The sequence below is a fragment of the Citrobacter sp. T1.2D-1 genome, from assembly GCF_950098555.1.
Taxonomy (GTDB): Bacteria; Pseudomonadota; Gammaproteobacteria; order Enterobacterales; family Enterobacteriaceae; genus Citrobacter_A; species Citrobacter_A telavivensis.
This window is the reverse complement of the sequence record NZ_CATNHH010000006.1, coordinates 115,344-163,354: the sequence shown is the minus strand read 5'-3', so window position 1 is coordinate 163,354 and position 48,011 is coordinate 115,344. Positions and strand designations below refer to the sequence as shown.

Here is a 48,011-nt window from a genome sequence, read left to right as displayed (position 1 = left end):
TTTGCCTGGCGGCTGTAGCGCGGTGGTCCCACCTGACCCCATGCCGAACTCAGAAGTGAAACGCCGTAGCGCCGATGGTAGTGTGGGGTCTCCCCATGTGAGAGTAGGGAACTGCCAGGCATCAAATAAACAGGAAAACCTCATGCGAAAGCATGGGGTTTTTTTGTTTTATCTGCTGTTCAGTGAAGAGGCCATCCTGCGGATGGCCTTTTTGCGTTTATCGGGATGATTACTTGAGCGGAGAAAGAGACGCTTTATTGGGTTTACTGCGCCTTTAGCCAGCGTAAAATGAATGCTGAAATCTGCTGTATATCATTGATATTTAATTGCGGAATATCCACGTCAAGTTGAACGTCACTGGCAATCGCAATAACGTGTTCATCAATGGTCAGTTCTTCCACACTGCGTCCACATCCCTGTCGAAACAATAAGATCTTCGCGACGGCTTCGTGCTTAAATCCCTCAACCAGCACCATATCCAGCGTGGTAGTCTCCATCCTGCTGACCAGGTACGCTAAATCCAGCTCGGATGCTTCTGGCGTCTCGGTCATCAATGCCCAACGTTGCTGACTGGCGACCAGGGTTTGCGCTGCCCCCGCTTTGCGTAGCTCGTAGCTGTCTTTGCCGGGCTTATCCACGTCCATATCGTGATGCGTATGCTTGATAAGTCCAGGACGGATCCCTGCGGCGCACAGAGCCGGGATGAGCTTCCTGAGCAGTGTCGTTTTTCCCGTTCCGCTCCACGCGGCGATAGCCAGGAGAGGGATCATTGTTTTTCCTGCCATTTATCGAGCTCCTCAAGGGTATTCACATTCACAAACGCGTCCTTATAGTCGCTAAAATCAACGGCATGTCCACCGGCCTGACGCATAAAAACCATTACCCGTCGCTCGCCAGACTGTAGATAAGTCTGCAAAAACGGCTGAACCGAGCGGTGAACCAGCGCAATGGTGGGGTGATCCCGTTCGCCATCGTGCACCCATACCACCGGTGCCTGATTGCGTCGGGCACTTAATCGGGCAACCAGCGTCTGCGGGATAAAAGGGGTGTCACAGGGACAAAACAGAAACCAGTCGCCATTCTCCTGTTGGAAAACAGAAAGCATACCCGCCAGCGGACCGGGAAAATCCGCGATCACATCCGAAATGACTTTCAGGCCGCCAGAGCGATAAATATCCTGATGGCGATTGGCATTCACAACTACCGTTTCCAGTTGCGATAACAGCGTATCGGCGACATGTTTCCACAGCGGTTTCCCTTTAAGCTCAAGCAGGCCTTTATCAATGCCGCCCATCCGCCTGGCCTTTCCGCCAGCAAGTACAACCCCTGTTATTGCACTAACCTGATTCACTGATATCGCCTCTTTTATTGTGGGATTGACCCTGCTAACGTGTCTGTATCAAGAGTAAGGAGCACGACCATGAAATGTAAACGCCTGAATGAAGTTATTGAACTCCTCCAGCCAGCCTGGCAAAAAGAGCCCGACCTTAACCTGATGCAATTTTTGCAGAAACTGGCGAAAGAGTCAGGTTTTGACGGTGAACTGGCGGATTTAACCGACGACATTCTGATCTATCACCTGAAAATGCGCGACTCTGCAAAAGACGCTGTTATTCCCGGTATCCAAAAAGACTACGAGGAAGATTTCAAAACGGCGCTGCTGCGTGCCCGTGGCGTAATTAAAGAGTAAAAGCTTGTAAGTGGGGCCACCGAAGTTGTTATGAAATGATATCCTGAATCATTCGACGTATTTTCCGGATGATGGGATGAACAACAACGCTTTCAATTTCCAGACATTACACCCGGATACCATCATGGATGCGCTGTTTGAGCAGGGGATCCGGGTGGATTCTGGTCTTACTCCGCTTAACAGCTACGAAAACCGTGTCTACCAGTTTCAGGATGAAGACCGTCAGCGTTTTGTCGTTAAATTTTATCGCCCTGAGCGCTGGTCGGTTGATCAGATCCTGGAAGAGCATCAGTTTGCGATTGAACTGCTCGAAGATGACGTCCCGGTTGCCGCGCCGCTGGCTTTTAAGGGGCAGACGCTGTTGTCGCATCAGGGGTTCCACTACGCGATTTTTCCAAGCGTAGGTGGTCGGCAGTTCGAAGCGGACAATATCGATCAAATGGAAGCGGTGGGCCGTTATCTGGGGCGTCTGCATCAGATCGGTCGTAAGCGACCATTTACCTGGCGACCGACCATTGGGCTGGACGAATACCTCGTCGAGCCGCGTAAACTCTTCGAGTATGCTCGCCTCATCCCGTCAGGACAAAAGGCCGCCTTCCTGAAGGCGACGGATGCGCTGATTGTGGCCGTCACTGACCGGTGGCATACGAATTTTGACATGTTACGTCTACACGGCGACTGTCACGCCGGAAATATCCTCTGGCGCGAGGGGCCGCTGTTTGTCGATTTAGATGATTCCCGCAATGGTCCTGCCATTCAGGATCTGTGGATGCTTCTTAATGGTGATAAAGCTGAGCAACGTATGCAGCTTGAGACGATTATTGAAGCTTATGAAGACGTTAATGAGTTCGAAACGTCTGAAATTGAACTGATTGAACCTTTACGTGCCATGCGTTTGGTTTATTATCTTGCCTGGCTGATGCGTCGTTGGGACGATCCTGCGTTTCCTAAAAACTTCCCGTGGTTGACCGGGGAAGATTACTGGCAACGACAGACCGCGACATTTATCGAGCAGGCAAAAGTTCTGCAAGAACCCCCATTACAATTAACACCTATGTATTAATCGGAGACGTAATCATGAAAAAGATTTGGCTGGCGCTGGCTGGTATGGTTTTAGCTTTCAGCGCATCGGCAGCGCAATTCGAGGATGGTAAGCAGTATACCACCCTGGAAAAGCCCGTTGCCGGTGAACCGCAGGTGCTGGAGTTTTTCTCTTTCTATTGCCCACACTGCTACCAGTTTGAAGAAGTCCTTCATGTTTCTGATAACGTGAAGAAAAAACTTCCGGAAGGCGTCAAAATGACTAAGTACCACGTCGAGTTCCTGGGCCCGCTGGGCAAGGATCTGACGCAAGCGTGGGCTGTGGCGATCGCGCTGGGTGTTGAAGATAAAGTGACTGTGCCGATGTTTGAAGGTGTACAGAAAACCCAGACCGTACAAAGCGTTGCGGATATCCGTAAAGTATTCGTGGATGCCGGCGTTAAAGGCGAAGATTACGATGCGGCATGGAACAGCTTTGTCGTGAAATCACTGGTTGCGCAGCAGGAAAAAGCCGCTGCCGATCTGCAACTGCAGGGCGTACCGGCGATGTTTGTTAACGGCAAATATCAGGTGAATCCGCAGGGTATGGATACCAGCAGCATGGATATCTTTGTTCAGCAATATGCGGACACGGTGAAATACCTGGTCGGTAAGAAATAAAAGCAACGCCGGTCAGTGACCGGCGTTTTTACTTGTCGCTTTAATCTCTTCTATTAGCAAGTCTTTTTCTCCCCACAGCGTATTTAGCCATAGCTGGAAACGGCGCTTAAAACCTTTATCGTTCACGTAGTCACCGTGCAGATCTTCCTTAATGGGTTGCATATCCACGCGAACCACAATGCGCGTCAGTTTCCCGCTTAGCATATCGAAGAACGGCGTACGGTCGTTTTCTGGATAGCACAGCGTAACGTTAAGTAATTTATCGAATTGCGAACCTAACACGTTCAGCGCCATTGCGATGCCTGCTGCTTTTGGCGGTAACAGGTGTTTATACGGCGAGCGAGTCTGCTGACGTTTTTCTTCGGTAAAGCGAGAGCCTTCGACGAAATTGACGATCGTGGTGGGATGCGCCCGAAATTTTTCGCAGGACCGGCGGGTGGTCTCAACATCCTTACCCCGACGTTCTGGATGCCGCAAGAGGTACGCGCGTGAGTAACGTTTCATAAACGGCATATCCAGCGCCCAGCAGGCGAGACCGATAAAGGGCACCCAGGCCAGTTGCTGTTTGAGGAAATACTTATTCATGGGAATGTGTTTACGGAAGAGCACACACAGCACCACGATGTCAGCCCAACTGTGGTGATTACACACCAGCAGATACCAGTTTTTCTTGCTGAGACCTTCCAGACCTTGCACATCCCATTTCAACCACGGGTTGAGATGCAGCAGCAGGGCGAGCCCTTCACACCAGCAGTACATCATGAAATTACAAAACAAAGACACCTTGCGCCAGACGAAAGGAACGGGTAGCAGGAGCTTTACCAGTCCAGCAAGAATGATCGGTACAGAGCATAAAATCGTGACCACAATGGTCAATGCGATGCTCAGCAACAGGGTGACTGTAGCGAGCAATCTCGCCATGATTAAATTATTCAAAGGATTAGCCATAAACAGTACGCTAAAGTCGCGCAAGGGGGCTGATTTTATCAGAAAATAACTCAAATGACGGTTCTTCACGACAGAGAAAAATACGCCATATCTATCCACATTCCGTAATTCAATGAAAACATAAAGGGTTTATTTTGTTGTTTTTATAACTTATTGAAAATAATCAATAAAATAAATGATGATAAAATCATTGATTTGATATTAATGTGATGAAAATTAATTATGCACAAAGTTATCCACAGGCGGCTTTGCGAGCGATCCAGAAGATCTACAAAAGATTTACGACAAATGTGGTGAAAAACTCATGTTTTCATCCCGTCTGTGGCATCCTTTATCCATAATCTGATAAACAGGCACGGACATTATGGTTCAGATCCCAGAAAACCCACTTATCCTTGTAGATGGCTCCTCTTATCTCTATCGCGCATACCATGCGTTTCCACCGCTAACCAATAGCGCGGGTGAACCGACGGGCGCGATGTACGGTGTCCTCAATATGCTGCGCAGCCTGATCCTGCAGTATCAGCCAACACATGCCGCAGTGGTATTTGATGCCAAGGGTAAAACCTTCCGTGACGAATTATTTGAGCATTACAAATCGCATCGCCCGCCAATGCCGGACGATCTGCGGGCGCAGATCGAACCGTTACATGCGATGGTGAAAGCGATGGGGTTGCCGCTGCTGGCCGTATCCGGCGTGGAAGCGGACGATGTTATTGGCACCCTGGCACGTGAAGCGGAAAAAGTGGGGCGTCCGGTGCTGATCAGTACCGGTGATAAAGATATGGCCCAACTGGTTACGCCAAACATCACACTCATCAATACCATGACTAACACTATTCTTGGTCCGGATGAAGTTGTGACGAAATACGGCGTGCCGCCCGAACTGATCATCGACTTTCTGGCGCTGATGGGGGATTCCTCCGATAACATTCCGGGCGTACCGGGCGTTGGGGAAAAGACCGCTCAGGCGCTGTTACAGGGACTGGGCGGGCTGGATACGCTTTACGCTGAGTCAGATAAAATTGCCGGGTTGACGTTCCGTGGTGCGAAAACCATGGCGGGTAAACTTGAGCAAAATAAAGAGGTTGCCTATCTCTCCTATAAACTGGCGACGATCAAAACAGACGTTGAGCTGGAACTAACCTGCGAACAGTTGGAAGTACAACAGCCACAGGCTGACGAACTGGTCGGGCTGTTTAAAAAGTATGAGTTCAAACGCTGGACCGCTGATGTTGAAGCGGGCAAGTGGCTACAGGCGAAAGGGGCAAAACCGGCGGCAAAACCGCAGGAGACGATCGTTGTCGATGACGCACAGGAAGAAACCGCTGCTGTGCTTTCCTACGATAACTACGTGACGATTCTCGATGAACCGACGCTGGAAACGTGGATTGCGAAGCTGAAAAAAGCGCCCGTGTTTGCCTTCGATACCGAAACCGACAGTCTGGATAACATCTCTGCCAATCTGGTGGGGCTCTCATTCGCTATTGAACCAGGCGTGGCGGCTTATGTGCCTGTGGCGCATGACTATCTGGATGCGCCGGATCAAATTTCCCGCGATCGTGCGCTGGCGATGCTCAAGCCGCTGCTTGAAGATGAAAACGCGCGTAAGGTTGGACAAAATCTGAAGTACGATCGCGGTATTCTGGCGAATTATGGCATCGAACTGCGTGGCATCGCTTTTGATACCATGCTCGAATCGTACATTCTGAACAGCGTTGCCGGACGTCACGATATGGACAGCTTGTCCGATCGCTGGCTGAAGCACAAAACCATCACCTTCGAAGAGATTGCGGGTAAAGGGAAGAACCAACTGACCTTTAATCAGATCGCGCTGGAAGAGGCCGGGCGTTATGCGGCAGAAGATGCTGACGTCACCTTACAACTGCATTTGAAAATGTGGCCAGAACTGCAGCAGCATAAAGGGCCGTTGAATGTCTTTGAAAACATCGAAATGCCGCTGGTACCGGTGTTATCTCGCGTAGAGCGTAACGGTGTGAAGATAGACCCAGCGGTACTGCATAAGCACTCCGAGGAGATCACCCTGCGTCTGGCGGAGCTGGAACAGAAAGCGCATGACATCGCAGGAGAAGTGTTTAACCTCTCTTCAACTAAGCAGTTGCAGACGATCCTGTTCGAAAAACAGGGCATTAAGCCACTGAAGAAAACCCCAGGCGGCGCGCCATCGACGTCTGAAGAGGTGCTGGAAGAGCTGGCACTGGATTACCCGCTACCTAAAGTGATTCTTGAGTATCGTGGCCTGGCGAAGCTGAAATCGACCTACACCGACAAACTGCCGCTGATGATTAACCCGAAAACCGGGCGTGTGCACACGTCGTATCATCAGGCCGTGACCGCGACGGGCCGCTTGTCATCGACCGATCCAAACCTGCAAAACATTCCGGTCCGTAACGAGGAAGGTCGTCGTATCCGTCAGGCATTTATCCCGCCGAAGGATTACCTGATTGTTTCTGCGGACTATTCACAGATTGAGCTGCGTATTATGGCGCACCTGTCACGCGACAAAGGTTTGCTGACAGCGTTTGCTGAAGGGAAAGATATTCACCGCGCCACCGCTGCAGAAGTATTTGGTCTGCCGCTGGAGACGGTAACAAGTGAGCAGCGTCGCAGCGCGAAGGCGATCAACTTTGGCCTGATCTACGGCATGAGCGCGTTCGGTCTGGCGCGTCAGTTGAATATTCCGCGTAAAGAAGCGCAGAAGTATATGGACCTCTATTTCGAACGTTATCCTGGCGTACTGGAGTACATGGAACGCACTCGCGCTCAGGCGAAAGAGCAGGGCTATGTTGAAACGCTGGAAGGCCGTCGTCTCTATCTGCCGGATATCAAATCCAGCAACGGCGCGCGTCGTGCTGGTGCTGAGCGTGCGGCGATTAACGCCCCAATGCAGGGAACCGCAGCCGATATCATCAAACGAGCGATGATTGCGGTCGATGGCTGGCTGGAAACAGAGAAACCGCGCGTGCGTATGATCATGCAGGTGCACGATGAACTGGTGTTTGAAGTACATAAAGACGACCTGGATGCGGCAGCGAAAAGGATCCATCAGTTGATGGAAAACTGCACGCGCATTGATGTGCCACTGCTGGTGGAAGTCGGGAGTGGTGAAAACTGGGATCAGGCGCACTAAGTGGCCGCTGGATAACGCGCTTTTTTCGTAATTAAGCAACATAAGTGCACGCATTTTGTGATGGGTATTGGAATTACCTATGTAAAGAATGAAAAAAAATTACAAAAAGTGCTTTCTGCGCTGCTCAAAAAAGAGTAAAGTTATTCGCGTAGGGTACAGAGGTAAGATGTTCTATCTTTCAGACCTTTTACTTCACGTAATCGGATTTGGCTGAATATTTTAGCCGCCCCAGTCAGTTTCTGACTGGGGCGTTTTTTATTTTACTCTTCATACTTCACGCTGCAGGTGCATTGGTTTCCTCTCTCACCTCAGCCACTTACTGATGTAAGCCCCTGAGCATTCACTGCGTCGCTGCCTTCCTGCAACATGAATTATTTTGAGTAAAAGCGAAACACGATCTGTGGGCTGGATAAGACGCGCTGCGTCGTTATCCGCCCTCGCGATGAATTACTCTCCGTCCTGATCCTCTTCAACCGGTGCCAGTTCGCTAAACCAGCTGTCCAGCTTCTGCCGTAATTTGTCCACGCCCTGCTTTTTCAGCGATGAAAAGGTCTCAACCTGCACATCGCCGTTAAAGGCTAACACCGCTTCACGGACCATATTCAACTGGGCCTTACGCGCCCCACTTGCCAGTTTGTCCGCTTTTGTCAGCAGCACCAGCACCTGGATGTTACTCTCAACGGCCCACTGGACCATCTGCTGGTCGAGATCTTTCAGCGGATGGCGAATATCCATCAACACCACCAGTCCCTGCAGGCTCTGGCGTTTTTCCAGGTACTCACCCAGTGCGCGTTGCCATTTGCGCTTCATTTCTTCCGGCACTTCGGCGTAACCATAGCCGGGTAAGTCAACAAGTCGTTTGCCGTCGACCACTTCAAACAGGTTAATAAGCTGAGTACGGCCAGGCGTTTTCGAGGTACGCGCCAGGCTCTTCTGATTGGTCAGCGTGTTCAGTGCGCTGGACTTACCTGCGTTGGAACGGCCAGCAAATGCCACTTCGATTCCAGTATCGGAAGGTAAATGGCGAATATCAGGCGCGCTCATTACAAAGTGCGTCTGTTGATAATTCAGGTTAATCAAAGCGGTCGTCTCCGTCAGTTAAAGCTTTGCCGCGATTATACCTGAACAGGAGCAAAAGACTGATTTTTCGACATGGGCCTGCTGTGAGTAAAAACCTTGCTCGTTGTGAGACATTGCCGATCGTTCTTATACGAAATTTAGGAGTAATTGCAGGGCAAATAATTAAATAAATCAACTAAATCATGGTATTAAAAGTATGTAATATTCTGAAAATATCAGAACTGTGCGACCAGTGACTTGTTACTTTACTTCAAAAGAGTAGAGTAGCCCCCATAGCGAGGATAGCTGTACAGGAAGACGACTCAGGATGAGGGTCAGGAGCGCCAGGAGGCGAAGACACAGGATTGTCAGGATGACAGGCGTTCGGAGACGTTGGTATACGGAAACGGAAAAGACACGGAATGTTCCAGGCTGAAGGATAAACAGGGTGTGTTGACAGCCGACAGGGAATGTAGGACCCGTTCAGGGTTGTGAGTAAGGTGAAAAGGCGACAGAGCAATCTGTCGCCTTTTTTCTTTATTTCTGCTAGATTCCGGCGCAATTGTATACTGAATAAAACAGCCAAAGACGAATCACTATGAAATCCACTTCTACACCACGCGGCAAAGGTCCTGCAAAGGCACGCCGTAAAACCCGTGAAGAGCTGAACCTGGAAGCTCGTGACCGCAAGCGTCAGAAAAAACACCGTGGACACGCGGCGGGTAGCCGTGCGACCGGTGGCGACGCGGCGTCAGGCGGCAAAAACAAGAACCAACAGAAAGATCCACGCATCGGCAGTAAAACCCCTATTCCATTGGGCGTGACCGAAAAAGTCACCAAACAGCACAAACCGAAGAGTGAGAAACCTATGCTTTCACCGCAGGCTGAGTTGGATTTACTGGAAACGGATGAGCGCCTGGATGCGCTGTTAGAGCGTCTGGAAGCAGGCGAAACCCTGAGCGCGGAAGATCAGTCCTGGGTAGATGCCAAACTGGATCGCATCGATGAACTGATGCAGAAGCTGGGCCTCTCCTACGATGATGACGAAGAAGAAGAGGAAGATGACGAGAAGCAGGAAGATATGATGCGCCTGCTGCGGGGCGGTAACTAACGGTTTACGCCGTGGGCCTGCCCGTCCTGCTTATAACCCTTCCGGTTATATGTTATCTGGTGTGGTTATTCGTTAAACTACAGCGGTTGTCGCGGCGACAGAAGTGGCTGCGCAGCCGGCTTAGCACTCGAAATGGAGTGAGGCCGGTACGCCGTACCCGCCAGAGACGCCATCGGAAGGAGTGAGCATGTCTGAACAACAAATAGACTGGGATCTGGCCCTGATCCAGAAATATAACTATTCCGGGCCACGCTATACCTCGTACCCGACCGCGCTGGAATTTTCAGACGCGTTTGGCGAATCGGCGTTTTTACAGGCCGTCGCGCGCTATCCTGAGCGCCCGCTCTCGCTTTACGTTCATATTCCGTTTTGCCACAAACTCTGCTACTTCTGTGGCTGCAATAAGATTGTGACCCGACAGCAGCATAAGGCCGATCAGTATCTGGATGCGCTGGAACAGGAAATTCTTCATCGTGCGCCGCTGTTTGCCGCACGCCAGGTTAGCCAACTGCACTGGGGCGGTGGCACGCCAACCTACCTGAATAAAGCGCAAATCAGCCGTCTGATGACGTTGCTGCGGAATAATTTCCACTTCAATGCGGATGCGGAGATTTCGATCGAAGTCGATCCCCGAGAGATTGAACTGGACGTGCTCGATCATTTACGCGCAGAAGGCTTTAATCGTCTCAGCATGGGCGTGCAGGACTTCAACAAAGAGGTTCAGCGACTGGTTAACCGTGAACAGGATGAAGAGTTTATCTTTGCGCTGCTTAATCACGCGCGTGACATCGGCTTTACCTCGACCAATATCGATCTGATCTATGGTTTACCCAAACAGACGCCGGAAAGTTTCGCGTTTACCCTGAAGCGGGTGGCGGAATTGAGTCCCGATCGTCTGAGCGTCTTTAACTATGCGCATTTGCCAACGCTGTTTGCCGCACAGCGCAAAATTAAAGACGCCGATCTGCCCAGCGCACAGCAGAAGCTGGATATTTTACAAGAAACCATCTCCTCGCTGACAGAGACCGGTTATCAGTTTATCGGCATGGACCACTTTGCCCGCCCGGATGACGAACTGGCAATTGCCCAGCGCAAAGGTGTTCTCCACCGTAATTTCCAGGGGTACACCACCCAGGGGGACACCGATCTGTTGGGGATGGGCGTTTCTGCCATCAGCATGATTGGCGATTGCTATGCCCAGAACCAGAAAGAGCTGAAACTCTACTATCAGCAGGTGGATGAACAGGGGAATGCCTTGTGGCGCGGCATCGCGCTAACCCGTGATGACGGTATCCGTCGTGACGTCATTAAGTCGCTGATCTGCAACTTCCGTCTCGACTATGCCGCAGTTGAGCAGCAGTGGGATCTGAACTTCGCGGATTACTTTGCCGAAGACCTGAAGCTGTTGGCACCGCTGGCGAAAGATGGGCTGGTGGATGTGACAGAGAAGGACATTCAGGTCACGCCGAAAGGCCGCCTGCTGATTCGTAACATTTGCATGTGCTTTGATGCGTATCTGCGCCAGAAAGCGCGGATGCAGCAGTTTTCGAGAGTGATTTAATCTGTTGCCGGATGGCGCTTCGCTTATCCGGCCTACAACGTGTAGAGCCATTAAGCATTAGCGCCATCCGGCACAGCGTTAGCTGAACAGCCCAACCAGCGCGGCGCACAGTACTGCGGCGACCGCAGTTTGTGGCGTATGGCTGTCGACCGCTCCGCTTGATAGCAGATTTATAATCGATTCCAGCATGGTAAGTCCCCCGTTTGCCGGGCACGATCATACTGAACTCATCGGAACAGTAAAGCGCAAAATAACGGCAATTTGCGCTCAATTATTAATCTTTACACAAGCGTGTGACGTTACTCCATTCCCAGCTCTTTTAACTTACGCGTCAGGGTATTACGCCCCCATCCGAGCAAGCGTGCCGCTTCCTGTTTATGGCCCTGTGTATGACGGAGCGCTGTGGTCAGCAACGTGCGTTCCATTTCAGGCTGTGCCTCTGACAACAGGTTTTGATGACCGGAACGCAGCGCCCGATCCGCCCACTGCGCCAACAGCGTAGCCCAACTGTCCGGCTGGAGATGAGACGGACTTTCCGGCGCGGTGGCTTCGAACAGCTCTGCAGGGAGATCCTGAATCAATACCTCTTGCCCGGCCGCCATCACGGTTAGCCAGCGACAGGTATTTTCCAGTTGGCGAACGTTGCCAGGCCACGCCAGTCGCGTCAGCGCGGCTTCGGTTTCCGGGTGCAATAGCTTGGCTTCTACGCCCAGTTCGCGAGCCGCAACTTGCAGGAAATGGCGAGCCAGGCGCGGAATATCCTCCCGACGCTCGCGCAGCGGTGGAAGGTGCACACGGATGACATTCAGACGATGGAACAAATCCTCACGAAACTTGCCTTCCTGGACGCGTAACTCCAGGTTCTGGTGGGTCGCAGCGATAATTCGCACGTCCACCTTCACCGGCGCATAGCCGCCAACGCGGTAAAACTGACCGTCGGCTAACACACGCAACAGGCGTGTTTGCACATCCAGCGGCATGTCACCGATCTCATCAAGAAACAGCGTGCCGCCATCGGCCTGTTCGAAGCGTCCCTGACGAATAGTATTTGCCCCGGTAAACGCCCCCTTTTCATGACCAAACAGTTCAGACTCGATCAAATCTTTGGGTATCGCTGCCATGTTCAGTGCGATAAACGGTGCTTTGGCGCGCGGGCTGTGGCGATGCAGGGCATGCGCAACCAGTTCTTTACCCGTCCCGGATTCTCCGTTGATCAACACGCTGATGGAAGAGCGAGAGAGCCGCCCGATAATACGAAACACATCCTGCATGGCCGGCGCTTCACCGATGATGTCGGTGGTCGGGCCGTTGAGCTGGATATTGCGCGGCTGCTGCTGTTCCTGATAATGGCTGATGGCGCGTTCAACCAGCGCCACTGCTTCATCGATATCAAAGGGTTTCGGTAGATAATCAAACGCCCCTTGTTGATAGGCGCTGACGGCGGCATCCAGATCGGAATGTGCGGTCATTATGATGACCGGAAGCATCGGATGACGCTGTTTAATCTGCTTTAACAGCGCCAGCCCGTCCATCCCCGGCATCCGAATATCGGACAACAGTACGTCCGGCGTTTTGCTGGCCAGCGCACCCAGCACGTCGTTACCGTTTTCAAAGGTCGTACAGCTCAGACCCGCTCCGGCGAGAGCACGTTCAAGCACCCAACGGATGGAACTATCGTCATCAACTACCCAGACTATCCCTCGTTGCATAAGCACCTCTATTTCCGAATCGGCAGATAAACCGAGAACTCGGTATGACCTGGCCAACTGGTAAATTCAATTTTGCCGGAATGCTGATCGATCAAATTACGGGCGATGGATAATCCCAGCCCGGTACCGCCTTCGCGGCCGCTGACCATGGGGTAAAACAGCGTATCCTGTAAGTGGGAAGGGATCCCCGGCCCGTTGTCCTCGACGTCAATACGCGCCGCCAGGCGATAGCGCTCGCCGTGCAGCGTGAGCTGGAAAGCCGTGCGGGTACGCAGCACGATCTCCCCGCCGTCGGGCCCCAGCGCCTGCAACGCATTGCGGACAATGTTCAACAACACCTGCTCTATTTGTTCCGGATCGTGCGGCAGTTCCGGCAGGCTGGGATCGTAATCACGGACCAGCGTGACGTTGGCCGGTAACTCCATAGAAACCAGAGCCACCACACGCTCTGCCACTTTATGGATGCTTTCCGTGACATGCGTGCCTGGCATCTGCGGGCCTAATAACCTGTCGACCAGATTACGCAGTCGGTCAGCCTGTTCAATAATGACTTTGGTGTATTCCAGCAACGCCGGATCGGGCAGGGCTTTGCTTAATAGCTGTGCTGCGCCGCGTAAGCCACCGAGCGGGTTTTTAATCTCGTGCGCCAGTCCACGTACCAGATCGCGCGCGGCGACCTGCTGAGCGTGCTGTAGCTGCTCCTGGCTCAGGCGGCGCTGGTTATCCATCGGCGCCATTTCAAGCAGGATCTGTCCGTCCGGCAAACGCTGCGCAGTGAGCGACAGAATGTGCGAGCGCCCGTCAATCACCAGCGTGACCTCATTGTCGGTAAAACCTTGCCCCGCCTCTAAGCTTTCGCGCATCAGCCCGATATTCAAAGAAAAATAGCTCAGGAGTTCAGGAAGCGGCGTACCAAACAGTTTGCGGGAGCTTTGAGCGAGTAACTGCTGCGCAGCCGGGTTGGCGTAATGCACTGCAAGCTCATCGTCGACCAGTAAGATGCTGTTGATTAAAGAATTGAGGATCTGCCCAGCATCGGGCAGCGTGCCTGTTGCCATATAGCAGTCTCCTGAATAGTGTGCACCAATTTAGTGCATTATAGCTTTTTATGTAGAAAAAGCGCGAAGGATCAGGTTGTTGACGGTGAAAAAAGCCCATCGTGTGATGGGCTAAAAGTTTCCACGGCAACTAAAAAACTCCTGACGCCTTTCACGCCGCTGCTGCGTTGGCTACGGGTTACTCGGCTCATCCATGAGCCTCGCCCTTACGGGCCGTCACTCCGTGACGTTCAAATCTGTTCCAGACAGATTTGTCGCTCACCCCAGTCACATAGTTATCTATGCTCCTGGGGATTCGCTCCGTTGCCGCCTTGCCGCAACGCGAAATTCGTCGGATTTTTAAGATACTGTTAAACGCTGTAGTACAGCTCAAACTCTACCGGGTGCGGCGTCATGCGTACGCGGTCATTTTCTTCAATGCGCAGCGCGATGTAAGCATCGATGGCTTCATCAGTAAACACGCCACCCGCTTTCAGGAATTCGCGGTCCAGATTCAGTTCGTTCAGTGCTTCTTCCAGAGAGCCAGCAACCTGTGGGATCTCTTTCGCTTCTTCCGGCGGGAGGTCGTACAGGTTTTTGTCCATTGCTTCGCCCGGGTGGATCTTGTTCTTAATACCGTCAAGACCCGCCATCAGCAGGGCAGCAAAGCACAGGTACGGGTTCGCTGCGGGATCCGGGAAACGGACTTCGATACGACGTGCTTTCGGAGAAGCCACCACCGGAATACGGATAGAAGCAGAACGGTTACGGGCAGAGTAAGCCAGCATGACCGGAGCTTCGTAACCCGGGACCAGACGCTTGTAAGAGTTGGTGGTCGGGTTCGCCAGGGCGTTGATCGCTTTAGCGTGTTTGATTACGCCGCCAATGTAGTACAGCGCTTGCTCAGACAGGCCCGCATATTTGTCGCCAGAGAACAGGTTGGTGCCGTTTTTGGACAGAGACATGTGGCAGTGCATGCCGGAACCGTTATCACCAAACATGGGTTTCGGCATGAAGGTCGCAGTTTTGCCGAAGCGGTGAGCGACGTTGTGCACTACGTATTTGTAGATCTGAATTTCGTCCGCTTTTTTGGTCATGGTGTTGAAGCGGGTCGCCACTTCGTTCTGACCTGCGGTTGCTACTTCATGGTGGTGAGCTTCAACAACCAGGCCCATCTGCTCCATTACCAGACACATTTCAGAACGGATGTCCTGAGCGGAGTCAACGGGTGGAACCGGGAAGTAGCCGCCTTTCACCGCCGGACGGTGACCTTTGTTACCACCTTCGTACTGGGTGGAGGAGTTCCATGCGCCTTCGATGTCATCGATGGCCACGTGAGAACCGGAGATTGACGCGCCGAAACGGACGTCATCAAACAGGAAGAATTCAGGTTCTGGCCCAAACAGAACGGTATCCGCGATACCCGTGGAGCGCAGGTACTCTTCAGCACGCTTGGCGATAGAACGCGGGTCGCGGTCATAGCCCTGCAGGGTGCCAGGTTCCAGGATATCACAACGGATGATCAGCGTAGAATCCGCGAAGAACGGGTCGATAACCGCGGTAGATGCATCCGGCATCAGCACCATGTCGGATTCGTTGATGCCTTTCCAGCCACCAATCGAAGAGCCGTCAAACATTTTGCCTTCTTCGAAGAATTCGGCATTTACCTGATGAGCAGGAATCGTGACGTGCTGTTCTTTACCTTTGGTATCAGTGAAGCGCAAATCAACAAACTTCACTTCGTGCTCATTCAGCATCGTCAAAACGTGTTCAGCGGACATACTTAACTCTCCAGATTGGTCATAGTCGTCGTGGTAACGAGGTGTTCAATTCTTTATTCATTGGCCGTGTCGCCGTAAAAAAGATAAAGCGAAATCTGTGCCAACTTTTAAATTGCCCCTAAAAGGCGTTATCATGCGCACCATCGTGCAAAAGGGTTGCACCATGTTGTGTATGTTGCACCAGTATAGTGCTTTAATGTGAACATTGAGCACCATATTGGTGCAATGAACCGTGTATAACCCTTTTAACGCTCCGTGAAAGCGATCACAAAGAATCTCTGCAATACTTGTTTGCGGAGGATGTTTGTGATCCTGTTTTGTAGTGCGATTAATCCGTGTACAATAACGCGCTATTTCTAATGCCTGAGGCAAAGTTGTGATCGAAAATTTGCGTAACATCGCCATCATCGCGCACGTTGACCATGGTAAAACTACCCTGGTTGATAAGCTGCTGCAGCAATCCGGTACGTTCGACTCTCGTGCCGAAACTCAAGAGCGTGTGATGGACTCCAACGATTTGGAGAAAGAGCGTGGGATTACCATCCTCGCGAAAAACACCGCTATCAAATGGAATGATTACCGTATCAACATCGTTGATACCCCTGGGCACGCAGACTTCGGTGGTGAAGTTGAGCGTGTCATGTCCATGGTTGACTCAGTGCTGCTGGTGGTTGACGCATTTGACGGCCCGATGCCGCAGACGCGCTTCGTGACCAAAAAAGCCTTTGCGCATGGCCTGAAGCCAATCGTGGTTATCAACAAAGTTGACCGTCCCGGTGCGCGTCCGGACTGGGTTGTCGATCAGGTATTTGACCTGTTCGTGAACCTCGACGCGACCGACGAACAGCTGGACTTCCCGATCATCTACGCTTCCGCGCTGAACGGTATTGCCGGTCTGGATCACGAAGATATGGCGGAAGACATGACCCCGCTGTATCAGGCGATTGTCGACCACGTACCTGCGCCGGACGTTGACCTTGATGGTCCGTTCCAGATGCAGATCTCTCAGCTGGACTACAACAACTACGTTGGCGTTATCGGCATCGGCCGCATCAAACGCGGTAAAGTGAAGCCGAACCAGCAGATCACTATCGTGGATAGCGAAGGCAAAACCCGTAACGGTAAAGTCGGTAAAGTCCTGACTCACCTGGGTCTGGAGCGTATTGAATCCACCGAAGCTGAAGCAGGTGACATCATCGCGATCACCGGTCTGGGCGAGCTGAACATCTCTGACACCATCTGCGATCCGCAGAATGTGGAAGCGCTGCCGGCGCTGTCTGTTGATGAACCGACCGTCACCATGTTCTTCAACGTCAACACCTCTCCGTTCTGTGGTAAAGAAGGTAAATACGTTACCTCTCGTCAGATCCTTGACCGCCTGAACAAAGAGCTGGTGCACAACGTTGCGCTGCGTGTTGAAGAAACCGAAGATGCAGACGCGTTCCGTGTATCGGGTCGTGGTGAGCTGCACCTGTCCGTTCTTATCGAAAACATGCGTCGTGAAGGTTTCGAAATGGCGGTTTCCCGTCCGAAAGTTATCTTCCGCGAAATCGACGGCCGTAAACAAGAGCCGTTCGAAAACGTCACACTGGACGTCGAAGAGCAGCACCAGGGTTCTGTCATGCAGGCACTGGGTGAGCGTAAAGGCGACCTGAAAAACATGAATCCAGATGGTAAAGGCCGCGTACGTCTCGACTACGTGATCCCAAGCCGTGGTCTGATTGGCTTCCGTTCAGAATTCATGACCATGACCTCCGGTACGGGTCTGCTGTACTCCACTTTCAGCCACTATGACGACGTACGTCCGGGTGAAGTGGGTCAGCGTCAGAACGGTGTACTGATCTCTAACGGTCAGGGTAAAGCCGTCGCGTTTGCGCTGTTCAGCCTGCAGGATCGCGGTAAGCTGTTCCTGGGCCACGGTGCAGAAGTGTACGAAGGCCAGATCATCGGTATTCACAGTCGTTCTAACGACCTGACCGTAAACTGCCTGACCGGTAAGAAACTGACCAACATGCGTGCTTCCGGTACTGACGAAGCAACGGTTCTGGTTCCGCCGGTTAAGATGACCCTGGAGCAAGCTCTGGAGTTCATCGATGACGACGAACTGGTAGAAGTGACTCCGCAGTCTATCCGTATTCGTAAACGTCACCTGACGGAAAACGATCGCCGCCGCGCGAACCGTGGTCCGAAAGAAGATTAATTCATAATCTTGTGATGAAAAAGCCGCTGATATCAGCGGCTTTTTTTTACCTCAATGTAATTAAAAGAAATATTTCACCCCAACGCGAATCTGGTTTTGTTCGCGGTGATAGGGTTCCACGTTACGGTCCAGCCAGCGCAGTTCGAAGTAGGGTAACCAGTTCTGGTTGATCCGATAACGGAAGGTATTGGTAATTTCCCAGTGATGATCCTTGCCATTGCTGCTATTAAAATCATTCACCCGCATAAAATAGTGGGGTTCAAAGGTATACGAAAACTTATCGGTAATAATAAAGTTCCAATAGTTGCCGATCTCATAGGTATCGTTATTATCCCGCTCCCCGTTTAAATCAACCGAGCTGTAATTATTATGGTTATAGCGGTTACGCACGGTCAGGTTAAACCACGGTGCAAACTTGTAATTGACGTCCAGATAGACAGCGCCGCTGGAACCTATGCTCTTGTCGGTAATCAATCCGCCGGGTTGGATCGTTAATTTATCCGTGGGTTTGAATAACGGGTACCAACCCTCGATCTCGTTATAGCCGTGCTTTAACTCGTCTTCGCGCTGGAGCGTGTAGGTGTTGGTGAGCATAATGCCTGCTCCCATATCGAAGTTATAGCCAACGCGTAACATGATCTCTTGCTGGTCAGAGGCCAGATTATAAGCTTCCCGGTTTTCGACATAAGCACCGGCAAAAACAGAGGTTGATATCACTGAAGATAACAGAATGATTGAGTTTAATGTTTTCATCATAAATCCATTTTTTAAGCGTAGGGATGCCGCCATCCATCAGGATGGAAATAGCGGCAAGGTTTATTTATAGATTTACAGTAGCGATATTTTTATTGTTATTGGTTACATCAGGAATATTGTTATTCTTTTTTCGTTGATTAATTTCCTCGATAATAAAGGCGAAACGCGCTTCGTTGAGTTTATAAAAGAAACCCATGGTCAATGCGGCAATAATCGCCAGACCACAGGGCCAGAGAAATATTAACTGACGTAATCCCTGTAGAGTGGTATCGCTTTGCGCGATGTTTGGCACATAGCCAATCTGGGTCAACATAATACCGGGCAGAAACCCCGCCAGCGCAGCAGAAATCTTCCGCGAAAAGGTATATCCCGTGTAGACGGTACCTTCCGCGCGAATCCCCGTTTTCCATTCGCCGTAATCTACGGTATCCGGTACCAGCGCCCAGTTCAGGCTATTGACGAAGGCGGTGCCGAAGAAGGCAATACAGGAGAAAATGATAAAGGTGAAGGAACTGTTACCCCAGAAATAATTCAAGATATCGCCAAGCGCCCATAACATCATGCCGGCTAAGTACACCTGCTTTTTACCGAAGCATTTAACCGTCCAGGGGACAAGAATGACGCCAATCAACACACATCCCATGCTGAAGAATCCCATCCATGATAATAGATGCGGATCGTTCAGGACATATTGTGTGTAATAAACTTGAATGGCTAATTTGATATTAAATGCGGCCAGCGTGCATAAGTTCGCGATACAGAGCACGAGCAGTGGCGGATTATGAAAAATAGCGAAGAATGATTTAAAAATACCCATCTTATGTTCTGTTGAAACCGTTGCCCGGTAATGTTCCTTAACGCCTTTAAAGCATAGCATCATGAACCCGAATCCGCAGGCAGAAAAAATGAAGGCGGCACAAGCATAACCGAAGGCTGAAGAGGAAAAGAGCGCTTGCAGAGGAATAAATGCCACCGTGCAAACTAATAAACCTATGGTCGCGCCTCCCTGCCGAAAAGCAGCGAGTTGCGCTCGCTCGTTTGAGTTTTTAGTCATCGCCGGGATCATCGCGCCATAGGAGCAATTCATCAGACTATAGAACAGGCCAAATAACATAAACAAACCCGTCGCGAGAGCTGTTTTGATTGGCAGACTAAATGTCGTGGTAATAAATTGTACCGTCGCAATGATCGCTGAAGGGATTGCCGCATACAGGATAAAGGGGCGGAATTTTCCCATTGGTCCAATATTTCTGCGTGAATCAAGCAGGAATCCGGTGAGCATGTCGGTGAATGCGGTAAAGAATTTTGCCACCAGAAAGATAATTCCACCGTACCAGGCGGGCATTCCCAATTCATCAGTATAAAATTTCAGCAGATATAATGTGCCGACGCTCAGCATGAGATTGGAGCCAATATCACCCACGCCGTAGGCCAGCTTTTCTCGCAAACTCAGTTTCAGGGTTAGTGGATCATGGTCAGACATAATCAATCCTCGTGAAGTCCCGCAAGTTGCCATTCATTTTCACTCTGCAATGGCGCGTTTGCGGGCTTCGATTTCGCCAACGATACGGATGTACATCTTTTCGTTGAGATCGTAGAAACAGCCCATCGCAATAATGGTGACGACTGCCAGTGCACACGGATAAATAAAGATCAGTTGTCGCAGGCCCTCGACCGTTCCCGCCGATTGCACCACGTTGGGCACATAGCCGATTTGGGTCAGCATCCATCCCGGGAAGAAACCTGCCAGCGCCTGCGAAACCTTACGGAAGAAGGTAAAACCGGTGTAGACCGTCCCTTCAGAGCGCACGCCGGTACGCCATTCACCGTATTCCACCGTGTCGGAGACCAGCGCCCAGTTCAGGCTGTTCACAAACGCGGAACCGAAGAACGCCAGGCAGGAGAAAGCGACAAAGCTGACCGACCCTCCGCCGAAGAAGTAGTTGAGCAGATCCCCTGCGACCCAGATTAGCAGGCCGCCGATATAAACCTTTTTCTTACCGAAGCGGCGGACCATCCCCGGCATTAAAAAGACGCCGATGAAAATACATCCCATGCTGAAAAAGCCCATCCACGACAGCAAGATCGGGTCGTTCAGCACGTACTGGGTGTAATAGACCTGGATAGCCAGCTTGACGTTGAACGCGCCGAGCGTGCAGAGGTTGGCAATACACAAAATGAACAGCGGACGGTTGCCGGCGATGGCGCGAAATGACTGCAATAATCCGGGTTTCTGTGCCGCGTCGACGGGGGTCACTTCAACATAGCGCTCTTTTACACCGGCATAGCAGCACCACATAAAGAACAGTCCGCACAGGGAAAACAGCGTCGCGGCGAAGATATAGCCCAACTGCGAATTGCCTTCGATCAGATTCATCACTGGCACAAAGCCGACGGTGCACAACAGCAGGCCGAGCGTCGCGCCGCCCTGCCGCCAGGCAGCGAGCGAAGCGCGTTCATCCGGGTTTTTGGTAATGGCAGGCACCATTGCCCCGTAGGAGCAGTTCATCATGCTGAAGAACAGCCCGTAGAGCATAAACAGTACGGTCGCCATTACCGTTTTACCGGTGATTTCAAACGGCGTACCGACAAAATTAGCAATAGCCAGCAGGGTCACCGGAAACGCGGCATACATCACGAAAGGTCGGAATTTCCCTTTTGGACCGATTTTACGCCGTGAATCGAGCATAATACCGGTTCCCATATCGGTAAATGCGGTAAAAAACTTGGCGATAAGGAAAATGATGCCACCATACGTGCCCGGCAAACCGAGGACATCGGTATAAAACTTAAGTAAATAGAGGGTACCGATATCCAGAAGGATATTGGAGCCTAAATCACCTATCCCGTAGGCGATTTTTTCCTTAAAAGGCAAGCGTAGGGTTGCCGGATTGGTTATGTTTTGACTCATGATAATCTCTCGTTTGCCCGTGGTTTTCCCACGGGCGAGTCTTACGCGATGTGGCGCAAAGACGCGAACAGCGACGCCCACTCACTTTTCGCGCGATAAAAGACCGGCGGTTTGCCCAACGGCGCGTCCACGGTTACCTCGCCACCACGGTGGGTTTCACCGGTCCAGAGGTTCACCCAGTTATCCTCCGGCAGATACAGCGTCCAGTCGCTGCGGTCCTGCTCATGTACCGGAGCGACCAGCAGATCCTGTCCCAGCAGGTACTGGTATTTCAGGGTGTAGGTGTGCGCATCGTCTTCGTAATGCAGGAACAGCGGACGCATAACTGGCAGGCCGGTTGCGGCGTTTTGCGCGACGGCTTGTTTGAGATACGGCTTCAGGGTGGTGAAGATGGTCGTCATTCTGGCGAAATGGGCAATGGTTTCGCCATCGCCGTCAAACTGCCAGTTATCACCGGGACGGTTACCTTCATGGGTACGCATCATCGGCGTGAAGGCGCTGAAATCACACCAGCGCAATAGCAGCTCTTTGCTACGCTTCATCTCAAACAGGGTGGTGTAGCCGCCGATGTCGCTGTGGTGCAGGCCGTGACCGGTCATGGCTAACGAGAGCGCAGCGGGGACGACGGAAGCAAGACCATCATCCAGACTCCAGTCCACGTTCTGATCGCCAGCCCACATCATGGTGGAGTACTTCTGACTGCCGGTATAACCCGCACGCATGAAGAACAGGATTTCGCCAAGCTTGCCGGTTTCCTCGAGCGCCTCGTAGTTACATTTTGCCCACAGTGCAGGCCAGGCGTTATGCATGATCTCAGCACTGACGCCGTTATGCAGAACCGTGTCGGTCGGCAGGTACTCGCCAAAGTCCGCCATCCAACCGCCGCAGCCGAGTTCGATCATATTTTTCTTGATGACGTCTTTGAACCAGTCATAGGCCGCCGGGTTGGTTAAATCGACCACACCGCCGTAAAACTCACCAAATTCAACGAGGTAATCATCACCCGCCGCATTTTTTGCCAGATAGCCGTGCTTTGCCGCTTCGGCGCACAGGTCTTTATCGCTGGCGACATACGGGTTGATATAAGTGAGGAACTGCACGCCTTCGGCATTCCACTGTTTGATACGGCTGTCCAGTTGCGGGTAGTTGTCGCTGTTCCACTTCCAGTTCCACATCACGCGCTTACCGAATGAGGTCATGCGGATCCCGGACCAGTCCTGCGCCCAGATGCCATTTACCTTCACGCCTGCACGACGCATCGTATCCAGTTTCTTCTGGCAAACCTCGGTGCCGCCCTGAATGCCCAGCGTGACGCCATCATAAATCCAGTCCGGCAGTTCCGGCTGGCGCCCCAGCAGCGCAGTCAGTTTTTCCAGCAGTGCAATATAGCTGTCGGCACATTCAAAACGCAGAGTAGTTTTATCCTCCCACAGCGCCAGTTCGTGATAATCCGGCGCGCTGAAGTCAAAATTCATGTAGCAACTGTTCTCAACATGACAGTAGTACTTTTGCGTACTGACAAACGTGGGCTGCGGGAAGAAAGTCCAGTAATAGTCGCCGCCAGCGTTCTCTTTGCAGTCGGCCTGCCAGGTGACGTAGCTGGTTTTGTTACGGCCCACCCCCTGCTCACTGGTCCACAGCGGGAAAGGTTTGCCGCGCAGGTCGAAGTAAGAGAACTGTTCGCCGCAGCCGTAGATATGGTCGTCCGGGTTAGCCGCCAGCCGTAGCCAGATACGGTTATGGTTGCGATCGTCATTGTGCAGATCCAACTGTAGGCGACCTGCCTCATCGACAGAAATAAGCAGCGTCGCATTGACGGTATCACCACGGCTAAAGCGTATCCGCCAGTCGTCGGCTGATTCGTTGATCGTGGCATCGGTCAGCGCAATTTTCTCGTTAAGCTTATCTTTAATACTGAAGTTACCGCGAAACATGTCGATATCAGCGACGCCAGCACCGACCCACAAACAGGGGTTTTCTGACGTATGGCGTAAGATCACACGCTGCCGATAACGTAATGCAAAACCATCAATAATTTTTTCGACCTGGACAAAGGATAAATGTCGGGTTTGCGTACTCATATAAAACACTCCATGAATTTGGGAACGCGAGCACAGTAATGGATTATGGTTTGCTATTTTTCATTCGCTTTACATCGTTACGCGCGACCGTCAGGTAGCGCGTAAAAAAATAACTCGTATTATTTTTCGGCATCCGCTTTACGGATCTCCGCTATTTTTTTACCCAGCAATAAATGTAATACCGCCAGCAGGACAAAAGGTGGCAGGAGCGCAGTGAGCGCGGAAATACCCATTGCCCCTTTAATTAGCATGGCACCTGAAGCGATCAATAATAAAAATACCAGAGTACGGAATACTTTTACTGAAATACGTTTATGCACATACTGTCCCACCAGTGAACCGAGGATCATGGTAGGAATACAGAAAATGACCAGTTTAAACGTTGAGATTGTCAATATTCCACTGGTTGCCAGACCGCCAACCACGGCAATATTATTCGCCGTAAAGAACGCATTCAACGTACCGCGAAAAGCCGCCGGGCCTAAATTACGTAACATGCCGTACATCACAACCGGCGGTCCATTTGTGGAGAAGGCGGCCCCCAGCGCACCCGCGACAGCACCCAACGGCGCAGCAATCCAGCGCCGGTCATAAACGGGCAGGCGAGGAATAAACATGCTGTAGAATGAGTAGAGGATCAGAAACCCACCCAGTCCCATTTTCATGATGTGATCGGGCAGGTAAGACAGCGCGTACAGGCCAACCGGGATCCCAAGAAATGAGAAACCGATCAGTACCGCCGCCGAACGCCAGTCGGTCTCTTTACGTGATAGCCAGGTGGCATAAATGGCCGTCGCCGTACCGACAATAACGGAAAGCGGAGTCGCCATTTTAACCGGCAGCATCAGAGTGATGAGCGGCATGGTAGTTAATCCGCCACCAAAACCTGCACATATCCCCACAAAGGTATAAAGAAACATTAATGCAATGACGGTATAGACAACCTGGTTATCTAGCATCACGCCATCGGGAGTAAATAAAGTAAAGAAATCCATCGTCATTCCTTCATTATCAAATAAAGCTTCAAAATGTGACCCCGTTTTTTTTAATTCCGGAGCGGTGAGCTTTTTACATTAAATGCGTTATTACACTGCTGTTTTTCCTCGAATATTAAAAAATAACTGATGTTGTTCTTCTGGTTTGAGTAATATTAAATCTGTTCCAGAGTTAAACGCATTTGGCGGACAACTCATAGGTTCGACCGCTAATCCCTGACGGTTTAATTTTTCACCACTGTAAACCTGTAACCACGGCTGATCGGAAAATAGACTGACAGACAGTGCCTGTTGTTGATGAATCATCTGCATTTCCCACGGATTACCGTGAGTTCTGAAGGTATGATCGATTTGTTTATCACCGACGGCACGCAGAATGGAGTAGTCCAAATCCATTTCTTCAACGGGATATAACGTCGTGGGGTTCGCCTGGGCATCGACGGCAAAAACCTGCTTCGCCGGAAGGTGCAGCATACAGTCATCAACAGGCGCTAAGTTGCAGGTTAAATAGGGGTGGATCCCGACGCCGTAGGGTGCAGGTTGTTTACCCCTGTTTTTACTGACGATGGTGACCGAAAGCCCCGTCTCAGCATCCAGTGAGTAGATAACCTGAGACATCAACGTGAAGGGGTAACCATAGCTGGGCGGTAAAAACAGCGTCAGAGTGGCCCTTGTCGCCGTTAACGCCTCAATCTGCCAGTCGCGCCAGGCGAGCAGGCCGTGAATGGCGGCCTGAGAACTGTGCTCATTGATCGGTAACTGGTAGTCCTGCCCCTCATACTGATAGCAACCGTTGGCAATACGATTAGGCCAGGGGATCAACACCTTGCCCAGATGAGCCAGCGGCATCTCTTCTGGGTTATGCGGTATGACCAGATGTTTGCCCTGCCAGGTCAGTTCGGCAAGACCTGCACCGACAGAAACAATCTGCGCCCGGTAATCACCCGCAGCGAGTAAAATCGTATTCCCACTACTTTGCATATATATCACCTGTCTATGAGAGCCCCTTCGTGAACAACGGCACAGGCAACGTTCGCATGTTGCTATGCCGTATTTCTCAGGCGGATTTATTTCGCATTAATATCCAACAGGCCCGCTGCAACGGCAGGTGCCAGACCTGGCGCTAACGGGATGCGCGGAATGACCAGACAGTGCAACAGGTGATAAATATCCTGCTTACCATCCCACACCCGAGTGGTGACCTTGTTGTCCGCATCCAGTTCCTGCCACCAGGAGCCATTTTCGTAATCCATCAGGTATTTAATGCAGTAGTCCCACCATGTCTGATACCAGGTTTCGTACTGGCGATCGCCCGTTACTGTATACAGCGCATAGGCAGTGCCCATCGCTTCCACAATGGGCCAGCGCACACGTTCACGAACAATGGGTTTGCCATCCCAGCCAACGGTGTACACGATGCCGTCAGCCCCATCGGGTGCCCAGGCATCACGAATGGTGGCGTGGAAGAGACCTTTCGCGTCTTCCAGCAACCAGGCAGGAGGCTGTTCGCATCGAGCTTCTAACGCGGCGTGGATGTGCAGCATCAGGCGGCCCCATTCAATCCAGTGGCCTGGGGTGCCGCCATAGGCACGGAAACGGTGGGCAGGGTTGTCTTTGTTGTAATCGCGGACCGGGTTCCAGTTCACGTCGAAATGCTCATTGACGCGGTATTCCCCTTTGCGGGCGACATCGTGAATGATGACCGAGGCAATGCGGATAGCACGATCCAGCCATTTTTTGTCATGGGTGACGTCGTAAACAATCAGGAAGGCTTCGACGGCGTGCATATTGGCATTGCCGCCGCGATAGTCTTCGGTTTTGCTGAACGCCTCATCCCAGGATTCCAGACACATTTGCTCTTCTTCACTCCAGAAGTATTTCTCAATAACTTCAATGGTGTAATCGAGCAGTTTCCTGGCCTCAGGATGTCCGGTAGTGACCGCGCTGGCAGCGCCCAGTAGCGCAAAAAAGTGTTGGTATCCCTGCTTGGACGCATCCACAACGCCTTCGTCATTCACACAGGCGTACCAGCCACCGTATTTTTTGTCCCGCAGCGCGCCGTTCATGGCATTGATGCCGTGATCGACCAGGGCGTAGGCGCCCGGTCTGCCCATCGCGGCGGCAACGGAATAGACGTGCAGCATGCGTGCGGTGATCCACAGATGCGTGCCCATCTCTTCTTTGATTTGTCCCTTGTTACCCAGCCAGCCGAATCCGGTTGGTACCGCCGCATTCTTACCAAAATTGAAGATGCGGTCAGTTTCTTGTTCCAGCCAGCGGTTGTGGCTCATTGTGTTAAACCATTTCATTCTTTGCTCCTCGTATCGTATTAACGGCGGCGGGCCATCATTTCATCGACAATTTCACCTAAGCGTTGCAATTTAGGTGCAGAAACATCTCGCAGCATCAGCTCGCTGTCCGGCAGGCCAACCACTGAAGACCAGACCGCACGACCGGCCAGGAAGCCGGAAGCGCCTGCGCTCATCGCGACGCTGACCGCACGTGGAAACAGCTTTTCGTCAACGCCGGAAGAGAGAATGACCCACGGCATGTTGATGTGTTCGTTCAGGTGCTGAGAGGCACTGAGCAGGGCTTGCTGTGTGCCTTTACCGTGCAGTGGCATTTCAACCTTGTAGAGATCGGCGCCGCTGTCGCCCAATTCTTTGGCGGCATCGATAATTGCCTGTTCGCGATCGAAGTTATCTCCGCGACGGGGCGGGCGGACCACCGGTTCGATGATGCTCAACAGGCCATTGGCATGGCACAACGTATTGAACTCTTTCACCATCGCCAGACGTTGCTGCGCGTCTTCATCACTGCGCCAAAGCACCAGCAGCTTTAAGGCTTTCGCACCATCCTGCTTGACGGCCTGCGGATTGATGCTTTTATCAATCACCACGCTATCGACGGGAATGCCGTTGCCCGGGATGAAGGCGTCGGCGGCGACAATCATGCCGCAGCTTTTGGCGACGGCTTTTTGCTCCACTGCCTGGCGGTAACAGAACTGTTGGTCCAGCAGGATCGCGGAGGCATACGGCGAGAGAATTTTTGCAGCATTGACTTTGAAATCCGTGAGATGTTGATCGGTGACCGGCGTTGGCGCGCCTGCTGCGGCAAACATCAGGCGCATCGCTTCACGCTGGTCAACGGCCAGCATGGCGAAACCGCCGGAAGGTCGGGTGATATCTTTCAGGGTGTACGTGGTCATTCTTCAGTCCTTTTACCTGTCAATGGTGGTTTTTCAGTCCGGCAGTAGTGCGAACCTGTTCGAGAATGGCGGTCCAGTCTTCCCGCCCACGGCCAGCGGCTCGCGCCTGGTTATAAACTTCCCTGGACGCCGCGCCGAGCGGCATAGGAACGTGCAGTTGATTGGCGACATCCAGCGCGATACCAAGATCTTTATGGGCCAGGTCGATCATGAAGGCCGGTGAAAGATCGCCCTTCAGCACTTTGTTCGGCCACGAGGTGGTGAAGTGGCCTTTTCCGGCAGGCGTCCCGCTCATGACCTGTAGCGCTACATCGAAGGAAAGGCCCAGTGCTTCACACAGTACGGCGGCTTCGGCTGACAGGGCATTTAGCGCGATGCTCATGTAGTTGTTAATCAACTTCACGCGGATCCCCATTCCCGGACCGCCGGCGTTAATCAACTCATTCCCCATCGCCATCAGCACCGGCGTGGCGCGCTCGACCTGGTTCGGCGTGCCGCCTACCAGCAATAGCAATGTGCCAGCAACGGCGTGATCGGAGGTCCGCCCGACCGGTACATCCATCATGGCGAAACCTTTGGCATGCAGTTCGGCGATCAATTTGTCGGTCTGCAAGGGATGGATGGTTGACATATCGATCACCAGCGCCTGCGGGGAGAGGCTTTCGCAAACACCGTCTTCACCCAACAACACGCGGCGAACCAGATCGCCATTGGGCAGCATCGTGATGACAAACTCAGCGCCTTGCGCGGCCTGTGCTGGAGAGCAAGCGGGTTGCGCCCCTTTTTCGACCAGACGTTGTACGGCATCGGCGTTAACGTCAAAAACGCTGAGTTGGTGACCCTGCCTGAGCAGGTTGCTCGCCATCGGGGAGCCCATCTGCCCTAATCCGATAAATGCTATTACTGCCATATCGTTCTCCTGAGACGGTGATGTCATTTTTTGTCATTTCAGATCGGTTGTTTTTGTCTGTTTTTGATCGTATTTGTAATTTATGGTCAAAAAATTGACAGCCGTCACTTTTTAAACATTTAGTGAAATTAAAATAACCTCATCCCAACATGCTTAAGGAACGACCATGATTCGTATTGCTTGTGTAGGTATTACCGTGCTGGATCGCATCTATTACGTAGAAACGTTACCGACAGAAGGCGGTAAATATGTGGCGCATCGCTATACCGAGGTCGGCGGTGGGCCGGCCGCGACAGCCGCGGTGGCGGCGGCGAAGTTAGGTGCGCAGGTAGACTTTATTGGCCGCGTGGGTGATGACGACACCGGAAACCGTCTGCTGTCGGAGCTGGAATCCCTGGGGGTCAATACCCGCTACACCCGGCGCTATGCCGGCGCGAAGTCGTCACAGTCGGCCATTACGGTCGACGCTCACGGGGAGCGAATTATCGTCAATTTCCCGAGCCCCGATCTGCTGGCGGAGGCAGACTGGCTTAACGACATCGACTTTTCCCAGTGGGATGTGGTACTGGCGGACGTCCGCTGGCATGAAGGGGCAAAACAGGCATTTACGCTGGCGCGTCAGGCGGGCGTGAAAACGCTGCTGGATGGTGATGTGACGCCGCAGGACATTAGCGAGCTGGTGGCATTAAGCGATCATGCCGCATTTTCGGCCCCAGGTTTGGCGCGTCTGACCGGTATCAGTGAGGTCGCCAGCGCATTAAAACAATCACAAACGATCACAAATGGACATGTCTACGTCACGCAGGGTCGCGAAGGGTGTTACTGGATAGAAGATGGCATGCTGCAACACCAGGCCGGTTTTACGGTGGATGTGGTGGATACGACCGGGGCAGGCGATGTTTTTCACGGTGCGCTGGCATTCAGCCTTGCATCAGGAAGCGAACTAAAAGACGCTGTCAGATTCGCCAGCGGCGTTGCAGCGCTAAAATGCACCCGACCCGGTGGGCGCGCAGGAATCCCTGACTGTGATCAAACCCGATCTTTTCTGTCACTTTTTGTATAAAATGCAGGGCAATGGTTTTTTGAGGAATTTTCATGAGTTTTACCGAACTGACCGGTAACCCACGGCACGATCAGTTGCTGTCGCTCATAGGTGAGCGCGGGTATATGAACATTGATGAACTGGCGGCTTTACTGGATGTCTCCACACAAACGGTGCGTCGTGATATTCGTAAATTAAGCGAGCAGGGGTTGATCACCCGTCATCACGGGGGTGCCGGTCGCGCGTCCAGCGTCGTGAATACTGCCTTTGAGCAACGTGAAGTTTCATGGACGCAAGAGAAAAAAGCCATCGCGGAAGCGGTGGCAGACTATATTCCGGATGGTTCAACGGTGTTCATCACCATTGGTACCACCGTGGAGCAGGTGGCGCGGGCATTGTTGAACCACAATCATCTGCGCATCATCACCAACAGCCTACGGGTTGCGCATATTCTCTATAACAATCCCCGCTTCGAAGTGATGGTTCCCGGTGGAACGCTGCGGCCACATAACAGCGGTATTATTGGTCCTTCTGCGACCGCGTTTGTCGGCGATTTCCGGGCGGACTACCTCGTCACCAGCGTGGGGGCGATAGAAAGTGATGGGGCGATGTTAGAATTTGACGTCAATGAAGCCAGCGTGGTGAAGACCATGATGGCCCACTCCAGGCATATTCTGCTTGCTGCCGACCATACTAAATACCACGCCTCAGCAGCGGTTGAAATTGGCAATATCTCTTCCGTTACCGCATTGTTTACGGATGAACTTCCCGGTCCGGCGCTCCATACGCTTCTCCAGTCTAATCAGGTGGAGATTGTACAGGTGAGCCCAGACCAGGATGATAGTGTTTCTGCGTAACAGTCCCCTTTTGAATAAACCGTCGTTTCAGGCGGTTCTTATCACAAAAAATAGAAATAGCTAAACATCCTGGTATGATGTGTAAAATTCCTAAAGCCTGCGTAATTTATCAATAAGTGCCTTTAATTCTTCTTGATTTATAAGCCTTTTTAACCTTCTGCATTCATTTTTTTATCTGTTTAAAAAAACACCCAGGAATAGTGCGAATAAATTGATGGCCTTTTATTAATTTGCTTTTTCCGTCAACTGAAGCCCCGTTGACATGATATTTGAATAATTGTATTAATCGCGCAAAGGAAAAATTTAGTAATTTTAAGGTAAGTGAATCTTTAATTTTTAAAGATGAACAGACCCGCTTTGCCTTTTAATTAAATTATTTTTTGCCGCGTCTTTTATGCTCTTATCCGAAAAAGAGTGGTACGGAAAAGGTATTCCTATGAAAACACAAAAAATGAAATGCAAAACACCCTCACCAGGTAAATTGGCACTCTGTATCGCGAGTGCGCTGGCTCTGGGGAGCCTAAGCGGACAAGCGATTGCTGCGGGATGTAGTTACACGACTACGGCCCAATTTTTCTGTGACGATCAGACGATTTACTATAATGGTAACCCGCTGTTGTCAAATAGCCGCGACTACACGTCATTTGACGAAGTCTTAATTAATACAAGCCAGAATGGCATAACCACGCCTTTGCAAGGTTGGGGTGTATACCTTGATAGTACGGGTTATAAATTTAAAAATCTGGTCATTAACACGACTGGCTCGGAAGCGGATGGGATCCACTCTAAAAACGCCGGCGGTCGATTAGAAGCAGAAAATATTACCATTACGACGACCGGAACGAGTTCTGATGGGATAAACCTCGGTCGTGAGCTTTCAAGTGCTTATTCTGTTGTCGAAGTTAGCGGCAATGTTTCTGTCGACGCTTCAGACGGCATGGGGCTGCGTGCCAATATCTCCAGAGCAAACACAAGCGCGTACTCTTCAATCATTGTTCACGGCGATGCTGATATTGTTACTCGCGGTAGCGGTGGCATGAACTCCGGATACGGGATTTATGCGGGTAAAGACCTCGGTGACCTATTCGGTAGCGCTGCGGGGATCGCCGATGTCACAATCGGTGGAACCACAACCATTACGACTTCCGGTACAAATGCTTATGGGGTTTACGCCGGGAGAAAAGGTGAAGTTAACCTCAATAACCTGGATGTTACTACCACTAATAGTGGGGCGCATGGCATCTATGCTTCCGCCAGTAGTGATTTCGCCACGGTGAATCTGGGGGGAAACACGGCTATTGATGCTACAGGCAACAACGCTTACGCGATGTATGCCTATCAAAGTAAAGCGCTCATTCGCTCCTGGGATAAGGCAACAGATACTGCAGCTTCAGGCGTCTATGACATTAAAGGTAATCTGTACGCGCGTTCAAGCGGCGTTATTGACCTGACCATGGATGACGGTAGCCAATTCGTCGGTAGCGCCAACTCTTCACAACTGGAAAACACGGCTTCTTATCGTGCAACCATTAATCTGGATATGAAAGGGGCCAGCAGCGAATGGAAAATGACCGGAAACTCCGTCGTTTCTAACCTGACGCTGGATCAAGCCACGCTGCGCTACAGCCCTGACGGCGTTTCTCGCGACGATGCAACCACCTTCAAAACGCTGACTGTTGTGGGCAACTATATCGGTACCAACGCACTGTTAGTGCTGAACACGGTGCTGGAAGGCGATACTTCCCTGACGGATAAACTCGTCGTCCAGGGCGATACCTCTGGCAATACCAAAGTGGGCATCAACAACATTGGTGGTGCCGGTGAACTGACTGTCGACGGGATTAAAATCGTTGAAGTTGCCGGGAACTCTGACGGTACCTTTACGAAATCAGGGCGTATCGTTGCCGGCGCGTATGACTATGACGTGGTGAAAAAAGCCAGTGACTGGTATCTGACAAGCGAACTGTCACCGGTGGATCCGCCACCGCCGCCGCCACCACCGCCAACCGAGCCAGAACCCGATCCCGCGCAGCCAGACCCAGAGGATCCTCCTGGACCGCCAGTGCCAACACCGCCCTCTACAGAGCACCAGTATCGCCCTGAATTTGGGAGCTACCTGGCGAACAACTATGCGGCCAATACCCTGTTTATCACCCGTCTGCACGACCGTCTGGGTGAGACGCAGTATACCGACATGCTGACCGGCGAAGAAAAAGTCACCACCATGTGGATGCGTAATGTAGGTGGCCATAATCGCTTCACTGACGGCAGCGGACAGCTGAAAACCACCGCTAACCGTTATGTTCTGCAGTTAGGTGGCGATCTGGCGCAGTGGAGCAGCGACGGCCTCGATCGCTGGCATCTGGGTGCCATGGCGGGTTATGCCAACCAGAAAAGTAAAACCCATAACAGCTACACGGGCTATGCGTCCCGTGGACAGGTAGACGGTTACAGCGTGGGTCTGTATGCCACCTGGTATGCAAACGAAGCGGATAAGACCGGGACCTATCTGGACAGTTGGGTGCTGTACAACTGGTTTGATAACACCGTGCGCGGCGATCATCTGGCCAGTGAAAACTACAAATCCGACGGTATCACGGCGTCTGTTGAAGGCGGTTATAGCTTCCTGGTCGGGGAAAGTGAAAATAAAACCTACTGGATCCAACCGAAAGCGCAGGTTATCTGGATGGACGTGCAGGCTGATTCACACCGTGAACACAACGGGACTCAGGTGAAAGACAAGACTGACGGTAACCTGATGACGCGCCTTGGCGTTCGTGCTTACCTGAAAGGTCACGCGGAGAAAGATGCCGATAAAGGCCGTGATTTCCAACCGTTTATTGAAGCGAACTGGATCCACAACACCAATAACCAGACCGTACAGATGGGCTCCATCAAGGATGAAATCAGCGGGACGCGTAACATTGGTGAGCTGAAAGTGGGTATGGAAGGGCAGATCAATCCACGTCTGCAGGTGTGGGGTAACGTTTCGCAGCAGGTCGGCGACAACAGCTACAGCGATACCTCCGCGATGCTCGGGGTGAAATACAGCTTCTAAGAAACCGATAAATATCACACCAGAACAAGGCGATGCTGTAAGGGCATCGCCTTTTTTTCCGTCATCTTTCCCTGACGGGCACATAGTCAAAACGTCCCTTTCCCGCTACAGTTATTCATCCACGGCAAGTAAGGAGAGGGACATGCTCTATATCTTTGATTTAGGAAATGTGATTGTCGATATCGACTTCAACCGCGTATTAGGTACCTGGAGCGATCTGAGCCGTGTGCCGCTGGCGTCGTTAAAGCAAAGTTTTACGATGGGTGAGGCCTTCCATCAGCACGAACGAGGCGAAATCACCGACGAAGCGTTTGCCGAGGCCCTTTGCCATGAGATGGATCTGTCGCTGAGCTACGAGCAGTTTTCTCACGGCTGGCAGGCCGTTTTTGTCGCGCTGCGACCTGAGGTTATCGACATCATGCAGAAACTGCGTGAACAGGGACATCGCGTGGTCGTCCTGTCGAATACCAACCGGCTGCATACAACATTTTGGCCAGACGAATATCCGGAGATTCGCCGGGCGGCGGATCATATTTATCTGTCGCAGGATCTGGGTATGCGAAAGCCGGAGACGCGGATTTATCAGCATGTTCTACAGCAAGAGGGTTTTTCAGCGAGCGATACGGTCTTTTTTGACGACAACGTCGATAATATAGAAGGGGCCAACCAGTTGGGGATAACCAGCATTCTGGTGACCGATAAAACCGTCATCCCGGATTATTTCGCGAAGCTGTTATGCTAAAAACGGTACATCAAAAAGCCAGGCATCATACCCGACCGATATGGGCCTGGCTGAAACTCCTCTACAAGCGCATTGATGAGGACAACATGACGACGCTGGCAGGGAATCTTGCCTATGTTTCGCTGCTCTCATTAGTGCCGCTGATCGCCGTCGTATTTGCACTTTTCGCCGCTTTTCCGATGTTTTCTGATGTCAGTGTCCAGCTGCGCCACTTTATCTTTGCCAACTTCATCCCGGCAACCGGTGATGTGATCCAACGCTACATCGAGCAGTTTGTCGCCAACTCCAACAAAATGACGGCGGTGGGGGCCTGCGGGTTAATCGTTACCGCGCTGTTGTTGATGTATGCCATTGATAGCGCGCTGAATACTATCTGGCGCAGTACGCGCGTGCGGCCAAAAGTGTACTCCTTTGCCGTGTACTGGATGATTTTGACGCTAGGGCCATTGCTGGCAGGGGCCAGCCTGGCGATCAGTTCGTATCTCCTCTCATTACGTTGGGCCAGCGATCTCAATACGGTCATCGATGATGTATTGCGCCTCTTTCCGCTGATCCTCTCCTGGCTCTCATTCTGGCTCCTCTACAGCGTGGTGCCGACCACGCGCGTACCGAATCGTGATGCGATTGTCGGCGCCTTTGTTGCTGCGGTACTGTTCGAAGCAGGAAAGAAAGGTTTCGCGCTTTATATCACCATGTTCCCGTCATATCAGCTTATTTACGGCGTATTAGCGGTGGTGCCCATTTTGTTTGTCTGGGTGTACTGGACGTGGTGTATCGTCTTGCTTGGCGCGGAAATAACTGTCACTCTCGGGGAATACCGCAAACTTAAACAAGCCGCAGAACAAGAAGAAGCAGACCAACCATGATTGCATTAATTCAGCGCGTAACCCGTGCCAGCGTCACCGTGGAGGACGAAGTGACGGGTGAAATTGGCTCAGGACTTTTAGTGTTGTTGGGTGTCGAAAAGGATGACGACGAGCAGAAAGCGAATCGCCTGTGCGAACGCGTGCTCGGCTACCGTATTTTTAGCGATGCCGAAGGCAAGATGAACCTGAACGTGCAACAGGCGGGCGGGAGCGTGCTGGTGGTGTCACAATTTACGCTGGCGGCGGATACCGAACGCGGCATGCGTCCGGGGTTTTCTAAAGGGGCGACGCCGGAGCGGGCGGAAGCCCTGTACGACTATTTCGTCGAACGCTGCCGCCAACAGGAAATGAACACGCAGACCGGACGCTTCGCTGCGGATATGCAGGTTGCGCTGGTGAATGATGGCCCCGTGACGTTCTGGTTACAGATATGAATCAGCTTCCGGCGTGGCCGCGGGTAACAAGAGAGAGTACAGCTATGTATCACCTTCGAGTACCGCAAACAGAAGAAGAATTAGAGCGTTACTATCAGTTTCGCTGGGAGATGCTGCGCAAGCCGCTGCATCAGCCGAAGGGGTCCGAGCGTGATGCCTGGGACGCGATGGCGCATCACCAGATGGTGGTGGATGAAGAGGGGAATCTGGTGGCCGTCGGGCGTTTGTACATCAATGCCGATAATGAGGCTTCTATCCGCTTCATGGCCGTCGATCCGACCGTGCAGGAGAAGGGGTTGGGTACGCTGATGGCGATGACGCTGGAGTCCGTCGCGCGTCAGGAAGGCGTCAAACGGGTGACCTGTAGCGCACGGGAAGATGCGGTTGAATTCTTCGCCAAACTTGGGTTTGTCAATCAGGGTGAAATCACCACGCCACAAACCACGCCGGTTCGCCACTTTTTGATGATCAAACCGGTTGCCTCGCTCGATGACATCTTGCATCGCGGCGACTGGTGCGGACAACTGCAGCAAGCGTGGTATGAACACATCCCGCTGAGCGAGAAGATGGGTGTGCGCATTCAGCAGTACACCGGGCAGAAATTTATTACCACGATGCCAGAGACGGGCAATCAAAATCCGCACCACACGCTGTTTGCCGGGAGCCTGTTTTCACTGGCCACGCTGACCGGTTGGGGGCTTATCTGGCTGATGCTGCGCGAGCGCCATCTCGGGGGCACGATTATTCTGGCCGATGCCCATATCCGCTATAGCAAACCGATTAGCGGCAGGCCCGCAGCGGTTGCCGATCTCGGCTCTCTGAGCGGCGATCTTGACCGTCTGGCGCGGGGGAAAAAGGCGCGTGTCCAGTTGCTGGTGGAGCTATCAGGTGACGAGACCACCGGCGCCATTTTTGAAGGTACCTACATTGTCCTGCCCGCCAGACCGTTTGGCGCCTATGAAGAAGGCGGAAACGAAGAAGAGTAGGGGGAAACCCCCCTCTTTATTTGATAACGTTTTTTGTGCGCTGAATACCAATCCGCCAGGCAATATCCTGCATTGCGCTGCGCGCCGCATGGCTGATGCCAGCTAGCTGGAAAAAACCGTGAATCACGCCGAGATAGCGCTGGCAGGTGCAATCGACGCCTTGTGTCGTAAGTCGGTGATACAAAAGTTCACCTTCGTCGCGCAGCGGATCAAATTCAGCGGTGATGATGTGCGTGGGCGGTAAGCCGCTGAGATCGTCTCGCCAGAGTGGGCTGGCTTCGGGGTGTTGGCGTTCAGTATGGGGCAAATACATCTCATATCCGGTAAGCAGCGTATCGCGGGTAATGATGTAGTCCAGACCATTGCGGATATAGCTTTCACATTTTGCGGTCGCGTCAAGCATCGGGTAGATCAGTACCAGTTGTGTTGGCTGCCATTGCGTCGCAGCCTTCAGGCGCAATGCCGTTACCAGCGCCAGGTGTCCGCCCGCACTGTCCCCGGCAAGCGTGATGCGCTCGCGTTCAACGCCAAGTTGTTCTGCGTATTGCCAGATCAGGTTGGCCCCTTTTTCGGCATCGTCATGCGCTGCCGGAAACGTGTGTTCAGGCGCGAGGCGGTACTGCACGGCAATAACCCGGCAACCGCTGATATACGCTAACTGCCGCAACTGATTATCGTGGGTGGCGTATCCGCCGCTCACGAAACAGCCGCCGTGGTAGTAGATAACACAGGGCAGGGAGCCTGACGCGTGGCGCGGTGATACGACGCGCAACGTCATCCCCTCCAGCTCAACATCGCTGACCTCTACACGCGTTTCAGTCTCTCCGGCCAGCACGGTACTCGCGATATAGCCCGCCCTCCGGTCATCAATACTTTGCCGACGCGCTGATGGGCGCCCCGCTGCGATGAATTCCTCGACCTGTTGTGCGATGCCGTTTTCAAGCGCCATTTTCTTAATCCCTTAAATCTGTATGAATATACAGTGTTATAACCTGGTTTTTCGTGAAAGAGAATGGTGGATTTTGGTCAGGGTGAAATTCTGGAAAGCGCCTCGCAAAAGGAAAAGTCACTGTGGGGATCACTTTTTTCCTGCTTGTCGACGGTGTATGTTGTTTGAAAAATATTCGCCACTGATATACTGGAGGTATATGTGAACACAATGGCTGGAATGGACATGGGCAGAATATTACTCGACTTATCGGATGAGGCGATCAAACGCCTTGATGATCTCAAGCAACTGCGGAATCTGCCGCGTGCGGAGTTGCTGCGCGAAGCAGTGGAACAGTACCTTGAAAGGCAAGGCCAGGCTGAAACCATGATTTCCAATGCGCTAGGAATCTGGCAAGGCTGTGAAGAAGATGGCGTTGAGTATCAGAAGAAGTTGCGCGAAGAATGGTAATGCACAAGAAACCCGTGCTGTTCGATACCAATATCCTGATTGATTTATTTAGCGGTCACCAGGAAGCGCAGCGAGCACTGGACGCGTATCCGCCGCAGAATGCCATCAGCCTGATCACCTGGATGGAAGTGATGGTGGGAGCAAAAAAATACCATCAGGAATATCGTACGCGCGTGGCGTTGAGTGCGTTCAACATCATCGGCGTTTCACAGGAAATTGCTGAGCGAAGCGTGAATCTCAGGCAGGAATATGGGATGAAACTTCCGGATGCAATCATTCTTGCCACCGCGCAGATTCATCGGTTTGCACTTGTGACGCGCAACACCCGAGATTTTGCAGGGATCCCTGGCGTCATCACGCCTTATCAGTTGCAGGCCGGACGGTAAGCACCGTCCGGCCTCACGTGTTAAAGGCGTTTACTCCCCTTCTCCCGGGAACAGGAACGGGTTGATGGAACTGCGGGCGAAGCCTTCTTGCTCCATGCGCGCGTCCAGTACCAGCGACGCGAGGTCGTCGGCGACGGCTTCCACTTTCGGGTCTTTTTCCTGATAGAGGATCTTCAAGTAGGTCCCGCAGTCACCACAGCTTTCGGCTTTGACAGCCGCCTGCTCATTGTCCAGTGACCAGTAGTGCAAGTCACGGCTTTGCTCGCAGTTGCTGCATTTAACACGAACCACATGCCACTCGGTTTCGCAGAGGTTGCAGTGCAGGTAGCGCAGCCCCTGGGTGGTGCCAATTTGCACCATGCTGGAGACCGGCATCGAGCCGCACACCGGGCAGTACTGACGTTGTTCGCCGTATTCAGCGCGAGCTTTACCCGGGATCAGGCTGGCCATTTGCGCCCAGTACAGCGACAGCGCGGCCCAGATGAACGGGGCCTTATCACTGCTGACAGAGGCGAAATCAGAGGCAAACAGGGCGCTGGCCATCTGCTCCAGCTCCTGTTCGGAGGCTTTTTCCAGATTCTCGATCACCGCTAGCGCAGGGCCGCTCATCTCGGGTTTCAGTTCGGCGATCAGCGAGTGCAGCAGTTTTTGCCAGTGCTTATCGCGCGGCAGAACGTGGATATCCAGCGGCGGTTTACCCTGATCGTTGGCTTCTTTGATGCGTGCGGTCAGATCCATCTGCAATGGATGGTCATACAGCACCACTTCCTGGGCATGGGCGATCAGCGCAGCAAAGCGCAGGTAATCTCCCAGCGGGTTGTTCTCAGCCAGTTCGCGCAGACGTTCGGCACGACGGTTATACAGGTTTTTGAGCCGGGGGAATAATAACGGTGGAATCATATCCGTCGCGCGCTTCTCGCTCTTTTCCAGCTCATCTTGCGGGATGATACGAATGCTCATTCAGTCACTTCCTGGTTAGGCAGATTTAGCTATGTGTAATCCGCTCTGTGAATTGGCGGGCATTTCGCGCCCGCTCTGGTGAATGTCATTAATGATAACCGCAATCGGCCTGCAGGTTATACCTGTGACATCGCAATGTGTGCGTTACGATACCTGATATCGATACCCCAGACCATGCACCGTTCGGATTAGCTGCGGGTGATTGGCATCCCGTTCGATGACTTTACGTAGCCGGGAAATGTGCTGATCCAGCGTGCGGCTATTGGGTAAATAGTCGTATCCCCACGCCGCATCGAACAGCATATCGCGCGTAACCACCTGATTTTGATGACGCTCCAGGCAGCTTAAAATGCGTACTTCCCGTAGTGTCAGTTCCAGCTTTTGCTCGCCGCGCCAGGCGCACAGTTCATTCGGGAACACCGTAAGGTCGCCAAATGCAAAGCTGAGGTTAGGCTGGGTGGCGTTATGGTTCAAACAGCGACGGGCGATCGTTTTTATCCGCGCCCGCAGTTCATGAATGCCAAACGGTTTGCTGATGTAGTCATCCGCCCCCAGTTCCAGCCCTACAACCCGGTCGATCTCTTCATCTTTGGCGGAGAGAAACACGATGGGAATGTGTTCATTTTGACGGCGAATTTCCCGGCAGACCGTGTAGCCATCCATTTCGGGCATCATGATGTCTAACAGCACGAAGTCCGGTTTGTCCCGATGATAACTCTCCAGCGCCGCGCGTCCGTCCGGTGCGGCAATGAGCGAATAACCTTCGCGCGACAGCGCATCCACCAGACCCTGGCGGATGTTGGCATCATCTTCTGCAATCAGTATCTTCATGTTTTCATCCCTGAGGTAGCGTAAGGGTAAAACGGACGCCAGGCTCTTGTGCTGTTACCTGAATCTTGCCGCGCAGGCGCTGCGCCAGTTGGCAAGCGATGGTTAGGCCAATACCGGTACCCGAAACGCCTTCGGTAATGGAGGATTTGACCCGATAAAACGGGCGAAATATCAGGGGCATTTCGTTCTCCGCAATGCCGGGACCATAGTCGCGAACGGCGATCTCCACGTTTCCCGCGACGCTTTCAACGGTCAGATCGACGCGCTGACCTTGCGAAGCGTATTTTTCGGCATTACTCAAAAAGTTGCTGACAATTTGCGTGATCACGTCGCGATCGCTGTGCAATGTCAGATTCTCAGGGCAGGACAGTTGAACCGTCATCCCTTTTGCCTGCAATGCGGGCGTAAAGATCTGCGTGATTTCTGTCATCAGGCGAGGGATATCGACCGCCTGAAGATGCAGTTTCGGCGCGCGCGTAAAGGTCAGGATATTCTGGATAAGCCGTGATAACCGCTGACCTTCCTGAGTGATCACATCCACATAGCGTCGCTCGTGCGTTTGTTCATCATCCAGCCCTTCGCGCAGCAGTTCGGCATAGAGCGTGATGTTGGTCAGCGGCGTTTTCAGTTCGTGCGACACCTGGCTGACAAAATCGACCTGCTGGCGCGCCTGCCGCGCCGCGCGGGTATATTCCCGCCACAGCGAGAAGCCCAGCAGTGCGGCGGCAACCAGCAGCAGGACGACTAGCGCACCGCCCCACAGCCAAATGTGCCAGAGCGGCGCGTTGACACCGTAAGCGCTGACTTGCCACGTTGTAAGCGGATACTCCAGCGTGCGGGAGTCCAGTAAGGTGAGCCGGCGTAAATCCGCCGGCGCGTTCTGATAAAGCTGACGGCCGTTTTCCGTCACCCGGACAATCTGCTGCGGGTCTTCCAGATTCACCTGAATGCCGTTCGCCATATCCATCATCAACTGTACCCAGGAGAGGCGAAAGCCGACGATCGCCCCGTCTTTCTGCCGCCAGTAAATCAGCAGAGGTTCCTGCGTCTCAAAGCTAATAAACCAGCCGGCCTGCGGCGTGTCCTGCTCGCTGTGCGCCATGTGGCTGGCAAGTTGGCTGGGATCGTTGACCAGGGGGTTGAGCAAGCGTACCCACTCTTTATCCTCGTTGCTCAACGGCTGACGTTCATCGGGGTAGAGGAGATGATTTTTCCGCAGGATAAAGACGTCGGCAATGTCGCTGTCGTTCTCTTTGAGCGCGCTGAGGGTCGCGACGTCAGCAGGGTCGATAAAATCGCCGATCGCATGCAGACGTGAGGCTTTTTGCTGCAGGATATTTTCGATACCCGTGGCAACGCTGGCCGTCTGTGATTTCGCCAGGGTCTGGGTCTGATACTGGCGCAACAACACTTCATGTTCCAGGGTGCGAACGCCCAGGTAAGCAAGCAGGATAAAAAACATCAATGTGATGACGAGATAAATCGGCTTGCGTCTGAGCATCCAGCACTCCTTGTGGATCAGTTCGATTTCGAACTCTGGTTTTTGGTTTTATAGCTCTGTTCTTTCAGCGATTTACGAGAAGCTTCTTTGCTTTCGCTTTCCATTCTGTCCAGCAACTTAAGGTTTTCCTCTGCGCTCTCCTGCGCCTTCATTCTGGCGGCCGGTGCGCTAAGCGGTAACGCGCTGAGCGTACTGGAGTTTTCACGCAGGATCGCTTTTGCCTCGTCCATTTTGCCTTCATCTATGAGCTGTAACGCCTGCTCATTCTGAATGGCGGATTTTTGAATGGCGGAATCGACGACCACATCTTCCACCTGCGCTTTCTGAACATCGCTGGCAGAGGCGGTATAGCTGACGGCCATCTTGTCATCCCAGCGCTCTTTCTGTCCGGTGGCGAGGTTGTTGTAGCTGACGTTAACCTCGGCAAGCGGCTTGCTCTGTGCGGCGTTGCCTTTGGCCGGCAGCACTTCCAGCATGACATATTTCTCCTGGTTGGCGTAAAGCTGGTTCAGTTTTACGGTAACCGTGTTGTCGCGGATTTCACCCTCACGCCCCAGCAGGCGCAACGGCTTAACGTTGTCGGCGACGTTAATTTGCACCACCACATCCTGAGCGACGACGGACATCACATCGCCAAACTCATGGGCAAATGCCTTCTCCAGCGCATCGGTGTTTTGCACGAACACGTGGTTGCCATCGCTGTACTGGGCAATCGCCGCCATCAGATCTTCATTGTAGCCTTCACCGATGCCCATCGTCGTGATAGCAATCCCTTTGCGGGCGGCAATTTTACCCAGTTCCGCCAGTTCGCTGGTGGAGGAGGGACCGACGTTCGCCTGACCATCAGACAGCAGGATGATGCGATTAACATGGGCTTTATCGAGGAATTTACTGGTTTCTTTGATGCCGCGACTGACCCCGGCAAACAGCGCGGTGCCGCCGCGAGCGGTCAGCCGTTCACGAATTTGGCTGATAAGCTTCGCTTTGTTGCCGACTTTGGCCGCAGGCACAATGACATCCACAACGTCGTCATAAATCACTACCGAGAGTGTGTCCTGAGCGCTTAGGGTGTTCACCGCCATGACGGCGGCTTCTGTGGCCTGTTCAATGCGGTCGCCGCCCATAGAACCGGAACGGTCAATCACCAGCGCGAGGTTGATCGGGCTGCGTTTGGTGGCGTTGAGGGGGAAGCCTGTCAGCGAGATTTTCAGGTAGTTTTTGTCCTGGCTATTTTCCAGCACCAGCGGAGAAGCCAGTTCAGATTTAATGGCCACTTTTGGCGCAGGCGGCTGTGCCGACGTTGTTGTCGCAAGCAGACCTAATGTCAGGACTGCGAAGAGGTGTTTGAGATTCACGGTACGTCTCCTTGTCTTAAGAATCGACTCCATTCTTATGCGACCGCAACGCCGGTTGGTCTGTTATCTGTATAAAGTTGTCAAAAAGTTGTCAAAACCGCACGATACCCCTAAAAAATAACGCCGGATGCAATGGCATCCGGCGCTACGTTGTTGACTCGCGAACCGCCTCTGCTTACGGCTGGGTCTTATCCTGCTTTTCGCGAACTTCACGATACCAGCGCGGGTGATGCTTCTTCGCCCAGGCGCCGGTTACCCAACCTTCCACCATTGCCGTAATGGTGCCTTTTACCCACAGCGCGGCGTAAATATGCACCATGATAACCACAATCAGCGCGACGGCGGCAAATGAATGCAGCATTAACGCGAAGCGGATCACCGGAATGGAGAACGCTGGCGCAAAGTACGGACGCCAGATGATCACACCGCTCACCAGCAGCAGGACCAGGAAGATAATCGCCGCCCAGAACACGCATTTCTGACCGAAGTTATACCGCCCGGTGTCGCCCACCTCTTCATTGACGACAATCTTGCGGATGTTCTTCGCCCAGAAGATGTCGTCCCGGTTGATCAGGTTGTGGTGCCAGTAACGGAAGAACATGATGATGAACGAGGCAAACATGATGACGCCTACGAACGGGTGCAGAATACGCGCCAGTTGCGGTGTCCCCATGATTTGCATCAGCCAGTTGAAGGACGGGAAGAAAAAGCCCAGTCCGCTCACCGCCGCCAGCACGAAGCAGAAGGCGGTGACCCAGTGGTTGATGCGTTCCGGCGCCGTGTAGCGCACGATGGTGTCACGTTTTTTCATTTGCGCACCTCATCGTCTTTCTCTTCATGCAGGTTGTTTTCTTCCTCATCCGCACGGTTCGGACCGACACCGACATAGTGGAAGATGCTGGCCGCAAAGGTCGCAGCAAAGCCGACCGCTGCAAGAGGCTTCCAGATCCCTTTCCAGAATTTCACGGTAGCGCTGATTTCCGGGTTCTCCGGCAGACCGTGATACAAATTCGGTTTGTCGGCATGGTGCAGCACATACATCACGTGCGTCCCCCCAACGCCCGCCGGATCGTACAGGCCTGCATTGTCGTAACCGCGGGTTTTCAGCTCTGCCACGCGCTCGCCTGCCAGCGTTTTCATATCCTCTTTAGAACCAAAGTGGATAGCACCCGTTGGGCAGGTTTTCACGCAGGCCGGCTCCTGGCCGACGTTCACGCGGTCAACGCACAGCGTACATTTGTAGACGCGGTTGTCTTCCGGGTTTAGTCGCGGCACGTCGAACGGGCAACCGGCGATGCAGTAACCACAGCCGATGCACTGCTCGGACTGGAAGTCGACAATCCCGTTGGCATACTGAATGATAGCCCCTTCCGCCGGACATGCCTTCAGGCAGCCCGGATCGGCGCAGTGCATACAGCCATCCTTGCGGATCAGCCATTCCAGTTTGTCGTTCTGCTCCACTTCCGAGAAGCGCATCACCGTCCACGATTTGGCGGTTAAGTCCGCCGGGTTGTCATACACCCCGACGTTGCTACCGATTTCATCACGGATGTCGTTCCACTCTGAACAGGCCACCTGACAGGCTTTACAGCCGATGCAGGTGGTGACGTCGATGAGCTTCGCCACCTCTTCCTGATGGTCCCGCGCACGCGGCGCGGGGGTGAAACCGTTAGTCGCGGAACGACGGATAATGTCTTGCGATTGATAAGCCATAAGTCGTCTCCGTTACACCTTTTCCACGTTCACCAGGAAGGACTTAAATTCCGGCGTTTGTGAGTTTGCATCGCCCACCGACGGCGTCAGGGTATTCGCAATAAACCCTTTCTTCGCCACACCTTCATAGCCCCAGTGAATGGGTATACCGATAGTATCGATATCCTTACCGTCTGCCTTCAGCGTGCGAATACGCTTGGTCACCACTGCTTTGGCTTTGATATAGCCGCGGTTAGAGGAGACTTTAACGGTATCGCCATGCGCGATACCGAGCTTGTTCGCCAGCGTCTCGCCTATCTCCACAAACTGTTCCGGCTGTGCGATGGCGTTGAGCAGCGCATGCTTGGTCCAGTAGTGGAAGTGCTCGGTCAGACGGTAAGTGGTCCCGACGTACGGGAACTTATCGGCTTTACCCAGCGCTTCGGCGTCGCCCTTAAAGATACGAGCGGCAGGGTTAGAGATAACGTTCGGATGCAGCGGGTTGGTTCCCAGCGGCGTTTCAAACGGTTCGTAGTGTTCCGGGAACGGCCCTTCTGCCATCTTGTCGAGAGCAAACAGGCGGCCCATCCCTTCCGGCTGCATGATGAACGGTCCGACATCGCTGCCTGGTGCGGCGGCGCTGTAGTCCGGAATATCCATCCCGCCCCATTTTGCGCCGTCCCATTTCAGGATTTGGCGTTTTGGATCCCACGGGTTGCCCTGCGGGTCAGCGGAAGCACGGTTGTACAGGATGCGGCGGTTCAGCGGCCACGCCCATGCCCAGCCCAGCGTATTGCCGAGACCGGATGGATCGGCGTTATCACGACGCGCCATCTGGTTGCCTTCCGGCGTCCAGCTACCGGCGAAAATCCAGCAGCCGCTGGAAGTGGTGCCGTCGTCACGCAGTTGGGCAAACGAGCTGAGCTGTTGGCCTTTTTTCACGATCACTGCGCCCGTTGCCGGGTCGATGAGATCGGCCAACGCTTTGCCGTTGCTCTCCATCGCCACTTCTTCCGATGCCGGTTCATGCGGTGTGGAGTAGTTCCAGGTCATGCTCAGCACCTGTTCCGGGTTGGCACCGCTCTGTTCGGCATACATCTTACGCAGGCGCAGGAAGATACCGGCCAGGATTTCACCGTCAGTCACCGCGATCCCCGGGGCGTCTGCGCCTTTCCAGTGCCACTGTAGCCAACGACCGGAGTTGACGATTGAACCGTTCTCTTCGGCGAAGCAGGTGGATGGCAGACGGAACACTTCGGTCTGGATTTTCGATGGATCCACATCGTTCGACTCACCGTGGTTTTGCCAGAAGGTGGAGGTCTCTGTGTTAAGCGGATCGATAGTCACCAGGAACTTCAGTTTAGACAGTGATGCAATCGTCTTGTTTTTGTTCGGGAATGACGCGACCGGGTTGAAGCCCTGGCAGATGTAGCCATTGACCTTACCTTCTTTCATCATCTCGAAGTATTGCAGTACGTCGTACCCTTTGTCCCACTTCGGCAGCCAGTCAAAGCCCCAGTTATTTTCCGCCGTTGCTTTATCGCCATAGAAGGCTTTCATCAACGAGACGAAGAATTTCGGGTAGTTGCCCCAGTAGTTGACCTGGTCCTTCAACAGCGGTTTCGGCGTGTTGGCGGTCAGATACGTTTGCAGGTCGGTCTGCTTTTCATTTGGCAACGTCAGATAGCCCGGCAGGCTTTGCGAGAGCAAGCCAAGGTCGGTCAGACCCTGAATATTCGAGTGACCGCGCAGGGCGTTAACGCCGCCGCCAGCCATCCCCATGTTGCCGAGCAGCAACTGGATCATCGCCATGGTACGGATGTTCTGCGAACCAATGGAGTGCTGCGTCCAGCCCAGCGCATACAGGAACGACGCGGTTTTGTCTTTCGCGCTGGTCTCTGCAATGTACTCGCAGACTTTCAGGAAGTCGGCTTTTGGCGTACCGCAGATGTTTTCCACCACGTCCGGCGTGTAGCGGGAGACGTGGTGTTTCAGCAGGTTCCAGACGCAGCGCGGGTGTTGCAGGGTGGTATCGCGTTTCGCAAAGCCGTTTTCGTCCAGCTCATAGTTCCAGCTGGTTTTGTCGTACTTGCGTGCATCCGCGTCATAGCCAGTAAACAGACCATCATCGAAGCCAAAATCTTCACGCACGATCAGGCTGGCGTTGGTATAGGCTTCGGTATATTCGCGGTTATATTTTTCGTTAGTTAGCAGGTACAGGATGACGCCTGACAGGAAGGCAATGTCAGTACCAGAACGAATAGGTGTGTAGAAATCGGCTACCGACGCCGTACGCGTAAAGCGAGGATCGATCACAATCAGCTTCGCGCCGTTATGAATTTTCGCTTCCATCGCCCAACGGAATCCTACCGGGTGCGCTTCAGCGGCGTTACCGCCCATCACCACAATAAGGTTGGCGTTCTTGATGTCGACCCAGTGGTTGGTCATCGCACCGCGACCAAATGTTGGAGCAAGACTTGCTACCGTTGGTCCGTGTCAGACACGCGCCTGGTTGTCGACCGCGAGCATACCGAGCGCGCGGGTAAATTTCTGTGTTAAAAAGCCGGTTTCGTTACTGGACGCGGAAGCACACAGCATCCCGGTAGAAAGCCAGCGGTTAACGGTGACGCCATCGGCGTTTTGCGCAATGTAGTTGGCATCGCGGTCTTCTTTCATCAGCTTAGCGATGCGGTCAAATGCCTCATCCCAGCTGATCTGCTGCCATTTATCCGAGCCTGGCGCGCGGTATTCCGGGAATTTCAGGCGGCTTTCTGAGTGGATGAAGTCCACCAGACCGGCCCCTTTCGGGCAGAGCGCGCCACGGTTGACCGGATGGTCCGGGTCACCTTCGATATGGAAGATAGATGCTTTGGCGTTTTTTGCACCGTCGCCGAGGCTGTACATCAACAGCCCACAACCAACGGAACAGTAAGTGCAGGTATTACGGGTTTCGCGGGTGCGCAGCAGTTTATATTGCCGTGTTTCCGCGAGCGCTACGCCGGGCGCAAAGCCCAGTGCTGCCGCCGTGGTGCCTGCCATACCGCCAGCGCAGATCTTAAAGAACTGCCTTCTGCTGACCTGCATGGTTTGCTC

The 48,011-nt window shown here is 52.8% G+C and carries 42 protein-coding genes, 1 rRNA gene and 1 pseudogene; 19 read left to right on the top strand and 25 right to left on the bottom strand.

From position 1 onward, the window contains the following. The first annotated feature begins 4 nt into the window (after nucleotides 1-4). Nucleotides 5-120, top strand: a 5S ribosomal RNA gene (rrf, locus tag QQZ17_RS08365). A 143-nt stretch (nucleotides 121-263) separates the two neighbouring features. Here rrf and mobB read toward each other — a convergent pair. Both mobB and mobA read right to left on the bottom strand, forming a co-directional pair. Further along, nucleotides 264-770, bottom strand: coding sequence for a molybdopterin-guanine dinucleotide biosynthesis protein MobB (mobB, locus tag QQZ17_RS08360; protein WP_152406228.1), 507 nt, complete (start codon nucleotides 768-770; stop codon nucleotides 264-266). Continuing rightward, nucleotides 767-1,351, bottom strand: coding sequence for a molybdenum cofactor guanylyltransferase MobA (gene mobA, locus QQZ17_RS08355; protein ID WP_152401019.1), 585 nt, complete (start codon nucleotides 1,349-1,351; stop codon nucleotides 767-769). The genes mobB and mobA overlap by 4 nt, the downstream gene beginning before the upstream one ends. A gap of 69 nt (nucleotides 1,352-1,420) precedes the next feature. On the opposite strand from mobA, the gene QQZ17_RS08350 reads away from it, so the two are divergent. The 3 genes from QQZ17_RS08350 to dsbA all read left to right on the top strand — a co-directional run bounded on the left by QQZ17_RS08350 (nucleotide 1,421) and on the right by dsbA (nucleotide 3,391). Further along, a complete protein-coding gene (locus QQZ17_RS08350) occupies nucleotides 1,421-1,690 on the top strand; it encodes a YihD family protein (RefSeq protein ID WP_042325406.1) in 270 nt (89 codons plus the stop codon). Between the two features lie 76 nt (nucleotides 1,691-1,766). After that, nucleotides 1,767-2,753, top strand: a complete 987-nt coding sequence (locus tag QQZ17_RS08345; protein WP_152401021.1) for a serine/threonine protein kinase — start codon at nucleotides 1,767-1,769, stop codon at nucleotides 2,751-2,753. Between the two features lie 14 nt (nucleotides 2,754-2,767). Then, nucleotides 2,768-3,391 carry a thiol:disulfide interchange protein DsbA gene (gene dsbA / locus QQZ17_RS08340; RefSeq protein ID WP_152401022.1) on the top strand — a complete coding sequence of 208 codons (624 nt, stop codon included), beginning with the start codon at nucleotides 2,768-2,770 and terminating at the stop codon, nucleotides 3,389-3,391. Nucleotides 3,392-3,403: 12 nt separating this feature from the next. Here dsbA and QQZ17_RS08335 read toward each other — a convergent pair whose 3' ends face one another. After that, nucleotides 3,404-4,339, bottom strand: a complete 936-nt coding sequence (locus QQZ17_RS08335) for an acyltransferase (protein WP_187696661.1) — start codon at nucleotides 4,337-4,339, stop codon at nucleotides 3,404-3,406. Between the two features lie 364 nt (nucleotides 4,340-4,703). Here QQZ17_RS08335 and polA point away from each other — a divergent pair, with 364 nt between their 5' ends. Together polA and QQZ17_RS26390 are read left to right on the top strand one after the other, a co-directional pair. Continuing rightward, nucleotides 4,704-7,490: a DNA polymerase I gene (polA, locus tag QQZ17_RS08330; protein ID WP_152401026.1), complete on the top strand. Its 2,787-nt coding sequence runs from the start codon at nucleotides 4,704-4,706 to the stop codon at nucleotides 7,488-7,490. A gap of 166 nt (nucleotides 7,491-7,656) precedes the next feature. After that, nucleotides 7,657-7,704 carry a spot 42 RNA, inhibition of DNA synthesis gene (locus QQZ17_RS26390; protein ID WP_071892919.1) on the top strand — a complete coding sequence of 16 codons (48 nt, stop codon included), beginning with the start codon at nucleotides 7,657-7,659 and terminating at the stop codon, nucleotides 7,702-7,704. Between the two features lie 233 nt (nucleotides 7,705-7,937). Here the strand turns inward: QQZ17_RS26390 and yihA are convergent, their stop codons facing one another. Then, nucleotides 7,938-8,570 (bottom strand): ribosome biogenesis GTP-binding protein YihA/YsxC, encoded by a 633-nt coding sequence (yihA, locus tag QQZ17_RS08325; protein ID WP_152401028.1) that lies wholly within the window; start codon nucleotides 8,568-8,570, stop codon nucleotides 7,938-7,940. A 272-nt stretch (nucleotides 8,571-8,842) separates the two neighbouring features. On the opposite strand from yihA, the pseudogene QQZ17_RS26320 reads away from it, so the two are divergent. From QQZ17_RS26320 to hemN, 3 genes and pseudogenes are all read left to right on the top strand, one after another. Further along, nucleotides 8,843-9,044, top strand: a pseudogene (locus tag QQZ17_RS26320) (hypothetical protein). A 103-nt stretch (nucleotides 9,045-9,147) separates the two neighbouring features. Continuing rightward, on the top strand, nucleotides 9,148-9,660 hold the full coding sequence (gene yihI / locus QQZ17_RS08320; RefSeq protein ID WP_152401029.1) for a Der GTPase-activating protein YihI: 513 nt from the start codon (nucleotides 9,148-9,150) through the stop codon (nucleotides 9,658-9,660). 187 nt (nucleotides 9,661-9,847) lie between these two features. Further along, on the top strand, nucleotides 9,848-11,221 hold the full coding sequence (gene hemN, locus QQZ17_RS08315) for an oxygen-independent coproporphyrinogen III oxidase (protein WP_152401032.1): 1,374 nt from the start codon (nucleotides 9,848-9,850) through the stop codon (nucleotides 11,219-11,221). A 78-nt stretch (nucleotides 11,222-11,299) separates the two neighbouring features. Here the strand turns inward: hemN and QQZ17_RS08310 are convergent, their stop codons facing one another. The 4 genes from QQZ17_RS08310 to glnA form a co-directional block, all read right to left on the bottom strand. Continuing rightward, nucleotides 11,300-11,410, bottom strand: coding sequence for a YshB family small membrane protein (locus tag QQZ17_RS08310; protein WP_090050632.1), 111 nt, complete (start codon nucleotides 11,408-11,410; stop codon nucleotides 11,300-11,302). Between the two features lie 110 nt (nucleotides 11,411-11,520). Further along, complete coding sequence (gene glnG / locus QQZ17_RS08305; RefSeq protein WP_042325420.1) at nucleotides 11,521-12,930, bottom strand: nitrogen regulation protein NR(I); 1,410 nt, start codon at nucleotides 12,928-12,930, stop codon at nucleotides 11,521-11,523. A gap of 8 nt (nucleotides 12,931-12,938) precedes the next feature. Beyond that, nucleotides 12,939-13,988: a nitrogen regulation protein NR(II) gene (gene glnL / locus QQZ17_RS08300; protein ID WP_152401034.1), complete on the bottom strand. Its 1,050-nt coding sequence runs from the start codon at nucleotides 13,986-13,988 to the stop codon at nucleotides 12,939-12,941. A 350-nt stretch (nucleotides 13,989-14,338) separates the two neighbouring features. Next, nucleotides 14,339-15,748, bottom strand: coding sequence for a glutamate--ammonia ligase (gene glnA, locus QQZ17_RS08295; RefSeq protein ID WP_152401038.1), 1,410 nt, complete (start codon nucleotides 15,746-15,748; stop codon nucleotides 14,339-14,341). 376 nt (nucleotides 15,749-16,124) lie between these two features. Here glnA and typA point away from each other — a divergent pair, with 376 nt between their 5' ends. Continuing rightward, nucleotides 16,125-17,948: a ribosome-dependent GTPase TypA gene (gene typA / locus QQZ17_RS08290; protein ID WP_152401040.1), complete on the top strand. Its 1,824-nt coding sequence runs from the start codon at nucleotides 16,125-16,127 to the stop codon at nucleotides 17,946-17,948. Between the two features lie 60 nt (nucleotides 17,949-18,008). On the opposite strand, the gene ompL is transcribed toward typA, so the two are convergent. The 9 genes from ompL to yihU form a co-directional block, all read right to left on the bottom strand. Beyond that, the gene (ompL, locus tag QQZ17_RS08285) at nucleotides 18,009-18,701 is read right to left on the bottom strand and encodes a porin OmpL (protein ID WP_152406229.1); all 693 of its coding nucleotides are present in this window, start codon (nucleotides 18,699-18,701) and stop codon (nucleotides 18,009-18,011) included. Nucleotides 18,702-18,768: 67 nt separating this feature from the next. Further along, complete coding sequence (locus tag QQZ17_RS08280) at nucleotides 18,769-20,187, bottom strand: MFS transporter (RefSeq protein ID WP_152401042.1); 1,419 nt, start codon at nucleotides 20,185-20,187, stop codon at nucleotides 18,769-18,771. A gap of 39 nt (nucleotides 20,188-20,226) precedes the next feature. Then, a complete protein-coding gene (locus QQZ17_RS08275; RefSeq protein ID WP_152401045.1) occupies nucleotides 20,227-21,615 on the bottom strand; it encodes an MFS transporter in 1,389 nt (462 codons plus the stop codon). 41 nt (nucleotides 21,616-21,656) lie between these two features. Continuing rightward, complete coding sequence (locus tag QQZ17_RS08270; protein ID WP_152401047.1) at nucleotides 21,657-23,696, bottom strand: alpha-glucosidase; 2,040 nt, start codon at nucleotides 23,694-23,696, stop codon at nucleotides 21,657-21,659. Between the two features lie 119 nt (nucleotides 23,697-23,815). Then, nucleotides 23,816-24,691 (bottom strand): sulfite exporter TauE/SafE family protein, encoded by an 876-nt coding sequence (locus QQZ17_RS08265; RefSeq protein ID WP_152401049.1) that lies wholly within the window; start codon nucleotides 24,689-24,691, stop codon nucleotides 23,816-23,818. A 90-nt stretch (nucleotides 24,692-24,781) separates the two neighbouring features. Then, nucleotides 24,782-25,672 (bottom strand): aldose-1-epimerase, encoded by an 891-nt coding sequence (locus QQZ17_RS08260; protein ID WP_152401050.1) that lies wholly within the window; start codon nucleotides 25,670-25,672, stop codon nucleotides 24,782-24,784. Nucleotides 25,673-25,758: 86 nt separating this feature from the next. Next, nucleotides 25,759-27,000 (bottom strand): sulfoquinovose isomerase, encoded by a 1,242-nt coding sequence (gene yihS / locus QQZ17_RS08255; RefSeq protein WP_152401052.1) that lies wholly within the window; start codon nucleotides 26,998-27,000, stop codon nucleotides 25,759-25,761. Between the two features lie 20 nt (nucleotides 27,001-27,020). Next, nucleotides 27,021-27,899, bottom strand: coding sequence for a sulfofructosephosphate aldolase (gene yihT / locus QQZ17_RS08250; protein ID WP_152401055.1), 879 nt, complete (start codon nucleotides 27,897-27,899; stop codon nucleotides 27,021-27,023). A 19-nt stretch (nucleotides 27,900-27,918) separates the two neighbouring features. Continuing rightward, complete coding sequence (gene yihU / locus QQZ17_RS08245) at nucleotides 27,919-28,809, bottom strand: sulfolactaldehyde 3-reductase (protein ID WP_152401057.1); 891 nt, start codon at nucleotides 28,807-28,809, stop codon at nucleotides 27,919-27,921. Between the two features lie 166 nt (nucleotides 28,810-28,975). Here yihU and QQZ17_RS08240 point away from each other — a divergent pair, with 166 nt between their 5' ends. The 7 genes from QQZ17_RS08240 to fabY all read left to right on the top strand — a co-directional run bounded on the left by QQZ17_RS08240 (nucleotide 28,976) and on the right by fabY (nucleotide 36,794). After that, nucleotides 28,976-29,872, top strand: a complete 897-nt coding sequence (locus QQZ17_RS08240; protein WP_152401059.1) for a sugar kinase — start codon at nucleotides 28,976-28,978, stop codon at nucleotides 29,870-29,872. A gap of 32 nt (nucleotides 29,873-29,904) precedes the next feature. Beyond that, entirely contained in the window at nucleotides 29,905-30,708 is an 804-nt protein-coding gene (locus tag QQZ17_RS08235; protein WP_152401061.1) for a DeoR/GlpR family DNA-binding transcription regulator, read from the top strand. A 436-nt stretch (nucleotides 30,709-31,144) separates the two neighbouring features. Then, complete coding sequence (locus tag QQZ17_RS08230) at nucleotides 31,145-33,766, top strand: autotransporter outer membrane beta-barrel domain-containing protein (RefSeq protein WP_152401062.1); 2,622 nt, start codon at nucleotides 31,145-31,147, stop codon at nucleotides 33,764-33,766. Between the two features lie 142 nt (nucleotides 33,767-33,908). Beyond that, nucleotides 33,909-34,508 (top strand): glucose-1-phosphatase, encoded by a 600-nt coding sequence (gene yihX, locus QQZ17_RS08225; protein WP_152401064.1) that lies wholly within the window; start codon nucleotides 33,909-33,911, stop codon nucleotides 34,506-34,508. After that, the gene (locus tag QQZ17_RS08220; RefSeq protein WP_152401066.1) at nucleotides 34,502-35,374 is read left to right on the top strand and encodes a virulence factor BrkB family protein; all 873 of its coding nucleotides are present in this window, start codon (nucleotides 34,502-34,504) and stop codon (nucleotides 35,372-35,374) included. The genes yihX and QQZ17_RS08220 overlap by 7 nt, the downstream gene beginning before the upstream one ends. Continuing rightward, complete coding sequence (gene dtd, locus QQZ17_RS08215; protein WP_152401068.1) at nucleotides 35,371-35,808, top strand: D-aminoacyl-tRNA deacylase; 438 nt, start codon at nucleotides 35,371-35,373, stop codon at nucleotides 35,806-35,808. The genes QQZ17_RS08220 and dtd overlap by 4 nt, the downstream gene beginning before the upstream one ends. A 44-nt stretch (nucleotides 35,809-35,852) precedes the next feature. Then, nucleotides 35,853-36,794 (top strand): fatty acid biosynthesis protein FabY, encoded by a 942-nt coding sequence (gene fabY / locus QQZ17_RS08210; protein WP_152401071.1) that lies wholly within the window; start codon nucleotides 35,853-35,855, stop codon nucleotides 36,792-36,794. Nucleotides 36,795-36,810: 16 nt separating this feature from the next. Here the strand turns inward: fabY and QQZ17_RS08205 are convergent, their stop codons facing one another. Beyond that, on the bottom strand, nucleotides 36,811-37,743 hold the full coding sequence (locus tag QQZ17_RS08205; RefSeq protein WP_152401073.1) for an alpha/beta hydrolase: 933 nt from the start codon (nucleotides 37,741-37,743) through the stop codon (nucleotides 36,811-36,813). Nucleotides 37,744-37,953: 210 nt separating this feature from the next. Here QQZ17_RS08205 and QQZ17_RS08200 point away from each other — a divergent pair, with 210 nt between their 5' ends. Then, nucleotides 37,954-38,193: a ribbon-helix-helix domain-containing protein gene (locus QQZ17_RS08200; protein WP_152754542.1), complete on the top strand. Its 240-nt coding sequence runs from the start codon at nucleotides 37,954-37,956 to the stop codon at nucleotides 38,191-38,193. Next, nucleotides 38,193-38,579, top strand: a complete 387-nt coding sequence (locus QQZ17_RS08195; RefSeq protein WP_152401079.1) for a type II toxin-antitoxin system VapC family toxin — start codon at nucleotides 38,193-38,195, stop codon at nucleotides 38,577-38,579. Before QQZ17_RS08200 ends, QQZ17_RS08195 begins: the two co-directional genes overlap by 1 nt. Nucleotides 38,580-38,609: 30 nt before the next feature. On the opposite strand, the gene fdhE is transcribed toward QQZ17_RS08195, so the two are convergent. The 7 genes from fdhE to fdnG form a co-directional block, all read right to left on the bottom strand. Then, complete coding sequence (gene fdhE / locus QQZ17_RS08190; protein ID WP_046493134.1) at nucleotides 38,610-39,539, bottom strand: formate dehydrogenase accessory protein FdhE; 930 nt, start codon at nucleotides 39,537-39,539, stop codon at nucleotides 38,610-38,612. 144 nt (nucleotides 39,540-39,683) lie between these two features. Next, entirely contained in the window at nucleotides 39,684-40,370 is a 687-nt protein-coding gene (locus QQZ17_RS08185; protein ID WP_152401081.1) for a response regulator transcription factor, read from the bottom strand. Nucleotides 40,371-40,374: 4 nt separating this feature from the next. Further along, the gene (locus tag QQZ17_RS08180) at nucleotides 40,375-41,871 is read right to left on the bottom strand and encodes a sensor histidine kinase (protein WP_152401083.1); all 1,497 of its coding nucleotides are present in this window, start codon (nucleotides 41,869-41,871) and stop codon (nucleotides 40,375-40,377) included. Between the two features lie 17 nt (nucleotides 41,872-41,888). Then, complete coding sequence (locus QQZ17_RS08175; RefSeq protein ID WP_152401085.1) at nucleotides 41,889-43,226, bottom strand: vWA domain-containing protein; 1,338 nt, start codon at nucleotides 43,224-43,226, stop codon at nucleotides 41,889-41,891. Between the two features lie 175 nt (nucleotides 43,227-43,401). Beyond that, nucleotides 43,402-44,037, bottom strand: coding sequence for a formate dehydrogenase cytochrome b556 subunit (gene fdoI, locus QQZ17_RS08170; RefSeq protein WP_152401087.1), 636 nt, complete (start codon nucleotides 44,035-44,037; stop codon nucleotides 43,402-43,404). Further along, nucleotides 44,034-44,939 (bottom strand): formate dehydrogenase O subunit beta, encoded by a 906-nt coding sequence (gene fdoH, locus QQZ17_RS08165; RefSeq protein ID WP_152401089.1) that lies wholly within the window; start codon nucleotides 44,937-44,939, stop codon nucleotides 44,034-44,036. The genes fdoI and fdoH overlap by 4 nt, the downstream gene beginning before the upstream one ends. A gap of 12 nt (nucleotides 44,940-44,951) precedes the next feature. Beyond that, the gene (gene fdnG / locus QQZ17_RS08160) at nucleotides 44,952-48,002 is read right to left on the bottom strand and encodes a formate dehydrogenase-N subunit alpha (protein WP_152401092.1); all 3,051 of its coding nucleotides are present in this window, start codon (nucleotides 48,000-48,002) and stop codon (nucleotides 44,952-44,954) included. Nucleotides 48,003-48,011: the final 9 nt, after the last annotated feature.

Excerpts from the sequence above, each read along its gene's own strand:
- QQZ17_RS08185 (WP_152401081.1), bottom strand. The coding sequence starts at position 40,370 with ATGAAGATACTGATTGCAGAAGATGATGCCAACATCCGCCAGGGTCTG.
- QQZ17_RS08200 (WP_152754542.1), top strand. The coding sequence starts at position 37,954 with ATGGCTGGAATGGACATGGGCAGAATATTACTCGACTTATCGGATGAG.
- glnG (WP_042325420.1), bottom strand. The coding sequence starts at position 12,930 with ATGCAACGAGGGATAGTCTGGGTAGTTGATGACGATAGTTCCATCCGT.
- QQZ17_RS08280 (WP_152401042.1), bottom strand. The coding sequence starts at position 20,187 with ATGTCTGACCATGATCCACTAACCCTGAAACTGAGTTTGCGAGAAAAG.
- yihT (WP_152401055.1), bottom strand. The coding sequence starts at position 27,899 with ATGACCACGTACACCCTGAAAGATATCACCCGACCTTCCGGCGGTTTC.
- fdoH (WP_152401089.1), bottom strand. The coding sequence starts at position 44,939 with ATGGCTTATCAATCGCAAGACATTATCCGTCGTTCCGCGACTAACGGT.
- glnL (WP_152401034.1), bottom strand. The coding sequence starts at position 13,988 with ATGGCAACAGGCACGCTGCCCGATGCTGGGCAGATCCTCAATTCTTTA.
- fdoI (WP_152401087.1), bottom strand. The coding sequence starts at position 44,037 with ATGAAAAAACGTGACACCATCGTGCGCTACACGGCGCCGGAACGCATC.
- fdhE (WP_046493134.1), bottom strand. The coding sequence starts at position 39,539 with ATGAGCATTCGTATCATCCCGCAAGATGAGCTGGAAAAGAGCGAGAAG.
- yihI (WP_152401029.1), top strand. The coding sequence starts at position 9,148 with ATGAAATCCACTTCTACACCACGCGGCAAAGGTCCTGCAAAGGCACGC.
- QQZ17_RS08335 (WP_187696661.1), bottom strand. The coding sequence starts at position 4,339 with ATGGCTAATCCTTTGAATAATTTAATCATGGCGAGATTGCTCGCTACA.
- polA (WP_152401026.1), top strand. The coding sequence starts at position 4,704 with ATGGTTCAGATCCCAGAAAACCCACTTATCCTTGTAGATGGCTCCTCT.
- QQZ17_RS08220 (WP_152401066.1), top strand. The coding sequence starts at position 34,502 with ATGCTAAAAACGGTACATCAAAAAGCCAGGCATCATACCCGACCGATA.
- QQZ17_RS08270 (WP_152401047.1), bottom strand. The coding sequence starts at position 23,696 with ATGAGTACGCAAACCCGACATTTATCCTTTGTCCAGGTCGAAAAAATT.
- QQZ17_RS08230 (WP_152401062.1), top strand. The coding sequence starts at position 31,145 with ATGAAAACACAAAAAATGAAATGCAAAACACCCTCACCAGGTAAATTG.
- QQZ17_RS08345 (WP_152401021.1), top strand. The coding sequence starts at position 1,767 with ATGAACAACAACGCTTTCAATTTCCAGACATTACACCCGGATACCATC.
- mobB (WP_152406228.1), bottom strand. The coding sequence starts at position 770 with ATGATCCCTCTCCTGGCTATCGCCGCGTGGAGCGGAACGGGAAAAACG.
- ompL (WP_152406229.1), bottom strand. The coding sequence starts at position 18,701 with ATGAAAACATTAAACTCAATCATTCTGTTATCTTCAGTGATATCAACC.
- dtd (WP_152401068.1), top strand. The coding sequence starts at position 35,371 with ATGATTGCATTAATTCAGCGCGTAACCCGTGCCAGCGTCACCGTGGAG.
- yihS (WP_152401052.1), bottom strand. The coding sequence starts at position 27,000 with ATGAAATGGTTTAACACAATGAGCCACAACCGCTGGCTGGAACAAGAA.
- yihX (WP_152401064.1), top strand. The coding sequence starts at position 33,909 with ATGCTCTATATCTTTGATTTAGGAAATGTGATTGTCGATATCGACTTC.
- QQZ17_RS08195 (WP_152401079.1), top strand. The coding sequence starts at position 38,193 with ATGCACAAGAAACCCGTGCTGTTCGATACCAATATCCTGATTGATTTA.
- QQZ17_RS08260 (WP_152401050.1), bottom strand. The coding sequence starts at position 25,672 with ATGCAAAGTAGTGGGAATACGATTTTACTCGCTGCGGGTGATTACCGG.
- QQZ17_RS08240 (WP_152401059.1), top strand. The coding sequence starts at position 28,976 with ATGATTCGTATTGCTTGTGTAGGTATTACCGTGCTGGATCGCATCTAT.
- QQZ17_RS08310 (WP_090050632.1), bottom strand. The coding sequence starts at position 11,410 with ATGCTGGAATCGATTATAAATCTGCTATCAAGCGGAGCGGTCGACAGC.
- QQZ17_RS08235 (WP_152401061.1), top strand. The coding sequence starts at position 29,905 with ATGAGTTTTACCGAACTGACCGGTAACCCACGGCACGATCAGTTGCTG.
- glnA (WP_152401038.1), bottom strand. The coding sequence starts at position 15,748 with ATGTCCGCTGAACACGTTTTGACGATGCTGAATGAGCACGAAGTGAAG.
- yihU (WP_152401057.1), bottom strand. The coding sequence starts at position 28,809 with ATGGCAGTAATAGCATTTATCGGATTAGGGCAGATGGGCTCCCCGATG.
- QQZ17_RS08180 (WP_152401083.1), bottom strand. The coding sequence starts at position 41,871 with ATGCTCAGACGCAAGCCGATTTATCTCGTCATCACATTGATGTTTTTT.
- QQZ17_RS08265 (WP_152401049.1), bottom strand. The coding sequence starts at position 24,691 with ATGGATTTCTTTACTTTATTTACTCCCGATGGCGTGATGCTAGATAAC.
- fabY (WP_152401071.1), top strand. The coding sequence starts at position 35,853 with ATGTATCACCTTCGAGTACCGCAAACAGAAGAAGAATTAGAGCGTTAC.
- QQZ17_RS08275 (WP_152401045.1), bottom strand. The coding sequence starts at position 21,615 with ATGAGTCAAAACATAACCAATCCGGCAACCCTACGCTTGCCTTTTAAG.
- QQZ17_RS08350 (WP_042325406.1), top strand. The coding sequence starts at position 1,421 with ATGAAATGTAAACGCCTGAATGAAGTTATTGAACTCCTCCAGCCAGCC.
- hemN (WP_152401032.1), top strand. The coding sequence starts at position 9,848 with ATGTCTGAACAACAAATAGACTGGGATCTGGCCCTGATCCAGAAATAT.
- dsbA (WP_152401022.1), top strand. The coding sequence starts at position 2,768 with ATGAAAAAGATTTGGCTGGCGCTGGCTGGTATGGTTTTAGCTTTCAGC.
- QQZ17_RS08205 (WP_152401073.1), bottom strand. The coding sequence starts at position 37,743 with ATGGCGCTTGAAAACGGCATCGCACAACAGGTCGAGGAATTCATCGCA.